At 71.0% G+C, this 55,894-nt stretch carries 54 protein-coding genes, 1 tRNA gene and 1 pseudogene (1 of these 56 running past the window's edge); 31 read left to right on the forward strand and 25 right to left on the reverse strand.

The window, feature by feature from the left end:
* Positions 1 to 100: 100 nt before the first annotated feature.
* Positions 101 to 174: transfer RNA gene (locus ABZT02_RS18095), tRNA-Pro, on the reverse strand.
* A 100-nt stretch (positions 175 to 274) separates the two neighbouring features.
* On the opposite strand from ABZT02_RS18095, the gene ABZT02_RS18100 reads away from it, so the two are divergent.
* From ABZT02_RS18100 to ABZT02_RS18115, 4 genes and pseudogenes are all read left to right on the forward strand, one after another.
* Positions 275 to 793: a DUF309 domain-containing protein gene (locus ABZT02_RS18100; RefSeq protein WP_356018876.1), complete on the forward strand. Its 519-nt coding sequence runs from the start codon at positions 275 to 277 to the stop codon at positions 791 to 793.
* Positions 794 to 957: 164 nt separating this feature from the next.
* Positions 958 to 1,731 carry a precorrin-6A synthase (deacetylating) gene (gene cobF, locus ABZT02_RS18105; protein WP_356018877.1) on the forward strand — a complete coding sequence of 258 codons (774 nt, stop codon included), beginning with the start codon at positions 958 to 960 and terminating at the stop codon, positions 1,729 to 1,731.
* 27 nt (positions 1,732 to 1,758) lie between these two features.
* Positions 1,759 to 2,107 (forward strand): annotated as a pseudogene (locus tag ABZT02_RS18110) (MFS transporter); the annotation flags it as partial.
* A gap of 43 nt (positions 2,108 to 2,150) precedes the next feature.
* Complete coding sequence (locus ABZT02_RS18115; RefSeq protein ID WP_356018878.1) at positions 2,151 to 2,573, forward strand: hypothetical protein; 423 nt, start codon at positions 2,151 to 2,153, stop codon at positions 2,571 to 2,573.
* On the opposite strand, the gene ABZT02_RS18120 is transcribed toward ABZT02_RS18115, so the two are convergent.
* A complete protein-coding gene (locus ABZT02_RS18120) occupies positions 2,560 to 3,306 on the reverse strand; it encodes a cobalt-precorrin-6A reductase (RefSeq protein ID WP_356018879.1) in 747 nt (248 codons plus the stop codon). The genes ABZT02_RS18115 and ABZT02_RS18120 overlap by 14 nt on opposite strands.
* A gap of 227 nt (positions 3,307 to 3,533) precedes the next feature.
* Between ABZT02_RS18120 and ABZT02_RS18125 the strand changes: the two genes are divergently transcribed.
* The gene (locus tag ABZT02_RS18125) at positions 3,534 to 4,328 is read left to right on the forward strand and encodes an HAD-IIA family hydrolase (RefSeq protein ID WP_356018881.1); all 795 of its coding nucleotides are present in this window, start codon (positions 3,534 to 3,536) and stop codon (positions 4,326 to 4,328) included.
* Here the strand turns inward: ABZT02_RS18125 and ABZT02_RS18130 are convergent.
* Together ABZT02_RS18130 and ABZT02_RS18135 are read right to left on the reverse strand one after the other, a co-directional pair.
* Positions 4,314 to 5,087 (reverse strand): sulfite exporter TauE/SafE family protein, encoded by a 774-nt coding sequence (locus ABZT02_RS18130; RefSeq protein ID WP_356018882.1) that lies wholly within the window; start codon positions 5,085 to 5,087, stop codon positions 4,314 to 4,316. The genes ABZT02_RS18125 and ABZT02_RS18130 overlap by 15 nt on opposite strands.
* 124 nt (positions 5,088 to 5,211) lie before the next feature.
* A complete protein-coding gene (locus ABZT02_RS18135; RefSeq protein WP_356019015.1) occupies positions 5,212 to 6,399 on the reverse strand; it encodes a thiolase family protein in 1,188 nt (395 codons plus the stop codon).
* Positions 6,400 to 6,486: 87 nt separating this feature from the next.
* Between ABZT02_RS18135 and ABZT02_RS18140 the strand changes: the two genes are divergently transcribed.
* The 6 genes from ABZT02_RS18140 to ABZT02_RS18165 are packed head-to-tail and all read left to right on the forward strand — an operon-like array spanning position 6,487 to position 9,917.
* Positions 6,487 to 7,287 carry a lysophospholipase gene (locus tag ABZT02_RS18140; RefSeq protein ID WP_356018883.1) on the forward strand — a complete coding sequence of 267 codons (801 nt, stop codon included), beginning with the start codon at positions 6,487 to 6,489 and terminating at the stop codon, positions 7,285 to 7,287.
* 44 nt (positions 7,288 to 7,331) lie between these two features.
* A complete protein-coding gene (locus ABZT02_RS18145; RefSeq protein ID WP_356018884.1) occupies positions 7,332 to 7,589 on the forward strand; it encodes a WhiB family transcriptional regulator in 258 nt (85 codons plus the stop codon).
* Entirely contained in the window at positions 7,586 to 8,065 is a 480-nt protein-coding gene (locus ABZT02_RS18150; RefSeq protein ID WP_356018886.1) for a DNA starvation/stationary phase protection protein, read from the forward strand. Before ABZT02_RS18145 ends, ABZT02_RS18150 begins: the two co-directional genes overlap by 4 nt.
* Before the next feature lie 36 nt (positions 8,066 to 8,101).
* Positions 8,102 to 8,434, forward strand: a complete 333-nt coding sequence (locus ABZT02_RS18155; protein ID WP_356018887.1) for a DUF3140 domain-containing protein — start codon at positions 8,102 to 8,104, stop codon at positions 8,432 to 8,434.
* Entirely contained in the window at positions 8,431 to 9,078 is a 648-nt protein-coding gene (locus ABZT02_RS18160; protein ID WP_356018888.1) for an endonuclease, read from the forward strand. Before ABZT02_RS18155 ends, ABZT02_RS18160 begins: the two co-directional genes overlap by 4 nt.
* A gap of 44 nt (positions 9,079 to 9,122) precedes the next feature.
* Complete coding sequence (locus ABZT02_RS18165; RefSeq protein WP_356018889.1) at positions 9,123 to 9,917, forward strand: SAM-dependent methyltransferase; 795 nt, start codon at positions 9,123 to 9,125, stop codon at positions 9,915 to 9,917.
* 16 nt (positions 9,918 to 9,933) lie between these two features.
* Here ABZT02_RS18165 and ABZT02_RS18170 read toward each other — a convergent pair whose 3' ends face one another.
* From ABZT02_RS18170 to ABZT02_RS18205, 8 genes are all read right to left on the reverse strand, one after another.
* Positions 9,934 to 10,623: an SDR family oxidoreductase gene (locus ABZT02_RS18170; protein ID WP_356018890.1), complete on the reverse strand. Its 690-nt coding sequence runs from the start codon at positions 10,621 to 10,623 to the stop codon at positions 9,934 to 9,936.
* Positions 10,620 to 11,492: a cupin domain-containing protein gene (locus ABZT02_RS18175; RefSeq protein WP_356018892.1), complete on the reverse strand. Its 873-nt coding sequence runs from the start codon at positions 11,490 to 11,492 to the stop codon at positions 10,620 to 10,622. The genes ABZT02_RS18170 and ABZT02_RS18175 overlap by 4 nt, the downstream gene beginning before the upstream one ends.
* The gene (locus ABZT02_RS18180; protein ID WP_356018893.1) at positions 11,489 to 12,841 is read right to left on the reverse strand and encodes an amidohydrolase family protein; all 1,353 of its coding nucleotides are present in this window, start codon (positions 12,839 to 12,841) and stop codon (positions 11,489 to 11,491) included. Before ABZT02_RS18180 ends, ABZT02_RS18175 begins: the two co-directional genes overlap by 4 nt.
* Positions 12,842 to 12,863: 22 nt before the next feature.
* Positions 12,864 to 13,844, reverse strand: coding sequence for an alpha-ketoacid dehydrogenase subunit beta (locus ABZT02_RS18185; protein ID WP_356018894.1), 981 nt, complete (start codon positions 13,842 to 13,844; stop codon positions 12,864 to 12,866).
* On the reverse strand, positions 13,832 to 14,809 hold the full coding sequence (locus ABZT02_RS18190; RefSeq protein WP_356018895.1) for a thiamine pyrophosphate-dependent dehydrogenase E1 component subunit alpha: 978 nt from the start codon (positions 14,807 to 14,809) through the stop codon (positions 13,832 to 13,834). Before ABZT02_RS18190 ends, ABZT02_RS18185 begins: the two co-directional genes overlap by 13 nt.
* Positions 14,796 to 16,154, reverse strand: coding sequence for a M24 family metallopeptidase (locus ABZT02_RS18195; RefSeq protein WP_356018896.1), 1,359 nt, complete (start codon positions 16,152 to 16,154; stop codon positions 14,796 to 14,798). The genes ABZT02_RS18190 and ABZT02_RS18195 overlap by 14 nt, the downstream gene beginning before the upstream one ends.
* Positions 16,155 to 16,206: 52 nt before the next feature.
* A complete protein-coding gene (locus ABZT02_RS18200; protein WP_356018897.1) occupies positions 16,207 to 16,839 on the reverse strand; it encodes an XRE family transcriptional regulator in 633 nt (210 codons plus the stop codon).
* A 431-nt stretch (positions 16,840 to 17,270) separates the two neighbouring features.
* Positions 17,271 to 18,416 (reverse strand): histidine kinase, encoded by a 1,146-nt coding sequence (locus ABZT02_RS18205; protein WP_356018898.1) that lies wholly within the window; start codon positions 18,414 to 18,416, stop codon positions 17,271 to 17,273.
* A 198-nt stretch (positions 18,417 to 18,614) separates the two neighbouring features.
* Between ABZT02_RS18205 and ABZT02_RS18210 the strand changes: the two genes are divergently transcribed.
* From ABZT02_RS18210 to ABZT02_RS18225, 4 genes are all read left to right on the forward strand, one after another.
* On the forward strand, positions 18,615 to 18,983 hold the full coding sequence (locus tag ABZT02_RS18210) for a DUF4333 domain-containing protein (RefSeq protein WP_356018899.1): 369 nt from the start codon (positions 18,615 to 18,617) through the stop codon (positions 18,981 to 18,983).
* 19 nt (positions 18,984 to 19,002) lie between these two features.
* On the forward strand, positions 19,003 to 19,686 hold the full coding sequence (locus ABZT02_RS18215) for an ABC transporter ATP-binding protein (protein ID WP_356019016.1): 684 nt from the start codon (positions 19,003 to 19,005) through the stop codon (positions 19,684 to 19,686).
* 15 nt (positions 19,687 to 19,701) lie between these two features.
* Positions 19,702 to 21,687 carry an FtsX-like permease family protein gene (locus ABZT02_RS18220; protein ID WP_356018900.1) on the forward strand — a complete coding sequence of 662 codons (1,986 nt, stop codon included), beginning with the start codon at positions 19,702 to 19,704 and terminating at the stop codon, positions 21,685 to 21,687.
* Positions 21,688 to 22,246: 559 nt separating this feature from the next.
* Positions 22,247 to 22,948 carry a response regulator transcription factor gene (locus ABZT02_RS18225; protein WP_356018901.1) on the forward strand — a complete coding sequence of 234 codons (702 nt, stop codon included), beginning with the start codon at positions 22,247 to 22,249 and terminating at the stop codon, positions 22,946 to 22,948.
* Position 22,949: 1 nt separating this feature from the next.
* On the opposite strand, the gene ABZT02_RS18230 is transcribed toward ABZT02_RS18225, so the two are convergent.
* Entirely contained in the window at positions 22,950 to 23,438 is a 489-nt protein-coding gene (locus ABZT02_RS18230; RefSeq protein WP_356019018.1) for a potassium channel family protein, read from the reverse strand.
* Between the two features lie 123 nt (positions 23,439 to 23,561).
* Between ABZT02_RS18230 and ABZT02_RS18235 the strand changes: the two genes are divergently transcribed.
* Genes ABZT02_RS18235 through ABZT02_RS18250 form a run of 4 tightly spaced genes read left to right on the forward strand, consistent with a single transcriptional unit; the run spans position 23,562 to position 27,542 of the window.
* On the forward strand, positions 23,562 to 24,374 hold the full coding sequence (locus ABZT02_RS18235; RefSeq protein ID WP_356018902.1) for an SAM-dependent methyltransferase: 813 nt from the start codon (positions 23,562 to 23,564) through the stop codon (positions 24,372 to 24,374).
* A 38-nt stretch (positions 24,375 to 24,412) separates the two neighbouring features.
* On the forward strand, positions 24,413 to 25,816 hold the full coding sequence (locus ABZT02_RS18240) for a glutamine synthetase family protein (protein WP_356018903.1): 1,404 nt from the start codon (positions 24,413 to 24,415) through the stop codon (positions 25,814 to 25,816).
* A gap of 2 nt (positions 25,817 to 25,818) precedes the next feature.
* Positions 25,819 to 27,003: an amidohydrolase family protein gene (locus ABZT02_RS18245; RefSeq protein ID WP_356018905.1), complete on the forward strand. Its 1,185-nt coding sequence runs from the start codon at positions 25,819 to 25,821 to the stop codon at positions 27,001 to 27,003.
* Between the two features lie 11 nt (positions 27,004 to 27,014).
* Entirely contained in the window at positions 27,015 to 27,542 is a 528-nt protein-coding gene (locus ABZT02_RS18250; RefSeq protein ID WP_280863728.1) for an NUDIX hydrolase family protein, read from the forward strand.
* Between the two features lie 9 nt (positions 27,543 to 27,551).
* Here the strand turns inward: ABZT02_RS18250 and ABZT02_RS18255 are convergent, their stop codons facing one another.
* The 3 genes from ABZT02_RS18255 to ABZT02_RS18265 form a co-directional block, all read right to left on the reverse strand.
* The gene (locus tag ABZT02_RS18255) at positions 27,552 to 27,881 is read right to left on the reverse strand and encodes a DUF2218 domain-containing protein (RefSeq protein WP_356018906.1); all 330 of its coding nucleotides are present in this window, start codon (positions 27,879 to 27,881) and stop codon (positions 27,552 to 27,554) included.
* Positions 27,882 to 27,989: 108 nt separating this feature from the next.
* Positions 27,990 to 28,919, reverse strand: a complete 930-nt coding sequence (locus ABZT02_RS18260; RefSeq protein ID WP_356018907.1) for a carbohydrate kinase family protein — start codon at positions 28,917 to 28,919, stop codon at positions 27,990 to 27,992.
* The gene (locus tag ABZT02_RS18265) at positions 28,916 to 29,593 is read right to left on the reverse strand and encodes a class II aldolase/adducin family protein (protein WP_356018909.1); all 678 of its coding nucleotides are present in this window, start codon (positions 29,591 to 29,593) and stop codon (positions 28,916 to 28,918) included. Before ABZT02_RS18265 ends, ABZT02_RS18260 begins: the two co-directional genes overlap by 4 nt.
* 93 nt (positions 29,594 to 29,686) lie before the next feature.
* Between ABZT02_RS18265 and ABZT02_RS18270 the strand changes: the two genes are divergently transcribed.
* A complete protein-coding gene (locus ABZT02_RS18270) occupies positions 29,687 to 30,346 on the forward strand; it encodes a TetR/AcrR family transcriptional regulator (protein WP_356018910.1) in 660 nt (219 codons plus the stop codon).
* Positions 30,347 to 30,404: 58 nt separating this feature from the next.
* On the opposite strand, the gene ABZT02_RS18275 is transcribed toward ABZT02_RS18270, so the two are convergent.
* Positions 30,405 to 30,590, reverse strand: coding sequence for a hypothetical protein (locus ABZT02_RS18275; RefSeq protein ID WP_356018911.1), 186 nt, complete (start codon positions 30,588 to 30,590; stop codon positions 30,405 to 30,407).
* Between the two features lie 111 nt (positions 30,591 to 30,701).
* Between ABZT02_RS18275 and ABZT02_RS18280 the strand changes: the two genes are divergently transcribed.
* Positions 30,702 to 31,697, forward strand: a complete 996-nt coding sequence (locus tag ABZT02_RS18280; protein WP_356019019.1) for a glycoside hydrolase family 43 protein — start codon at positions 30,702 to 30,704, stop codon at positions 31,695 to 31,697.
* On the opposite strand, the gene ABZT02_RS18285 is transcribed toward ABZT02_RS18280, so the two are convergent.
* The 5 genes from ABZT02_RS18285 to ABZT02_RS18305 are packed head-to-tail and all read right to left on the reverse strand — an operon-like array spanning position 31,687 to position 38,849.
* On the reverse strand, positions 31,687 to 33,804 hold the full coding sequence (locus ABZT02_RS18285; RefSeq protein ID WP_356019020.1) for a beta-L-arabinofuranosidase domain-containing protein: 2,118 nt from the start codon (positions 33,802 to 33,804) through the stop codon (positions 31,687 to 31,689). The genes ABZT02_RS18280 and ABZT02_RS18285 overlap by 11 nt on opposite strands.
* 13 nt (positions 33,805 to 33,817) lie before the next feature.
* The gene (locus tag ABZT02_RS18290) at positions 33,818 to 35,707 is read right to left on the reverse strand and encodes a beta-L-arabinofuranosidase domain-containing protein (protein WP_356018912.1); all 1,890 of its coding nucleotides are present in this window, start codon (positions 35,705 to 35,707) and stop codon (positions 33,818 to 33,820) included.
* Positions 35,708 to 35,711: 4 nt separating this feature from the next.
* A complete protein-coding gene (locus ABZT02_RS18295; RefSeq protein ID WP_356018913.1) occupies positions 35,712 to 36,533 on the reverse strand; it encodes a carbohydrate ABC transporter permease in 822 nt (273 codons plus the stop codon).
* A gap of 14 nt (positions 36,534 to 36,547) precedes the next feature.
* Positions 36,548 to 37,504, reverse strand: a complete 957-nt coding sequence (locus ABZT02_RS18300) for a sugar ABC transporter permease (RefSeq protein ID WP_356018914.1) — start codon at positions 37,502 to 37,504, stop codon at positions 36,548 to 36,550.
* A gap of 31 nt (positions 37,505 to 37,535) precedes the next feature.
* Positions 37,536 to 38,849 (reverse strand): sugar ABC transporter substrate-binding protein, encoded by a 1,314-nt coding sequence (locus ABZT02_RS18305; protein WP_356018915.1) that lies wholly within the window; start codon positions 38,847 to 38,849, stop codon positions 37,536 to 37,538.
* Between the two features lie 172 nt (positions 38,850 to 39,021).
* Between ABZT02_RS18305 and ABZT02_RS18310 the strand changes: the two genes are divergently transcribed.
* From ABZT02_RS18310 to ABZT02_RS18320, 3 genes are all read left to right on the forward strand, one after another.
* A complete protein-coding gene (locus ABZT02_RS18310; protein WP_356018916.1) occupies positions 39,022 to 40,050 on the forward strand; it encodes a LacI family DNA-binding transcriptional regulator in 1,029 nt (342 codons plus the stop codon).
* Positions 40,051 to 40,158: 108 nt separating this feature from the next.
* A complete protein-coding gene (locus tag ABZT02_RS18315; RefSeq protein ID WP_356018918.1) occupies positions 40,159 to 43,449 on the forward strand; it encodes a discoidin domain-containing protein in 3,291 nt (1,096 codons plus the stop codon).
* Entirely contained in the window at positions 43,446 to 44,933 is a 1,488-nt protein-coding gene (locus ABZT02_RS18320) for a family 43 glycosylhydrolase (protein ID WP_356018919.1), read from the forward strand. Before ABZT02_RS18315 ends, ABZT02_RS18320 begins: the two co-directional genes overlap by 4 nt.
* A 334-nt stretch (positions 44,934 to 45,267) precedes the next feature.
* Here the strand turns inward: ABZT02_RS18320 and ABZT02_RS18325 are convergent, their stop codons facing one another.
* Positions 45,268 to 45,927 carry a GntR family transcriptional regulator gene (locus tag ABZT02_RS18325; RefSeq protein ID WP_356018920.1) on the reverse strand — a complete coding sequence of 220 codons (660 nt, stop codon included), beginning with the start codon at positions 45,925 to 45,927 and terminating at the stop codon, positions 45,268 to 45,270.
* A 95-nt stretch (positions 45,928 to 46,022) separates the two neighbouring features.
* On the opposite strand from ABZT02_RS18325, the gene glyA reads away from it, so the two are divergent.
* The 6 genes from glyA to ABZT02_RS18355 all read left to right on the forward strand — a co-directional run bounded on the left by glyA (position 46,023) and on the right by ABZT02_RS18355 (position 53,236).
* Complete coding sequence (gene glyA / locus ABZT02_RS18330) at positions 46,023 to 47,339, forward strand: serine hydroxymethyltransferase (RefSeq protein ID WP_356018921.1); 1,317 nt, start codon at positions 46,023 to 46,025, stop codon at positions 47,337 to 47,339.
* Complete coding sequence (locus ABZT02_RS18335; RefSeq protein WP_356018923.1) at positions 47,336 to 48,556, forward strand: sarcosine oxidase subunit beta family protein; 1,221 nt, start codon at positions 47,336 to 47,338, stop codon at positions 48,554 to 48,556. Before glyA ends, ABZT02_RS18335 begins: the two co-directional genes overlap by 4 nt.
* A 58-nt stretch (positions 48,557 to 48,614) precedes the next feature.
* On the forward strand, positions 48,615 to 48,896 hold the full coding sequence (locus ABZT02_RS18340) for a sarcosine oxidase subunit delta (RefSeq protein WP_356018924.1): 282 nt from the start codon (positions 48,615 to 48,617) through the stop codon (positions 48,894 to 48,896).
* Positions 48,893 to 51,718, forward strand: coding sequence for a sarcosine oxidase subunit alpha family protein (locus ABZT02_RS18345; RefSeq protein ID WP_356018925.1), 2,826 nt, complete (start codon positions 48,893 to 48,895; stop codon positions 51,716 to 51,718). Before ABZT02_RS18340 ends, ABZT02_RS18345 begins: the two co-directional genes overlap by 4 nt.
* The gene (locus tag ABZT02_RS18350; RefSeq protein ID WP_356018926.1) at positions 51,711 to 52,346 is read left to right on the forward strand and encodes a sarcosine oxidase subunit gamma family protein; all 636 of its coding nucleotides are present in this window, start codon (positions 51,711 to 51,713) and stop codon (positions 52,344 to 52,346) included. Before ABZT02_RS18345 ends, ABZT02_RS18350 begins: the two co-directional genes overlap by 8 nt.
* A 326-nt stretch (positions 52,347 to 52,672) precedes the next feature.
* A complete protein-coding gene (locus tag ABZT02_RS18355; protein ID WP_356018927.1) occupies positions 52,673 to 53,236 on the forward strand; it encodes a CGNR zinc finger domain-containing protein in 564 nt (187 codons plus the stop codon).
* Positions 53,237 to 53,544: 308 nt separating this feature from the next.
* Here ABZT02_RS18355 and ABZT02_RS18360 read toward each other — a convergent pair whose 3' ends face one another.
* Both ABZT02_RS18360 and ABZT02_RS18365 read right to left on the reverse strand, forming a co-directional pair.
* The gene (locus ABZT02_RS18360) at positions 53,545 to 53,991 is read right to left on the reverse strand and encodes a VOC family protein (protein WP_356018928.1); all 447 of its coding nucleotides are present in this window, start codon (positions 53,989 to 53,991) and stop codon (positions 53,545 to 53,547) included.
* A 166-nt stretch (positions 53,992 to 54,157) separates the two neighbouring features.
* Complete coding sequence (locus ABZT02_RS18365) at positions 54,158 to 54,589, reverse strand: hypothetical protein (RefSeq protein WP_356018930.1); 432 nt, start codon at positions 54,587 to 54,589, stop codon at positions 54,158 to 54,160.
* A 293-nt stretch (positions 54,590 to 54,882) separates the two neighbouring features.
* Between ABZT02_RS18365 and ABZT02_RS18370 the strand changes: the two genes are divergently transcribed.
* Positions 54,883 to 55,894 carry the 5' portion of an alpha/beta hydrolase gene (locus tag ABZT02_RS18370; protein ID WP_356018931.1) on the forward strand. It continues 47 nt past the right edge of the window, so 1,012 of the gene's 1,059 nt are visible here — the first part of the coding sequence; its start codon is at positions 54,883 to 54,885; the stop codon falls past the right edge of the window.

The raw sequence follows: 55,894 nt of genomic DNA on the forward strand, positions 1-55,894 counted from the left end.
CGCCGGTCAAGGACCCTGGTCCCCAACCGGTCCCCAAGAAATAGCCAAGGGCCGGTTTCGGATGTCTCCGAAACCGGCCCTGACCTGCGACTGTCTCCAGTCGGGACGACAGGATTTGAACCTGCGACCCCTTGACCCCCAGTCAAGTGCGCTACCAAGCTGCGCCACGTCCCGGTGCGCTGCCCCGCGATGAGCCGCGGGAACGCGCGGACAGAACTTTACCCCACGTCGGGGGCCGGACCGAAGCGGGCACCGGGCGCGGGACAATCGACGAATGGCCAATACATCCTCAGGACGGCAGACGGGCGCGCGGGACCGGGACAACGAGGGCCGGGCGCGCAACGCCCGGCCGCGGGACGGGCTCGGACGGCCGCTTCCGTACGGCGCCGACGGCGTCGCCCGGCAGCCGGAGGGCGTGGTGCGCAGCCCGCAGGAGACCGTGGCCGAGGCTCAGGAACTGCTGAACGCGGGGCGCCCCTTCCACGCGCACGAGGTCTTCGAGGACGCCTGGAAGTCCGGCCCCGCCGAGGAGCGCGCCCTGTGGCGGGGGCTGGCCCAGCTCGCGGTGGGGCTGACCCACGCGGCCCGGGGGAACGTCACGGGCGGGGCGAGGCTGCTGCGGCGCGGCGCCGGGGCCCTGGAGGAGTGGGCCGCGTCGGCTCCCGGGCGGGGACGGCCGTACGGGATGGATCTGGCCGGGCTCACCGGGTGGGCGCGGCAGCTGGCGGCGGACGTGGAGCAGGGCGGCTCGGCGGTGGACGCCGGGGGTCGCAGTCCACGGCTGCGGGGGTGACGCGGAGCGCCCGGGTCGTGCCACCACGGCAGCCGAGGTGGCAGCGAGGGATACCCCGGCGGCCCTGGGCGCCGCCCCCGGTGATCGGGCCGGAAGGCCCGGCCGAGGACGTGATGCCCGGACTCGGTGCCGTCGCTGTCAGTGGCGTGCGGCAGACTCGGGGTGTGCGAAAGATTCATGTCATCGGTATCGGCGCGGGCGACCCCGAGCAGCTCACCCTCCAGGCGGTCAGGGCGCTGCGGAGCACGGACGTGTTCTTCGTCCTGGACAAGGGCGAGGTGAAGGGAGATCTCACACAGCTGCGCCGGGACATGCTGGACGCGCACATACCGGAGGGGTCGTACCGGGTGGTGGAGGCCCGGGACCCGGAGCGGGACCGCGGTGCGGGCGGCTCCGCCTACTCCCCCGCCGTCGGTGACTGGCGCAGCGCCCGCGCCGACATCTACGAGCGGCTGATCGCCGAGGAGCTCGGCGAGGAGGAGAGCGGCGCGTTCCTGGTGTGGGGAGATCCGGCGCTGTACGACAGCACGCTCGGCATCCTGGAGGAGATCCTGGAGCGGGGCTCGGTGTCCTTCGAGTACGACGTCGTGCCCGGCATCAGCAGTGTGTCGGCGCTGGTGGCCCGGCATCGCACCGGGCTGAACCGGGTCGCGCGGCCCGTCCAGATCACCACCGGACGGCGCCTCGCCGAGGGGTTCCCGGAGGGCGTGGACGACGTGGTCGTGATGCTCGACGCCCACCAGGCCTTCCGCGCGTACGCCGACCAGGACATCGACATCTACTGGGGCGCCTACATAGGCACGCCGGACGAGATCCTCGCCTCCGGACCGATCGCCGAGGCCGCGCCCCGGATCGAGCGGCTGCGCGCAGAGGCCAGGGAGCGCAAGGGCTGGATCATGGACACGTACCTGCTGCGCCGCCATCCGAAGCAGCGGTAGGCGCCGGGAGAACGGCAGCACCCGGGGGAACTGCACACCCGGATGGTCGGCCATGCGAGCCTCGGCATGATCGCCGCGCCGGCGGCTGCCGCCCGAGGTGCTGCTGCCGGTGTTCGACCGGATGGTCGAGGAAGGTTATCTGACCCGTGACGGCCACCTCTTCTCGCACACCCGGGCGGGCGCGCGCGAGGCCAGGGTCATCGGCACGGCGTGGGGCAACTGGCTGGCGGACCGGGTGCAGCAGGACATCGGCCGCCCCTCGGGCACGGACCTGCGCGCCGCCGTGGACGCGATCGCGAAACGCCTCCTGGTGGAGGACCTCAATACCGGACTGCCCCGGCGCGCACGGGAGTTGGCGGGGAGCACCCCCGCCTGAAAACCGTGTGCCCGCCGGGACGGGCGGACGCCATACTCGTGGGATGTCCCCCGCGCCCACCCGTTTTCACGACCCCGGTTCGACGGCCTCCGCCTTCAGTGGCTCGGCGCTCGTCCGGTGCCCGCGCTGCGACGGGATCGCCCACTTCGAACGGAGGACGCCCCCGCAACCCCGCGTGATCTGCCGCTCGTGCGGCCTGTGCGGGCCCGTGGACCGATGCGCCTGGCCCGCCCTGTGGCTGTGCGCCGGGACCAGGCACGGTGAACTGTGGGCGTACAACCTCGCCCACCTGGACCTGATCAGGCGGTTCGTGGCCGCCTCCCTCCGTGAGCGGGATCCGTGGTACGAGCACGGCCGGAAGATGACCTGCGTCGCCCGTCTGCCCGCCTGGGTCAAGCGCGCAAAGAACCGTGACGAGGTGCTTCGCGTGATCGACCGTATGCGGAACTCGGTCATGGGGAGTTGAGGTCGAGCCACCGCTGGGCTCCTGCCACGTCGGGCACGGCAGTCACCCCGTCCGGGAGGGGTGGTCGGCGTACGACCACCACGGGCAGGGCCAGTTCGCGGGCCGCCGTGAGTTTGGCGGCGGTGGCCGTTCCTCCGCTGTCCTTGGTGACCAGGACGTCGATGCGGTGGTCGTGGAGAAGCGTCGACTCGTCGGCCACCGTGAACGGGCCGCGGGCCAGGAGGACTTCGGTGTGCGGCGGCATGGGCGGCTCGGGCAGCTCCACCGACCGTACGACGAAGTGCAGTTCGGTGAGGTGGGCGAAGGCGGCGAGCTCCATGCGGCCGGTGGTCAGGAACACCCGTCGGCCGAGTCGCGGCAGCGACCGCGCGGCCTCGTCGAGCGTGTCGACCGGATGCCAGCGGTCCCCCGGTCCGGGCCGCCAGCCCGGGCGACGCAGCACCATGGAGGGCACGCCGGTCGCCGCGGCCGCCCGGGCAGCATGGGCGGTGATCGTGCGGGCGAAGGGATGCGTGGCGTCGACCAGTGCGTCGACACGCTCCTCCCGCAGCCACTGGGCCAGCCCCTCCACTCCGCCGAACCCTCCGATCCGCACCTCCCCCGCGACCGTTCCCGGCCGGGTCACCCGCCCCGCGAGCGAGGTGGTGACGCGGACTCCCGGCCGCGACGCGAGGGCGGCGGCCAGTTCGCGGGCCTCGGTGGTGCCGCCGAGGATCAGGATGTGCGGGGACATGGCGGGAAGCGTACGAGGTCAGGGCGGGGTGTGGCAGGCCGGGTGGTGAGCGCCGGGGAACTCTGGGCGTACGGGTGTCGCCGGGCGGGGCACATGAAGGGGCAGCAGCGAAGGCCCGGACGACCGGCGCCCCCGTATGTGTGCCGGGGTCGTACGACGTTCATGGCCCGGGGCGCCGGGGCGCACGACGACGGGCGTTTCCGCCCATCCGTGGTTATGGTCCGGGCATGGCATCCGTGCGCGCGGTCCTGATCGACATCGACGGAGTTCTCACCGTTTCGTGGGAGCCGTTGCCGGGGGCGGTGGCGGCGTTGCGGGAGCTTCGGGAGGCCGGCTTCGGGGTCGTGCTGGTGACGAACACGACCTCGCGGACACGGGCGTCGATCGCCTCGGTGCTGCGGGGGGCGGGGTTCCCCGTGTCGCCGGAGGACGTTCTCACCGCGCCCGCGGTCACCGCCGCGTATCTGGCCGACCGCTTTCCCGGCGCCCGCTGCACGCTGCTGAACAGCGGGGACATCGCCGAGGATCTCGCGGGCGTCACCCTGGTCGGTGACGAGGCCGAGGGCGTCGATGTCGTGGTTCTCGGGGGCGCCGGGCCCGAGTTCGGTTACACGGCGCTCAACCAGGTTTTCGGGCACCTCCAGCGCGGGGCCCGGCTGGTGGCGATGCACCGCAATCTGTACTGGCGTACCGCCGACGGGCTCCAGCTCGACGCCGGGGCCTTCCTGGCCGGACTGGAGAAGGCCGCCCGGACCGAGGCCGAGGTCACCGGCAAGCCGTCGCCCGCGTTCTTCGAGGCGGCGCTCGCCCGGCTCGGGGTGGGGGCGGACGAGGCGCTGATGGTGGGGGACGACATCGAGTCGGACGTACTGGCCGCGCAGCGCGCCGGGCTCACCGGGGTGCTCGTGAAGACCGGCAAGTACCTCCCGGAGACCCATCGCTCCGCCGGCGGCACGCCCCACCACGTGATCGACTCCTTCGCGGACCTGCCGGCGCTGCTCGGCGCGTCAGCGGAGCAGTAGCTGTACGCCGCCCACGATAGTCGCCGCGATCACCAACTGTTCGAAGAGCCGCTGGTTGATGCGGTTCACCGCCCATTTGCCGAGGAACGCGCCGGGCACGACGAACGCCACGAGGGCGAGGTCGAGCAGCAGCGAGTGGCCGTCGATCAGGCCGAGGCCGACGCTGAAGGGCACTTTGGAGACGTTGACGATCAGGAAGAAGAAGGCCGAGGTGCCGAGGAAGCCGAGTTTGCGGAAGCCCGCCGACAGCAGGTACATCGACATCACCGGGCCGCCGGCGTTGGCGACCATCGTGGTGAAGCCGCCGAGGACGCCGTAGGAACGCGCCTTGACCCGGCCGGTCCGGGTGGCGACCGAGTCGGGTTCGTCCTCCGTGTCGGCCGTGCGGCGGCGCCAGATCGTCACGGCGGCCATGAAGAGCAGGATCGCGCCGATCGACGTGCGTACGATCCCGTCGTCCGCCCATCGCAGGAACAGCGTGCCGGCGACCACGCCGACCGCGACCGCCGGGAACAGCCGCCAGAGGGTGGGCCAGTGGGCGTGCCGTCGGTAGGTGAGCACCGCGAGCACGTCCCCGGCGATCAGGATCGGCAGCAGTGCGCCGGTGGAGGCGCGGGCGGGCAGCACGGCGGCGAAGATCGCGAGGCTGACCGTGTTGGCCCCGCTTACGGCCGTCTTGGAGAAGCCGACGAGCACGGCCGCGGCAGCCAGCGCGGCGAACTCCCAACCGGAAATGTGCCAGAGCGTCATCGTGTCCATGCGGAGACCGATGCTAGGTGCGGGTAAGAGATCTTGTAAGTGCCGTCTCGCCGTGTGGTCCTGTTGGCGCGCTCCCGCCAGAGCCGCACCACCGCTTCCACCAGTGCCGCCCCAGCCGCTCCCGCTAGTGCCGCTCCACCAGCACCGCGCTCCCCTGTCCCACTCCCACGCACATCGTGGCCAGCCCGCGCGCCGCTCCCGTCCTTCGCATCCGGTGCAGCAGGGTCGTGAGGATGCGGGCGCCCGAGCAGCCGAGCGGGTGGCCCAGCGCGATCGCGCCGCCGGACGGATTGACGCGGTCGGGGTCGATGCCGAGTTCGTCGACGCAGGCGAGGGCCTGGGCGGCGAAGGCCTCGTTGAACTCGGCCTCCTCGATGTCGTCGATGCTCCAGTCCACGCGGGCGAGCGCCTTGCGGGTGGCGGGGACCGGGCCGATGCCCATCACGTCGGGGTGGACGCCGGCCGAGGCGCCGGCGGCGTAGCGGCCGAGGGACTCCAGCCCCAGGTCGTTCAGGGCCTCCTCGCTGACCAGGAGGAGTCCTGCCGCGCCGTCGTTCATGGGAGAGGCGTTGCCCGCCGTGACCGTGCCGCCGGCCCGGAAGACGGGCTTGAGGCGGGCCAGCTTGTCGTAGGAGGTGTCCTCGCGGATGCACTCGTCGCTGTCGACGAGCACGCCGTCGGGGCGCTCCACCGGGAGGAGTTCGTCGTCGAAGTGGCCGTTCTTGCGGGCCTCGGCGGCGAGGCGGTGGCTGCGCAGGGCGAACTCGTCCTGGCGTTCGCGCGGGATGCCGTAGCGCCGGGCGACCTCCTCCGCGGTCTCCCCCATGGGCAGCAGGCCGTGGAGTTCCTTCATGGCCGGGTTGACCAGGCGCCAGCCGAGCCGGGTGTCGTGGGTCTCGATCCGGTGCGGGAGGGCCTCGTCGGGGCGGGGCAGCACGAAGGGGGCGCGGCTCATCGACTCGGAGCCGCCCGCGAGCACGATGTCGGCCTCGCCCGCGGCGATGGTGCGGGCCGCCATCGTCACGGCCTCCAGGCCGGAGGCGCACAGCCGGTTGACGGTGGCGCCGGGTACGGTCTCGGGCAGTCCGGCGAGCAGCGCGGCCATGCGGGCCACGTTGCGGTTGTCCTCGCCGGCCTGGTTGGCGGCGCCCCAGTAGACGTCGTCGACACGCGCCGGGTCGAGCGCGGGCACATCGGCGACCAGGGCGCGGATCACGGTCGCGGCGAGGTCGTCGGGGCGTACGGCGGACAGGGCGCCGCGGAGTCTGCCGATGGGGGTGCGGCGGGCGGCCGCGAAGTGGACGGGACGCACGAGGGGGCTCCTGACCGTCGTCATCGGGGGACCGAACAGCTTTAATTAGCACCGCTAGTTTCGGACTATAGCGCAGCTGGAGCAGACATGGCCGAGCACGTACTCGCCGGAACCCACGGCCCCCTCACCGTGCGCGAGTGGCCGCGCGAGCACCCCCGGTACGTGGCTCTCGTGGTGCACGGATACGGGGAGCACGCCGGCCGGTACGAGGAGCTCGCCGGGGTCCTCGTGGCGCACGGCGCGGCCGTCTTCGGGCCCGATCACACCGGGCACGGGAAGTCCGCCGGGGAACGGGTCCTGATCGAGGACTTCGAGGACGTGGTCTCGGACGTGCACGCGGTGGCGGACCTGGCCCGGGGCGCCCACCCCGGCGTACCCCTCGTCATGGTCGGGCACTCCATGGGCGGTCTGATCGCCGCCCGCTTCGCACAGCGGTACGGCACCGAGCTCGCCGCGCTCGTGCTGTCGGGACCGGTGATCGGCGCCTGGGAGCTGCCGGGGGCACTGCTCGCCCTCGACGAGATCCCGGACACGCCCATCAGCCCGGCCTCGCTCTCCCGTGACCCGGAGGTGGGGGCCGCGTACCGGGCGGATCCCCTCGTCTGGCACGGGCCGATGAAGCGGCCGACGCTGGAGGCGTTCGCCCGCACCCTGCAGACCGTGTCCCGGGGCGGTGACGTCGGCCCGCTCCCCCTGCTGTGGCTGCACGGAGACGACGACCGGCTGGTCCCGCTCCCCGGGAGCCGGGTCGGTGTCGAGGCCATCAAGGGGGAGACGTACGTCGAGCGGATCTACGCCGGTGCCCGGCACGAGGTGTTCAACGAGACGAACAGGGCGGCGGTCTTCGCAGATGTGACGGACTTCCTCGACGATGTGCTCACACCCTGAGACACCGCTGTTTGCACGATTGCGCCCGGGGCACTCGCGCCCCCATGGAGTGGTTGCGTCGCGCGGCCTGCGTGGGAGAGGACCCCGAGCTGTTCTTCCCCGTGGGCACGCAAGGACCCGCGCTGCGGGACATCGCGGCGGCGAAGCGCGTCTGCTCCCGCTGCCCGGTCGCCCCCGAGTGCCTTGAAACGGCGCTCAGCAGTGGGCAGACCTCGGGCGTGTGGGGCGGAACGTGCGAGCAGGAACGCGACGAACTGCTCCGCACCGGCATGGACCATGCCAGAAGGAGGAGCACGGTATGACTGTGGTCAGGAGCACCCTGTCCGACTCGGCCCGCGAGACGGCCGGGGAGGCCCTGCAGAGCACCCTGGTGGATCTGATCGGCCTGTCGCTGATCGGGAAGCAGGCGCACTGGAACATCGTGGGCCCGCGTTTCCGGTCCATCCATCTCCAGCTGGACGAGGTGGTGTCGACGGCTCGTTCGTTCTCCGACACGGTGGCGGAGCGCGCGGCGGCGCTGGGTGTGCCGCCGGACGGCCGCCCGGAGACGATCGCCTCCGCCTACACGCTGCCCGGTTCGAAGAGCGGCTGGATCCGGGACGACGACGTCGTCCGGTTGATCGTCGAGACGCTGGAGGCGGCCATCGGCCGGCTGCGCGAGCGCATCGAGGCCACCGAGAAGGCCGATCCGGTCACGCAGGACCTGCTGATCGGCATCACCGCCGAGCTGGAGAAGCAGCGCTGGATGTTCGAGGCCGAGAACTGGCCCCGGGACTGACGACCGTCCCGGAACACCCACGGAAAGGCGCATGCGATGACCGACGCTCTCGAACTCGACGCGCTGTGGGAGGACTTCCACCGCGCGGTGAACATGACCTCGCAGGAACTGGCCGCCTGGCTGCGGGTCAGCGACGCCGACGAGTCCACGGAGCCGCTGCCGGAGCACGCGGGTGAGCCCACCGGGCAGCATGTCCTCGCGATCCTCCAGAAGCGGCGCACGGACCTGACCGACGACGACATCGACGTCATGTACGAGGTCGTGGACACCGTCACCGCGGAGGCCGAGGTGGAGAACGAGCCCGAGGCCGAGGACACGCTCCGCAGGCACCGCCTGATGTCCGTCGGACACGACCCGCTCAGGCGGTGACCAGGCAGGAGCGCGTCGTACGGGAACTCGTCGGCGCGCACGGACGGACGTACGCCGCGGAGGCGGGCATCACGCTGAAGGACACCCCGCAGCCCCTGTACCGGCTGCTGGTGCTGTCCCTTCTGCTCAGTGCCCGCATCCGCGGCTCCGTCGCGGTCGCCGCCGCGCGCGAGCTGCACAGGGCGGGACTGCGCGACCCCCGCGGCATGGCCCGCGCCACCTGGCAGGAGCGCGTGAACGCGCTGGGCCGCGGCGGCTATCGACGCTACGACGAACGCACGGCGACCCAACTAGGCCGGGGCGCCGAGCTGTTGACCGAGCGGTGGGGCGGCGATCTGCGCCGGCTGCGCGCCGAGGCGAACGGCGATGTCGCCGAACTGCGGCGCCTGCTCCAGGAGTTCCCCGGCATCGGACCCGCCGGCGCGGACATCTTCCTGCGTGAGGTGCAGGGTGTCTGGCCGGAGGTCGCGCCCTGTCTGGACGGCAAGACGCTCGCGGGTGCCGAGCGGCTCGGCCTGCCGCAGGATCCCGACCGGCTGCTGTCCCTGGCAGGTGACGCCCGTCCGGACGTTCTGGCCGCCGCGTTGGTGCGTGCGGCGATCGACCGCGAGGTGGCCGAAGACAGCCTCCGCCGCGCCGGGTGACATGGCACACTGCTCGCACATCTTGTCGAGCAGAGGAGTGTTGCGTGACCGGGACCGAGTCGGCCGGCCGGCGGATCGACACGAGCAGGCCCCATCCGGCCCGGGTGTACGACTGGTTCCTCGGCGGGAAGGACAACTACCCCATCGACGAGGAGCTCGGACGGCAGATCACCGCGCAGGGTGACGCTCCCCGGCAGGCGCGCGCCAACCGCCGCTTCATGGAGCGGGCCACGCGAGTCGTCGTACGGGAGGCGGGAATCCGCCAGTTCCTCGACATCGGCTCCGGGATCCCCACCGAGCCCAACCTCCACCAGATCGCCCAGTCCGCCGTACCGGATGCCCGCATCGTGTACGTCGACAACGACCCGATCGTCCTGGCCCACGCGGCGGCCCTGCTGCACGGCACCCCGGAGGGGGCGACCCACTACCTCCAGGCCGACGCCCGCGATCCGCAGCGGATCCTGCAAGGGGCCTCCGCCGTACTGGACTTCGAGCAGCCCGTCGCGCTGTCGCTGGTCGCACTGCTGCACTTCATCTCCGACGATGACGGCGCCCAGGAGCTGGTGGACACACTGGTCGACGCGCTGGCACCGGGCAGTTGTCTGGTGCTGTCGGCGATGACGGCGGACTTCGATCCGGAGAAGGTGAACGCGGGCATCGCGGCCTACACGGCGAGCGGGGTGACCCTGGTGGCTCGTTCGCACGACGAAGTGAGCCGTCTCTTCAAGGGACTCGAGGTGCTGGAGCCGGGAATCGTGTCCCTGTCGCGGTGGCGTCCGGACGCGCGGGAGGACGGCGAGCCCGTGTCGCTGTACGGGGCGGTCGGCGTCAAGCGCTGAGCCCACACGGTGGCCCTCACCCCAGCAGCCATCCCCCGTCCACGCTCAACTCCACCGCGTTGACCGAGGCGTTGCGCAGCAGGAAGTCCACGGCGTCCACCACGTCCGCCATGGTCGCGAGGCGTCCGGTCGGAGTCCTGGCCCGCAGTCCCGCCAGCACCTCCTCCGGCTTGGCCCGCCAGTAGGGGCTGTCCCCCACGACTCCGGGATGGATCGCGTTGACCCGGACGGGAGCGAGTTCGACGGCCAGTGTGCGCATCAGCCCGGTCACCCCGGCGTTGACGGTCGCCACCGTCGTCGCACCCGGGTAGGGCCGCTCCTTGGCCTGGCCGCCGAACAGCACGATGGCGCTGTCGTCGCGCAGCCTGGTCCGGAGCGCGTGCACGACGGCGGTGTAGCCGACGAGCTTGAGGGTGACGAGCTGGACGGCGGCGTCGATGTCGTACGCGGTCACGCGGTTCTCGTCACGGGAGATCCCCGCGATCACCAGATGGTCGACGGTGCCCACATCGCTCAGCGCGTCCACGATCCCCTTGGGCCTCGCGAGGTCGAGTGCGAGTCCCCGGGCGCCGATCTCCTTGGCCGCGGTATCGGCGCGGTGGACGTCCCGACCTGTGATCACCACCTCGTCACCGCGCTCCGCCCGCACCCGGGCGAACTCCCGCCCGATGCCCGAGGTTCCGCCGATCACCACGACGCCGCTCATCGGGACGCCTCCCTCAGGTACTCCCAGTCCCGTGTGAACCGGTAGGAGTGGCGCACCGGTGGCTGTGGCGCCTGTGTCTCCAGCCAACGCAGCGGCCCCGCACCGGCATTGCTGAAGCCGTGCACACAACCGGCGCCCGCCCAGGCGCAGTCGCCCGGACCGAGCCGGTAGCGGGTGCCGTCGAAGACCGCGTCCGCCTCGCCTTCGAGGAACAGATAGGTCTCCTCGAAGGGGTGGTCGTGCGTGCCCGCCACGCCGTCGGGCGCGTACTGCACCATGAACATCGTCGAGGCCACCGCGCCCAGATCGCTGTCGATCATCATCTTCACGGTGATCCCGCTGTAGACGAGAAGCGCGGTGCGCATGCTCGCCGACACCGCGAGCAGGTCCTGGGACTGCTTCCCGGGATCCATCTGGGCGGGTTCGAAGTGCCCGAAGGACCGGGTGCGCGGGTCGCGAACGTCGATGCGGACGGGCGGGCGCACCGGCCACGCAGGCACGGCCTGGGTGTCGTACCCGTACCGGGCCCTCGGTACCGGCGCGAGCATGTCCGCCCAGCGGCCGACGCCGTCCCCGGTGCCACGCCAGGCGTGCGGGACGCCGGTCGGGAGGAGACCGTAGTCCCCCTCCTCCAGCAGATACGCCCCCTCGAGCACATCGAGGATCACGGTCCCGTCCAGGACGTGGAAGCTCTCCTCGTACGAGTGCACATGGGCCCCGACGCTCCCGTCGGGGCGCAGCTCGCACACCCCGAAAGCGGTGTGCGAGCTGCCGTCGGCCTCGCCGACCAACTCCCGTCGCCGGTAGCCGTGTTCGTCGTACGACGGCTTCGGGAGGTCGGTGACCCGGCGCACCAGGTGTCGTGTCACGCGCGGGCCTCCTTCGCGGCCAGCAGCCGCTCTCGGGACTCCTCGACCAGGCGCCGGGCACGCGCCACGTCGGCCGTGAGCCTGCCGTCGCGCTTGCGGACGACGCCGTCGACAATGACCCTCTCCACGTTGGACACGTCGGCACTGAGGGCCACCGCGGCGGCCGCGTCATGAACGGGGGCCACGTTCAGGGCGGTTGCGTCGATCGCGACGACATCCGCGCGCTTGCCCGGGGTGAGCGAGCCGGTACGGTCCTCCAGGCCGGCGACGTGGGCGCCGTTGCGGGTGGCGATCTCCAGCATCTGACGTGCCGTCAACATGGTCTCGGGGACCGGCACATCGGCCTGCCAGCTTTCCGCGTTGACACGGGCGCGCTCGGCGCCGAAGGCCGCGCGGATCTGGGTGAACATGTCGCCGGGCACGGTGGTGACGACGTCGATGCTCAGGGACGGGCGCAGGCCGTGCTCGATCGCCTTCATCACCGGCGGCCAGCCGTGCCCCATCTGCGTCTCCACCTGCGGCGCGATGGAGACCGTACCGCCGCTGTCGGCGACCATCCGCCACTCCTCCTCACTCAGGTAGCAGCAGTGGATGTAGGTGGTGTCGGGGCCGAGCAGTCCGAGGTCGTGCAGCTGCTTGACCATGCCGAAGCGGCCGGCGAGCCGTCCCATGGCCACGTGCACGGTGATCGGGATGCCGAGGTCGCGGGCGAGACTCCACTCGGAGGTCACGACGTCGTTGACGCAGAAGCCGGGGCCGCGGGTGGCGAGGGCGAGGGTGAGCAGGCCGTCGTCGGAGTCGGAGGAGAAGTACTCGGTGCGGATCCGGCGTACGTCGTCGCCGGGGATCGCGATCTTGCTCTCGAACCAGTAGTCGGCGAGCGAGGTGTTGGCGCTGCCGTACGCGTACTGTGCGCGGATGCCGGTCTCCGTGAGGGCCCGGATCGCCGCGTCGGGGTGCTCGGGCGTGTTGTTGATGTGGGACCAGTCGACGAGCGTGGTGATGCCGGCGTTGAGGCACTCCAGGGCGCCCGCGAGGTTGGCGGCGTAGACGTCCTCGGGGGTGTAGAGGGGTGCGAAGGTGTCGAGGATGTCGACGAAGTAGTCGTCGAGGGTGGCGTCGGGCGCCACGTTGCGGATCGAGGCCTCCCAGGTGTGGCGGTGGCTGTCGACGAAGCCGGGGATCACGATGCGGCCGGTCATGTCGAGGACTTCGGCGTCCGCGCTGATCTCGCGGTCCACGGCCGCGATCTTCCCGTCCTCGATGAGGACGTCACCCCTCGGCAGGTCCCCGACGGCGGGATCCATCGAGAGCACATGCCCGGCACGAAGGAGTATCCGATGGGTCATCGCGCTTCCTCCTCAGGGGTGTTCAGTACGCGGCCAGGCTCCTGACGGCCGCCACGACCTTGTCGACGGTGGGAATGACCTGTTCCTCCAGGGCGTCCGCGAACGGCAGCGGCACGCACTCCCCCGCCACCCTCCGCACCGGCGCGTCCAGCAGCCCGAACCCCTCGTCGGCCACGACGGAGACGACCGTGGCGCCCCAGCCGCCCTGGTACGGGTTCTCCTCGACGGTCACCAGCCGGGAGGTCCGGCCGAGCGAGGCGAGGACGGTGGCCATGTCGAGCGGCACGAGGGAGCGCAGGTCGACGACTTCGACGCCGATGCCCTCCTGGGCGAGCCGCTCCGCGGCCGTGAGCGCGACCGGCACCATCGAGGCGAGCGCGACCAGCGTCACGTCGGCGCCCTCTCGGACGACGGCGGCGTGCCCCAGCTCGACCACATGGTCCGGCGGCGGGGGTGGCCCCTTGGTCGCCAGCAGCCCCTTGTGCTCGAAGAACACGACCGGGTCGTCGCTGCGGATCGCCGCCGCCATCATCCCGACGACGTCGGCGGGAGTGGACGGTGCCGCGATCTTCAGCCCGGGGACGGTCAGCGCCCAGTTCTCGGTGGCCTGCGAGTGCTGGGCGCCGAACCCGAGCCCGCCACCGTTGGCGGTGCGCACGACGAGGGGCACGGTCACCTGACCGCCCGTCATGTAACGCACCTTGGGTATCTCGTTGGCGAGGTAGTCCCAGCAACAGGCCAGAAAGTCCGAGAACATGATCTCCGCGACGGGCCGCATCCCGGTCATCGCGGCGCCCATCGCCGCGCCCACGATGGCCTGTTCGGAGATCGGCGTGTCCCACACCCGCTCGGGCCCGAACTCCTTGTGCAGCCCGACGGTCGTCTTGAACACCCCGCCCGCTTCACCGATGTCCTCCCCCAGACAGACCACGGACGGATCGCGCCGCATCTCCCGCGCGATGCCCTCGGCGACCGCGTCCCGGTACGTGATCACGTCCGCCATGCCGCACCTCCGTCCGCCCATACGTCGGTCAGCGCCTCGCGGGGATCGGGCGGCGGCGCGTTCTTCGCGGCCTCGATCGCCTGCCGTACGACGGTCCGTGCGCGCTCGTCGGCCTCGGTGACCGTCTCCTCGGGGACCCCGGCCTCGACGAGCCGCCCGCGTGCGATGTCCAACGGGTCGTGCTTGAGCCAGCGTTCGACCTCCTCGGCCGGGCGGTAGGTCGCCGGGTCGGCCCTGCTGTGCCCGAAGTGGCGGTAGGTCTCGGCCTCCAGCACAGCGGGCCCGTCTCCGGCCCGGGCCCGCCGCGCCAGCCGTGCCACCGTCTCCCGGACGGAGACGACGTCGTTGCCGTCGACGACCTCGCCGGGGATGCCGTACGCGGGCGCCCGGTCGGCGGCGGGCCGGGGCACCGCGGTGACGTCGGCGATCGGCGTGTACTCCATGTACAGGTTGTTCTCGCAGACGAACAGCACGGGCAGTTTCCAGACGGCGGCCAGGTTCAACGCCTCGTGGAAGGCGCCGATGTTGGTGGCGCCGTCCCCGAAGAAGGCCACCGCGAGCTGCCCGGTGCCACGCAGCTTCGCCGACCAGGCGGCGCCGACCGCCATCGGGAGGTGGGCGCCGACGATGGCGTAGGAGCCGAGCATGTGGGTGGCGGCCTTGGTCAGGTGCATGGAGCCACCCTTGGCCCCGCACAGCCCCGTTGCCCTGCTCATGAGTTCGGCGAGGCACTCCTCGGGGGTGGCACCCCGGGCCATCGCGTGGTGGTGGCCGCGGTAGGTGGCGAAAACGTAGTCGTCCTCGCGAAGGGCGGCGCTCGCGCCGACGGCGATCGCCTCGTGACCGGCGGCGAGGTGAGTGGTGCCCTTGACGAGTCCCTGGAGGAAGAGGTCGTGGGCGGCCTTCTCCGTACGGCGGATGACGGCCATCTGCTCGTAGAGGGCGAGGAGTTCACCGGTGTCCATCGCCGGTCCCCTGGTGTCCGTCCCCGGTCCTGGTGTTCAGATGGGACTGTGCCTCGCGAGCGGTGTTGAGTTCGCCGCCCACCGTCCAGTACTTGCGGCCCGCCACCAGGAGTTCCTCGGCCGGGAACTTGGTGATGACCTCGCAGCCGTCGGCGGTGACGACCAGTTCCTCCTCGATCCGGGCGGCGGACCAGCCGTCGGCGGCCGGCCAGTAGGTCTCCAGGGCGAACACCATGCCCTCTTCGAGGACTTCGGGGTGGTCGAGGGAGACCAGACGGCTGAAGATGGGCTTCTCCCAGATGGACAGGCCCACGCCGTGCCCGTACTGGAGGGCGAAGGCGGCGGTCTCGTCGGCGAAGCCGAACTCCTCGGCGCGCGGCCATACTTGGACGATGTCGGCGGTCGTGGCACCCGGCCGCACCAGGGCGATCGCCTGGTCCATGTACGCGCGGCACCGGACATAGGCGTCCCGTTGCGCGCGGGAGGCACTGCCGACGGCGAAGGTGCGGTAGTAGCAGGTGCGGTAGCCGAGGTGGCTGTGCAGGATGTCGAAGAAGGCGGGGTCGCCGGGGCGGATCAGACGGTCGCTGTAGACGTGCGGGTGAGGTGAACAGCGCTCCCCCGAGATGGCGTTGACGCCTTCGACGTATTCGCTGCCGAGGTCGTAGAGCACCTTGTTGACGAGTCCGACGCATTCGTTCTCGCGGACTCCCGGGCGGAGGTGGGCGTAGAGCTCCTCGTAGGCCGCGTCGACCATCGCGCAGGCCTGGGCGAGCAGGGATATCTCGTCGCCGGTCTTGATGCGACGGGCCTCCAGGAAGACCTGCTGGCCGTCCACGACGTCGATGCCCTCGGCGCGCAGGGCGGCGAGGACGGGCATCTCGGCCACATCGACACCGAGCGGTTCGCCCGCGAGGCCGTGGGCGCGGAGTTCGGCGGCGATCTTCGCGGCGACGTCCTCGGCGATCCCGGCGTCCGGGTGGAAGGCCCCCCGCAGGGTCGAGATGCCGGCCCGGGCTCCGGTGGGCGGTCCGCCCTTGCCGTCGCTGTGGTCGAGCCACGGGTTGTAGAGCTGGTGGTGGCGGGCCGCGGAGCCGAAGTCCCACACGATCGGTTCGCCGCCGCGGACCAGCAGGGCGAAGCGGATCAGCTTGTCCATGGCCCAGGTGCCGATGTGCGTGGCGGTCATGTAGCGGATGTTGGCGAAGTCGAAACTGAGCACGGCGCCCAGTTCGGATCGGTTCAGTGTGTCGTGGAGCCGGGCCAGGCGCTGTCGGCGCAGCCGGTCCAGGTCTACGCGCTCTTCCCAGTCGACGGCATTGGGGCCGTATGTGCGGATCGCCATCGCGACCACCCCCACCATCGAGTCAACGACCGTCCACGAGGAGTGTCAAGCGTCACTGAACACTTTGGCTTGCCACGAACCAGACACCCACGGCCGGTTCGGCACCGTCGTTGCGGTAGCGGTGGGGGGTCGCGGACTCGAAGCAGACGGCGTCGCCGGGGCGCAGGACCTGCTCGTCGAAGCCGAGGGTGAGGACCAGTTCACCCGAGGTCAGGTAGCCGTACTCGGTGCCGGCGTGCCGCATCAGGCCGCCGGAACCGGAGGAGGAGCCGCCGGGCCGGTACGTGACGAGCAGGAAGTCCACGTCCGTGCTGGGGACGTGCCCGAGCCGCTCCCACACCACGCCGGAGTCCAGTTCCAGTACCTCCCGCTCACCAGGGGTGACCAGGGGGCCGATGCGTCGGCCGGGGTCGGCCGAGAAGGCCGCGAGCGCGTGTACGACGGTGACCTCACTCGTGGCTGCGGCGGTCTCCCGCCCCTCGAAGAGGGATTCCACGGAGATGCCGAGAGCCGTGGTGATCGCGTACAGCGTGCTCACCGACGGCTGACTCTTTCCGGTCTCTATCTGGGACACCAGACTCGCGGAGACACCGACCTCACGGGCCAGGGCGCGCAGCCCCAGTCCACGCTCCAGACGCGCCTGCCTGATGCGTGCGCCGACGGACGGCACGGGGGCAGGGGACACGGGCGGGCTCCTCTCCTTGTGCAGCCCCATTGAACAACCCGACCCGGCACCCGGGAAAGACCGCCCATCTGGGGGAGGGACGAAGTCCCGGGTCGGCCGGGGGACGGAGCCCCGGGGGGGCGAAGTCCCGGGTCGGTCGGGGGTGACGATCTCCCGGGTCGGCCGGGAGCGACTAACTCGTGGTCGTCCGGGGAGCGACCAACTCCGGATCGGCCGGGCAGCGACCCATCCCTGGTCTCCCGGGACGAGCGCGCATCGTCGGGAGCAGAAAGCCCGCGCCGCCGAAAAGAACTCCCACGCCACCGGCGAAGGCCCCGCACACACCCCCAGACAGCCACCCGCACCCGAGGGCGAGCTCCCCCTGACCCGGCGAAGAGCACGCACACACCACCCCGGGCGAGCCCAGCCGCACCCCGGCAAGGACCCCCGCCTCACCCGGGAAAGAGCGCCCGCACCTCCCACCCGTACTCCGCCCGCGGCCCCGCGTGCAGTTCACCGCCGAGTGCCGTCACCCGCTCCTTCAAGCCCACCAACCCGAAACCGCCCCCGTGAGCCGCCGGAGGCAACTGGCTGCCGCCGCGCCCGTCGTCGCAGACGGACACGTCCAAGCGGGCCTGCTCGTACCGCAGTCCGACGGTGACGTGGGTGGCGTCGCCCGCGTGGCGCCGTACGTTGGTCAGGGCCTCCTGCACCACCCGGAAGGCGGCCGCCTGGACCTCGTGCGGGAGGTCGTCGGACACCTCGGCTTCGCGGTGCAGGGTGGCCTTCTGGATAGGGCTCGCGAAACCCTCGACGAGACCGGCGATGCCCGCGAGGTCCCCCACCGGTCGGCGGTCGGCCGCGTCCTCGGTGTCGCGCAGCACACCGACCGTGCGACGCATCGACGCCAGCGCCTGGGTCGCGGCCCGTTCTATACCGGCGAGGACCGGGTCGAGTTCGTCGGCGCCGGTGTCCGCCATCATGCGCGCCACCTGGGTCTGCACCAGGATGCCGGTGACATGGTGGGCGACGAAGTCGTGCAGGTCGGCCGCGATGGCCAGGCGCTCCGACCGCCGGGTCTCGCTCACGGCGACGGTCCGCCGGTAGTCCTGGGAGCGCAGATACGCGGCGAACGCCACCGTGAGGCCGATCAGGACGAACCCGATCAGCATGTACGCCAGCATGACGTCGTTGTGGCCGAGGTACGGCCGGACCGGCAGCGCGAGAACTGCGGCACCGTCGAGTGAGGCGCATGCCACCACCGAGGTGCGCGGGCAGTGTCGTACCGCGACGAAGAGCAGGCACAGCAGGATCGCCAGCTCACCCGGTCCGAACAGGGCACCGGAGCGCAGCACCGAGTCGACCGTGCACAGGAGGGATGCCACGGCCGGCACCACCGCGCGCAGTTGGGGGGTGAGCCAGGGCGGGCGTCGATCAGCCGGCCACAGTACGGCGGCGGTACCGAGCAGCAGCACGGCCGCCTGTGCCCAGCCGACACCCTTCTCGGTACCCGAGGCGAGGAGGTCGACGACGGCCGCTGCGACGAGGGCACCTATCCCTGCGGCCCATACGCAGCCCCGGGCGGAAACGGACTTCATGCCACTCACCGTATGCGCGGCCGCCGCACACGGTATCGGCCGAACGGTCGAAGCCCCGCCGTGCCGGACCCGGAGATCGTGGCCGTTCGGCCGAGGCGGGCGCCCGGCCCCACGGGCGAGGGTGGAGCCACTTCCGAGGAGACACCTTTTCCCCTCTTCCCCGGAGCCCCCTCCTCCCCCAGTCCTCAGGAGTACGCGATGCAGAGCAAGTACCTCGTCGGCACCGTCGGCGCGGTGGCCGGCGCGGCCGTCGTCTTCGGACTCGGCGGCCACTTCCTGGCCGGCACCGAGTCCACCACCTCGCTGGACACCCGGAGCACGGCGTCCGTCGGCGGCCACAAGGCGCTCGCCGCGTACGTCGTCGAGGGCCGCACCCAGAGCAAATACCACCCGTTGCCGTGGGTCGGTGTGAAGGTCACCGACGTCTCCTGCCCGAGCGGGCTCAAGGCCGTCGCCGGCGCCACCCTCACCTGTACGGGCAAGAAGAGCGGCGGCGGCACCGTGGACATACCCGTCACCGTGGTCAAGGCCTCGGCCAAGTCCGTCACCTGGAAGTTCGACCGCTAGCAGAGGACCGGCTCACGTGATGAACACCGTCCTGGCCGGTTACGGCCTCGTCAAGAAGTACGGCTCCACCACCGCACTCGCCGGGGTGGACGTCGAGGTCCGCGAGCGTGACTCGCTGGCGATCATGGGCCCGTCCGGCTCCGGAAAGTCCACGCTGCTGCACACCCTCGCGGGAATCGTCCGCCCGGACGGCGGCGAGGTGCTGCTGCACAACGAGCGCATCGACCGGCTCGGCGAGAACAGACTGAGCGCCCTGCGCCGCAAGCGGTTCGGGTTCGTCTTCCAGTCCGGTCAGCTGCTCCCGGAGCTGCCCGCCGAGGAGAACGTGGCGCTGCCGCTGATGCTGGAGGGCATGCCCCGTAAGCAGGCGGTCGAGCGGGCCCGCCGCTGGTTCGCGCCGCTGGGCCTCGACGGCCTCGCGCACCGCAGGCCCGGCCAGCTCTCGGGCGGTCAGGCCCAGCGAGTGGCGATCGCCCGGGCGTTGGCCGTCGAACCGGACGTGGTCTTCGCGGACGAGCCGACCGGCGCCCTGGACCAGGCCACCAGCACGGAGGTCATCCGGCTGCTGACGTCGGTCACGCGGGAACAGGGCGCCGCCCTGGTGATGGTCACCCACGACGCCGAGGTCGCGGCCCACTGCGACCGCGTCCTTCAGGTTCGCGACGGCCGGATCAGCGGCCACAGCCAGTACACGGTCGCCTGAGCGGCAGGAGATGTCATGCGTTCCCCCGTCCTGCCCCTGACCTGGCACATCGTCCGGTCCTCCGGCCGCCGCGGACTGCAGAGCCGACTGCTCGCGGCCGGTGCGGCCGCCGTCGGCACGTTCGTTCTGCTGGTGATGGTCGCCGCCGCCCTCGGCTCCGACGCCCGTGCCGACCGCACCGCCTGGCGCACTCCCGAGCCCGCGAAGCACGGCACGGCGATCCAGGCGCTCGCGACGACGTACGTGCGCCACGAGCCCGTCACCGCCGTCTCTCTCGCCCAGCTCCCCGGGCGACCTGAGACCCCCGCCCCGCCCGGCCTGACCTCCTTCCCGGAGCAGGGAGAGGTGTACGTCTCCCCCGCCCTGGCCTCACTGCTGCACGAACTGCCCGCGAACCAGCTTGCCGACCGCTTCCCGAAGGCCTCGTACGGCAGGATCGGCGCCGCCGGTCTGGCCTCGCCGGACGAGTTGGTGGCCGTCGTCGGACGCGCCCCGGCCGATCCCGCGGTGTCCAAGCAGGCCGAAGGGTCCACGGTGTACGACCTCGATCAGGCCGCGCGTGCCGAGATCACCGGATTCTCGGGCACTCACACGAGCCTGTTCACCGCCTACGACCAGCAGACGGCGTTGGTGGGTGTGGCACTGCTCGTGATGCCCGTGGTGGTGCTCGCGGCGGCCTCCGGGCGACTGGGCGCGGCCCGGCGCGAGCAGCAACTGGCCGCGCTGCGACTGGCCGGGGCGACTCCGCGGCAGATCATCGGCATGACCGCGCTGGAAACCACGGCACTCGGCGCGGCCGGCGCCCTGACCGGTGCGGCGCTGTACGTGGGGCTGCTGCCCCTGCTCGCGGAGATCCCGTACGGCATCGGCGGCTGGTACGTGAGTCAGCTGTGGGTGGGGCTGCCGTGGCTGGCGGCCGTCGTGGTGGCGGTCACCGGGCTCATCACGGTGAGCGCGGTGTCGATGCTGCGTCAGGTCGCGACCTCGCCGCTGGGCGTGGCCCAGCAGGCCAACCCTCGGCGGACCCGGATCATCCGGCTCGTGCTGTTCGTCGCGGTCCTGCTCCACCTCTGGAGTTCCACCGGCGGCGGACAGCTGTCGACCCGGCAGGTGCTCGGTCTGCTGCTGCTGTTCTACGGGGCGTTCTGGCTGTTCGGACCGTGGGTGGTGGACCGGCTCGGCCGCCTGGTCAGCCGCTTCGCGCGAGGCCCGGCGACCCTGCTGGCGGGCCGTCGTCTGAGTGACGACCCCCGCGGCGCCTGGCGCACGGTCAGCGGTCTGGTGCTGGCCGGGTTCGCGGCAGGGTTCTTCGCCGTGAGCATGGTCGGTATGGACGGCTCGGCCTACCGGGACCAGGTCGCGGTGGCTGGTGCGCAACCCTCCGAGGTCCGCACACTCCTGCGTGACGCCGGTGTCACCGCCACCGTCGACGCGGTGGGCGAGGACGACTGGGACGGGCTGCTGAACGGCACGCCGGGGGTGATCGCCCACATATCCGGCGGCGGCCAGGCCCGTCTCGACGCCGCCGTCACCGCGCTGACGCCTGCGAACCCGGCACAACCGCCCTTCTCCCAGGACTACGCGACGGCGGGCGACCGCACCGGCATAGGTCGCTTCGCCGAGGTCAGCACGGCGACACTGGCCCTGAGCTTCCTCGTCGCCACGACCTCCGCCGGCCTCACCGCCGCCGCGGGCGTCCTGGACCGGCGCCGGATCTACGGCCTTCTCCGCCTCGCCGGCACCCCCCTGAAGGTGCTGGACCGGGCCCGCGTCCGCGAGACGGTCATCCCCCTGGTCGCCCTGGCCGGCGGCACCACCGCCACCGGCGTCTACGTCTCCTACCGCCTCAACGAGGCCTTCGGCGCCTCGATCAACGCGAAGGGCGCACTGGAGCTGGCCGCGTGCGTGGCCGTGGGCGCGCTGGCGATGTTCGCGGCGATCGGCGGCAGCAGGCCGTTGCTGAGGAGGGTCACGGAGGACGCGGCGCGGAGCACGGACTGAGGTCTCGGCCGGGAGTGGCTTCCTGGATCGCCGGACCATGGGTCGGCTCCTGCCGGAGGGGCGAACCGGCCGTCGGGTCCCGGCCCGTCGTGGACCCGCTGGAGTCCACGCACCGAAACGGGGACGGTGCGGCGCACCGGCTGGGCCAGGACCCAGCCCGCCCTCGGACCGGCACCGGGCCCGGCCGTCACCCTCCGGCCGGGCCCGGTGTCACGACCACAAGCCGCCCTGACCACACCCGCCGAAGCGACCACCACGCACCCCCGCCCACCCATCAAACCGGCCACCGCGTATCCCGCCCACACCCACCAGACGACCACCGCGCATCCCCACCCACACCCCCAGACGGCCACCACGCATCCCCGACCGCCCCCATCGAAACAACCACCGCACCCTTGCCCACACCCGCCGAAGCAACCACCGCGTCCCCTCGCCCACACCCGCCGAAGCAACCACCCCGCACCTTTGCTCAACCCGCCGAAGCCACCACCCCGCACCCCCGCCCCGCCCCCGTCCACAGCCGCACCGCACCCACCCCTCCCTGAGGCATGATCGACCCATGACGAGCCCCACCCCGCCGGCCGCGCCCATCCGTGTGCTGATCGCCGACGACCAGGACATGGTCCGTACCGGCTTCCGCTTCTTCCTGGACGCGCAGCCCGACATCACCGTGGTCGCCGAGGCCGCCGACGGGGAGACGGCGGTGCGGCTGGCCCGGGAGGTGCGGCCCGATGTGTGTCTGCTGGACATCCGGATGCCGAAGCTGGACGGACTGGAGGCGACCCGGCAGCTGGCGGGACCCGACGTTTCCGATCCCATGCGGGTGGTCGTGGTCACCACCTTCGACCTCGACGAGTACGTCTACGGCGCGCTGCGCGGCGGTGCCTGCGGCTTCCTGTTGAAGGACTCCGGGCCCACGCTCCTCGCCGAGGCGGTCCGTGCCGCCGCGGCCGGTGACTCGCTGGTCTCCCCGTCGGTCACCGTGCGCCTGCTCCGGCACGTCACGGCGGTCCCGGCGCCCGAGCCGGTCGTCGCCGCCCGCCCCGCGCCGGCCACCGAGCCTCTGACCGACCGTGAGCTCGACGTGGTCCGCCTGGTCGCCCTCGGCCGTACGAACGCGGAGATCGCCGCCGAACTGTACGTCTCCCTCTCCACGGTCAAGACCCACCTCTCCAGCGTCCAGCTCAAACTGGCCGCACGGAACCGCGTGGAGATCGCCGCCTGGGCCTGGCAGCACGGCCATGCGCGGCCGGAGAGCTGAGTCACCCCTTCTTCTTCGCCCCCAGCAGCTCTTCCAGCCGGTCGAACCGCTCGTGCAGGGCGTGCAGCGTCTCGGCACCCACGCGGTGGACACGTCTCTGCTCCCGCGCCACGAACCAGGTGGCGAGCGCCGCCGTGACCATGCCGTACGTCGTGATCCCGACGACCATGACCACCATGCCGACGACCCGGCCCCACCAGGTCACGGGGTAGAAGTCGCCGTATCCGACGGTCGTCGCCGTTTCCACCGACCACCACAGGGCCTTCGGATACGACCGCAGGTTGGCGTCCCGCGCCCCCTCCTCGGCGACGACGACCGCCCAGGAACCGGTGAGCATCACCAGGAGGAGCACGAGGGTCGCCCCGCCCGCCGCCCTCAGATGAAGCGAGCGCCCCTCCCGGCCGAGCATCAACTCGACCACCCTGCTGAGGAATCCGGGCAGCATGCTCACTCCTCGAAGTCCGCGGGCGGGGCGGGCGTACCGGGTCAGTGTCACCGCCGGCCGGGCGCCCGGCACCTCGGACAGGGCGTTCGAGTCCCCGTTTCCGGGACAAGCTGATCATCGGACGGCACAATGGCGGCAACGGCCGCAGGCGCGAGAAGGAGCACAGTCGTGAGCGAGAGCCACACCCCGTCGGGTGCGTCGGCGAGGCTGAACACAGGTGTGGCGCACAACGCGCGCGTGTGGAACTACTGGATCGGCGGCAAGGACAACTACGAGGTCGACCAGCGGGTCGGCGACCACGTCGCCGGGATGTTCCCGATCATCCGGGAGATCGCCCGCGCGGACCGCTGGTTCCTGGGCCGCTCGGTGCGCTTTCTCGCCGAGGAACAGGGAATCCGGCAGTTCCTCGATGTCGGCACCGGACTGCCGACGGTGGACAACACCCACGAGATCGCCCAGCGCATCGCGCCCGACGCGCGGATCGTCTATGTCGACAACGACCCGATCGTCCTCGTCCACGCCCGTACGCTGCTGACCAGCACCCACGAGGGTGTCACCGACTACATCGACGCCGACGTCCACGACCCGGCCGCCATCCTGGAACGGGCCTCGCGGACCCTGGACTTCAGCAAGCCGGTCGCGGTGATGATGCTCGGCATCCTCAACTTCGTCCTCGACACCGACGAGGCGCGCAGGATCGCGCGCGAGATCATGGCCTCGATGCCCGCCGGCAGCCATCTGGCCCTGACGCACCCCACCTTCGACGCCGCCCTCGGCGGCGAGGGCCAGATCCCGGCCATGAAGTTCTGGAACGAGAACGCCACTCCGCCGATCACGGCCCGCAGCGGCGACGACATCGCCACGTTCTTCGAGGGACTCGACCTCCTCGAACCGGGCCTGGTCTCCTGCTCGCAGTGGCGTGCCGAGTCCGACTCCCCGGCCGTGGTACCGCAGTTCGGCGCGGTGGCCGTGAAACCCTGACGCGGGATCTGATCGGCCGAGCCCGTCGTGGAGGACGTATGACCACCCTTGCCGACCCCGTCCCCGGGGGCCGTCCCGGGGACGTGGACCGGGCCACCGCACTGAGTGAGGAGCTGTCCGCGAAGGGCGTGCACGGTGTGGTCCTGGCCTATGTCGACACCGCGGGAATCTGCCGGGTCAAGACGATCCCGACGGCGAAGCTGGCCTCCGCCGCGGCCTGGGGCGTGGGCATGTCGCCGGTGTTCGACACCTTCCTGGCGAACGACTCCATCGTCACCACGGAGACCCTGGGCTCCCCCGACGGCGATCTGCGCCTGTACCCCGACCTCGACCGGCTCGTGGCCCTGGCCGCGCAGCCCGGCTGGGCGTGGGCACCGGTCGACCGGATCGCACAGGAGGGCGAGCGCCATCCGGGCTGCTCCCGCACGGTCCTCAGGCGGATCGTCACCGAGGCCGCCGAACGGCACGGGATCACCTTCAAGGCGGGCATCGAGATCGAGTGGGCGGTGGGCCGGGGTCCGGCGGCGGACGGTGACTTCGTGCCCGCCGTGTCGGGGCCGGCGTACGGCGCCACCCGGCAGGTGGAGCTGAGCGACTACGCGGCCGAGCTGCTGGCGGCCTGCGCCGAGCAGGGCATCGAGGTCGAGCAGCTCCATCCCGAGTACGCGGCCGGGCAGTTCGAGATCTCGACGGGTGCCCTGGACCCGGTGGCGGCGGCCGACGTCAGCGTCCTCGTACGGCACACGATCCGCGCGGTGGCCCAGCGGCACGGGCTGGTCGTCTCCTTCTCCCCGGCGGTCTTCGCGGAGGGCGTCGGCAACGGCGGACATCTCCACCTCTCCGCCTGGCGCGAGGGCGTGAACCTGCACTCCGGCGGCAAGGGCCGGTACGGCATGACACGCGAGGCCGAGTGGTTCCTCGCCGGTGTCCTTGCCCATCTGCACGCGCTCACGGCCCTGACCGCGCCGAGCCCGGCCAGCTACCTGCGCCTCAAACCCTCCCAGTGGGCCGGCGTGTTCACCGTCTGGGGCCGTGAGACCCGGGAGGCGGCCGTCCGGATCGTCACCGGCACGGCGGGGCTGACGGACCGGGCCGCGAACCTGGAGCTGAAGCCGGTGGACCTGGCCGCGAACCCGTATCTCGCCCTCACCGGTCTGATCGCCGCCGGACTCGACGGGCTGACCTCGGCCATGCCCCTGCCCAGGGAGATCACCGGCGATCCGGCCCTGCTCCCCGCCGACCGGGCCACCGCCATGGGCGTACGCCGGCTGCCGACCTCCCTCTCCCAGGCGGTCCGGGCCTTCCGCGCCGACGAACAGCTGCGGGCCGCGCTGGGGCCGGTCCTCGCCGACGCCGTGGTCGCCGTGCGCTTCGGGGAGAGCGATTCCGTGGCCGACCTGGACGACGAGCAGATCGCGGCCGCGTACCGGTGGAAGTACTGAGCATGAGCGGACGCGTCCATGAGGCACTCGCCGCCGCCCGGCTGGTGGACCACCACTGCCACGGGGTCGTCACCGAGGAACTCGACCGGACGGGCTTCGAGTCGCTGCTCACCGAGGGCAGCGCCTGGCCCGGGATCTCCCCGTTCGACAGCCCCGTCGGTGTGGCGGTCCGCCGGCACTGCGCGCCCCTGCTGGATCTCCCCCGCCACGCGCCGCCCGAGGCCTACCTGGCCCGTCGTGCCGAGCTCGGCCCGCACGAGGTCAACCGCCGCTTCCTGAGGGCCGCCGGCACGGACGTGTTCTGCGTGGACACCGGGTACGCGCCGGACCGCATCACCTCGCCCGGGGAGCTCGCCCAGATCGCGGGCGGGACGGCCTATGAGGTCGTACGGCTGGAGAGCGTCGCGGAGGCGGTGGCGGCCCGGGGCGTTGCGGCGCACGCGTACGCCGACGTGTTCCGGGCGGCCGCCCTGGAGGCCGTGAGGCGGCCGGGTGTGGTGGCGGTGAAATCGGTCGCCGCCTACCGCACCGGCTTCGACCTGGACCCGGCGCGCCCCTCGGACGCGGAGGTCACCCGTGCCGCCGCCGGCTGGCTCGCCCGCGGTGGCCGACTGACCGATCCCGTTCTCGTACGGCATCTGCTGTGGACCGCCGTGGACCTGGGGCTGCCGCTCCAGCTGCACACCGGGTTCGGCGACAGCGACATCCGGATGCACCGCGTGGATCCCACCCACCTCACGGACTGGCTGCACCTGACCGCGGGCAGCATCCCGGTCCTGCTGCTGCACTGCTGGCCGTACCAGCGGCAGGCCGCCTATCTGGCCGCGGTGTTCGAGCAGGTCTACCTGGACGTGGGCCTGACCCTGCACCACGTCGGCCCCGCGCGGTCCCGGGCGATCCTGGCGGAGGCGCTGGAGATCACGCCGTTCCGCAAGCTGCTGTACAGCTCCGACGCGTACGGAGTGGCCGAATTCCATCTGCTCGGCGCGCTGTCCTTCCGGCAGGGCCTGGCCGCGCTGCTCCAGGAGCGGGTGGACGCCGACGAACTGAGCCTGCCGGACGCCTTGCGCATCGCGGCCTGGACGAGCGCGGACAACGCCCGCCGTCTCTACGGACTTCCCGCCCCGGCCCCGTCCCACCAGGCGAGCGCGACTGAGCGCCCGCCGTCCCCGGAAAGTATGATCTAGCAATGTCTGACTTGACCGATACCACGCCCGGCTGGCTGAGCGCCGACGATCTCGAGCAGGCGCGCGCCCGGATGCCCATCCTGTACGTCGAGGCCGTGCCCGTGCGCGTCGACGACAACGGCGAAGTCACCAGCGTCGGCCTGCTGCTGCGCATAGGACCCGACGGAACGGTCAGCCGGACTCTGGTCTCCGGCCGCGTTCTGCACCACGAGCGGGTCCGGGACGCCCTGTTGCGCCACCTGGAAAAGGACCTGGGACCTGTGGCGCTGCCCAGGATCCCGTCCTCGCTCCAGCCGTTCACGGTGGCGGAGTACTTCCCCACTCAGGGGGTCACGCCGTTCCACGACCCGCGCCAGCACGCGGTGTCCCTCGCCTACGTCGTCCCGGTGACCGGCGACTGCCGGCCCCGGCAGGACGCCCTGGACCTGGTGTGGTTCAGCCCGCAGGAGGCCCTGTCACCGGCGGTGGAGAGCGAGATGCCCGGCGGTCACGGCGTGCTGCTCAAGCAGGCGCTGGCCCATGTGGGCTGCGCGATCTGAGGCCTGTGGTCAGTCGGTCTCCTTGCGCTGGACCGAGCCGGGCGCGCCGCCGTCCCGCGTCCACTCGACGACGAGTTCGTCCTTGGTGCCGAAGCGGACCAGGTGGCTGCCGACGACGCCCTCCAGGAGATCGAGGTGCTCGGACTCCGTCTCCAGCGTCAGCAGCAGCGCGCCCTCGGTGGCGGTGAGGGAGCCCTTGCCTCCGTTCTGGAAGAGCAGGCTGCCCTCACCGCTCTCCTCGTCCCACGTGGTCCGGCTGCGGCGGCCGAGATGTGAGGCGAGCTGCTTGGCGTAGCGGTGCGGTCGGTCGGTGGCGACGCGGGCTTCGGAGCGGGGCATGGGAACTCCCAGGAGTGCGGTGGCGCGGTACGGACCCGATGCTGCCGCAACACCGGCCGCCCCACGCCCATTCCGCAGCCCTCGCACACCGCAACGTAGGCGTGCGCCCTAGGCGCGGGTCTGGCTCGTCATGGAGAACTCGTCGGCCTCCGCCAGGTCGAAGTCGCCGTGGTCGCTGCCCAGGCCCTGCGCCACCAGTGCCGCCGCGGCACTGCCCAGGATCGCCGCCTCGCGTGGCGTACGGCTCAGGCTCATTCCCCGCAGGAAGCCCGCCGAGAAGGCGTCGCCGCAGCCGGTGGTGTCGACGACCTCGACCGCGAAGGCGGGGACCGTCTCCGTGCCCTCGGCGGTGACCAGGAGGGCGCCGTCGCCACCGCGGGTGACCGCGACCAGGCCCACCCCGCCGGCCAGGAACTTCTTCGCGCCGGTCACCACGTCCAGTTCCTCGCTGAAGCCGAGGACCTGGTCCTCGTTGGGGAGCAGGAAGTCGACGTACGGGAGCAGCGGTTCGATCTGGTCGAAGGTGCCGAGCTCGCCCGGGGCCAGCAGATCCACCGAGGTGACCACGCCGTGCTCCTTGGCGTGCGCCAGGATGCGGGCGGCGACGTCGGCGCCGATCAGCTCGGGGCCGCCGAGGTGCAGGTGGCTCGCCTCGGCCACCGCGTCCCAGGGCACGTCGTCGAGGCCGTAGGTGATGTTGGCGCCGAGCAGGTGGAGGGTGGGGCGGTCGCCGTTGGGGCGGATGGGCAGGACCGTCGCGGAGGTGGCGGTGTCGATACGGCGGACGAGCAGCCCGGTGTCGATCCCCGCCTTGTCGAGGAGCTGTGTGAGCAGGTCGCCCGTCGGGTCGGTGCCGATCGCCCCGGCGGTGCGCACCGAGGCGCCCAGCTTGGCGAGGGTGAGGGCGGTGCCTGCGGCCGTACCGGCGGCGGTCATGCGGATGTCCTCGACCAGGGTCGCGCCCTGGCCCTCGGGTATCTCCTCGACCGGCCGGACCAGGACGTCCAGGACGTGCACGCCCATGGTGACGACGTTCATCTGTTCCCCTCCTGTGCGGATTGCGTGGTGCCGTAGTTGCGGGCGAGGGCGGCCTCGATCACCGCGATCTGCTGCTGTTCGTCGAGGGCGCGGGGCTGCCCCAGGGCGGCCGCCCGCTGGTAGACACCGCAGGCCCACTCCAGGAGCAGCGCGTGCTCGACCGCCTTGTCGAGGGTCGGGGCGTGGGTGACGGCCCCGTGGTTGGCCATCAGGGCGGCGCCCCGGCCCTCCAGCGCGGTGAGGACCGACTCGGCGAGGTCCGGGGTGCCGAAGGTGGCGTAGGGCGCGACCCGGACGGTGCCGCCGAGGGCCAGCAACTGGTAGTGAATGCAGGGCAGTTCGTCGAGGACGAGGGAGAGGGCGGTGGCCATCGGGGCGTGGGTGTGCACGACCGCGCAGGTGCCGTAACGGCGGTAGACGCCGAGGTGGAGATCCAGTTCCGAGGTCGGCAGCAGGCCGCCGGTCACGATCTCTCCGTCGAGGTCGACGACGGTCACCTGGTCCGGGGTGAGCTCGGCCAGGATCGCGCCGGTCGCGGTGATCGCCACGCGGTCCTCGACGCGTACGCTGACGTTGCCCGCCGTACCGATGAGCAGTCCCTCGGCCCCCAGACGGCGGCAGGCGTCCGCCACGGCGGCCCGCTCCTCGCTCAGCACCGGGCTTGAGTCGGTCATGCGCGCGACGCTAACCTAAACCTGAAACAAAGTCACGTTCACATTCGGAGGTTGTCACGTGAGGTTGTCGCGTGAGTGAGCGGAGGTCGTCCCGTGGCTGAGTCCGCCCCGGACGCCGACCCGGCCGCCTGGATCGCCTCCCTGCGCCGCACTCCCCAACAGGCCCGCAGCCGGGCCCGGTTGGCCAGGGTGCTCGAAGCCGCGGAGCGCATCCTGGTCGAGGAGGGCGTCGAGTCGCTCACCACGACCCGGATCGCCTCCGAGGCACGGGTGTCGGTCGGCTCGCTCTACCAGTACCTGCCCGACCGCGGGGCGATCATCGAGGCGCTCGCGGCCGGCTACTTCGCGAAGCTGGAAGCGGCGATGGACGCGCTCGTCGAGGCCGCGGCCGCCGAGCACTGGGAGGACCCGGTCGGTGTCCTCATCGACGCGTACGCCGAGATCTACCGCACCGAACACGGCTTCCGCGCCCTGTGGTTCGGCAGCGGACTGACCGAGCGGACCCGGGCCGCGGACCGCGAGCACAAGCACCGGATGGCCGACGGGATCCGCCGCATCCTGCTCGCCCTGCGTCTGGCCGAGGACGACGAGACCCTCGCCCGCGTCTGCCACGCCGCGATCCTCGCCGCCGACGCCCTCGCCCAGGAGGCCTTCCGCCGGGACACGAAGGGCGACACCGCGCTGCTGGAGGAGGCGAAGATCCTGCTGCGGGGTTATCTGACGGACATCGCGGCGCGGTACAGAGCGTCCTGACGCCGTCGGACAACGGGGGTCTCACGCGGCTCGGGGGACGGCGGCTGTCTGCCGTCACTCAAGCAAGCGGTGCGTCGGCCGACGGCTCTGTCGGCGGGGACGCCGTGAGGGCGGAGTTGACGGTCCGCTTCGCGAGCCCCGGTCCGAGCACCCGCGCGGCGACGGTCATCGCGATCGCGGGTCCGTCCCAGGCCGGTGAGTGCATCACGGCTGTCGCCGCGAGCCGCCGTGGGCGTCTGGGCATCCGCCTTGCCGGACCTGGTGGCGCCGGCGTACGAGGTCCTCGCGGACGGCTGATCGGACGTCCACGTATCGTTCAGCCGTGACCGACATCGAGCCCTTGCGGCTGCCCGACATGCCGTTGCACGACCCGTTCGTCGTCGCCGACGAGAATACGCGGACGTACTACCTCTACACGTCGAACGAGTCGTCCGTCTCGGGTGTCGAGGGCGTCGGGACGATGGTCTACCGCAGCCGGGATCTGCGGGACTGGTCGCGGCCCGTCGTGGTGTTCCGGACGGCCGAGCAGGAGGGGATCTGGGCGCGGGACGGCGGCTGGGCGCCGGAGGTGCACGCGTGGGGCGGCAGGTACTACCTGTTCACCACCCTGCACGACGAGGGCCGGGTGCTGCCGGTGCCGCCCGCCGGGCGCTGGGGTACGCCCTTCCAGCTGCCGACCCACGCGCGCGGCACGGTCACCGCCGTGTCCGACTCCCTGCTGGGCCCCTTCACCGTCGTCGACCCGTCCGGGCCCACTCCGCCCGCGCATCTGATGACCCTCGACGGCACGCTTTACGTCGATCCGGCCGGGCAGCCCTGGATGGTGTACGCGCACGAGTGGCTGCAGACCGTCGACGGGACGATGGAAGCCGTCCGGCTGGCTCCCGATCTGTCCGGGACGGTCGGCGAACCCGTGTTCCTGTTCAAGGGCTCGGACGCGTTCTGGCTCGGCGAGCAGATCCCCGCGGGCGTACCGCACCAGCTCGCGCCCTACGTCACCGACGGCCCACAGCTCCACCGCACCCCGGACGGCGCCCTCCTCATGCTGTGGTCGACCTACGAGAAGAACAGGGCCGCAGCGGACGGCACCCTGAGTGGCGGGTACGTGCAGACCTACGCGGTCTCCCAGTCCGGTGACCTGACCGGCCCTTGGGAGCAGCGCCGGCCGCTGGTCCGGGACGACAGCGGGCACGGGATGCTGTTCCGGGCCTTCGACGGCCGGCTGATGATGATCCTTCACCGTCCCTTCGAGAACGCGCGCGGCAAGCTGTACGAGATGCGGATCGAGGGTGACGAGCTGCGGGTGCTGCGGCAGTGCACCGACCTGGACGGCGACGAGGTCAACGCCTGAGTCCGGCGTTCTGCGCGGCGGTGATCACCCGGTCCCGTTCGGCGGTGCTCAACAGCCCTTCGGAGACCCAGGTGCCGGCAAGAACGCGTACCGCCTGCACGAAATCTCCCGAGGACGCGAAGGGCGCCCGCTGCCAGAGCACGTCGAGGAAGGTCAGAGCGTCGCCGCGGGCCCTGTTCGGGACGCCCGAGTCGGCTCGGCCGAAGACGATGAGCGGTTCGGCGCGCTTGAAGTAGGCGTGGTAGCGGGTGTCGTCCGCGAGGTGGAAGGGGGCGAGGGTGAGGCCGTGCGTGGTGAAGTGCAGCGGGCGGCCCTCGGGGCGGATCGCGTCGGCGAGGTCCCCGCGGAGTGTCAGGTCCTTGTAGAAGGAGAACGCGCGGAAGGACGTGGCCGGGCTCTGGGCGACCAGCAGGACCGGGCCGTAGAAGAGTGACTGGACCGTCGGATCGTCCGACGCCCGCTCGATGCGCAGGCGGTAGGGGGTGGACAGGCCGACCCGGTCTCCGGTCCGCCAGTCCCTGTTCAGGGTGAGGTAGCTGCCCGGCACGGCCGTGACCCGCTGCCGTACGCCGTTGACCGTGACCGTGACGCCTGCGGTGGCCCAGGAGGGGATGCGGAGTTTCAGGTCCAGGCTGCCGCCGCCCTCGCGGAAGGTCAGGGTGCGCACGCCGTCGTTCGGATAGGCACTCGTCTGCTCGACGACGAGCCCACGTTCCGGCCAGCGCAGGGTGGAGGCGAGGTACAGGTTGACGTACAGGGCGGTGCCGTCGGCGGAGCGGAAGTAGATCGAGTCCTGGTACTTGGTGTGGTTCTCCATGCCGGTGCCGCCGCAGCAGGTGCCGGTGTTGTCGTACTCGCGCACCACACCCGGGCCCATGCCCACGAAGTAGGTGACCTCCGGGCTGGTGTTGCTGGGGGTGTCCCTCCGCGAGGCGAGGATGTGGTTGGTCAGGCCCCGCTCGTAGTAGTCCGTGTATGTGGGGTCGGGGTCGTGGAAGAACAACTGCCTGCTCAGCTTGAGCATGTTGTACGTCGCGCAGGTCTCGGCGTTGTTGTCGCCCAGGGTGGCCGCGACGGCGCCCCTGGCCCGGAACATCTCGCCCTGCCCCGTACCGCCCAGGCTGTAGGTGCGGGGGCCGACGACCATGCCCCAGAAGTTGCGGGCCGCGTCGGCGTAGCGGGACTCCCCCGTGTGGTCGAACAATCTGAGGTAGCCGGTGAATTGGGGAATGTGCTGGTTGGCGTGGCGCCCGTCGAGAAGGTCCCGGTCCTGCGAACAGGCGTCGAGGAGCGCGGTGTTGTCGAAGCAGCGCGCTGCTGCCAGGTGTTCCTGTCGTCCGGTGAGGGCGTACAGATCGGCCAGCACCTCGTTCATGCCGCCGTACTCGCCTGCGATGTAGATCGACCACATCCGCTCCAACTGGGCCTTCGGCAACCGGCTCAGGCGGCTGTGCACCCAGTCGCCCATCGCCGAGGCGATCATGAGCGCCTGCTGGTTGCCGCCCAGCGTGTGCGCGTCGAGCAGGCCGCGCATGATCTTGTGGCAGGTGTAGTACGGCGCCCAGATGGTGGGGTACGTCGTGTAGCTCTCCAGCAGGATGAACTGCGTCTCCGGGTACGCCGCCAGATAGCCCGGGTGACTCGGTCTCGGCGAGCCGTGCTCCGCGAAGGCCTGCTGACATTCGCCGAGCGCGGTGACCAGGTGGTCGAGCTTGGTCTTGAGGGCTGCCTCCCGGGTACCGGCGTACGCCTGGGCGATCAGCGACAGGAAGTGGCCGCCGTAGTGGCCGCGCAGGTTGCCGTCGGTGGTCTCCCATCCGCCGGGCGGCCGGGCGCCCCGGGTGTCGAGGCCGGCGTTGGCGCGGAAGACGGCGAGGATGCGGTCGGCGGGGTAGGAGCGGGCGTAGTCGAGCATGAGGTCGCGCTTGCGGCGGAACACACCCTCGCCGAGGGCGACTTGATCGAAGGGGAAGGGGTGTACCGCCCAGTCCGGTACCGCCGCGGCGGCGGCGTGGGACGGGGTGACCATCTGCGACGCGAGGGGCACCGCGGCCGCCGTGGCGGCGGCCATGCCTAACACACGTCTACGGGTGGGGGGTTGGAACATGCTCATCCTCCGATCATCGGTTCCGTCGGCGCAGGGCGGTCGGCAGCCATACGCGCATCGTCGAAGGGCCGCGGTTCGCCCAGGAGTTGTAGGGGACCAGCACGATCCCCTCCCGCTCGGCGGCGGGCGCCCCGGCCTGGTCCGGCGGCCGGTACGGCCACGCCTCGTCGTGGGGCTCGGCGAGTTCACCGGGGGCTACGACCGTGCCGTCCGGCCCGTCCACCGGCTCGGCGGCGGTATCCACCCGTACGGCGTCGACGTCCCGTCCGTCCGGCAGGTCCACCGACTCGGCGCAGTACACCAGGGGGCCGCGCTGGACGGCGACCGTGCCGCGTACCGCGTCGATGCGGGGGTCCGGCGCGATCCAGCGCGGGGTGACGGGCAGTTCGAGCCGGATCTCGTCGCCGGGACGAAAGACGCGGGTGACCGTGGCCGTGCCCGGGGCGACAGCGCGGCCGGTTCCGTCCGCGTCGACCAGCCGGGCGGTGGCGCCCTCCGTCCACGCCGGGACGCGCAGGGACAGGGTCCACGGGCGGTCCGGGCTGCGGGCGATCCGTACGGTCACGGTCCCGTCGGACGGGTAGTCGGTGCGGACGCGCAGGGCGATGCCGTCGGTGGAGATCTCGGCGTCCGCGTACTGGTGGAGCTGGATGCCGTGATCGTCGACGGTGGCCAGATACGCGGGCAGCAGAGCCAGGGTGCGGGCCACGTTGGTCGGGCAGCAGGACACCGCGAACCAGGGGGCACGCAGGCCCGATTCGGCGCGTGGGCTCACGGCGTCCGGCGGGGGGACGGTGCCGCGTCGGCGGCGGTGCAGGGTGTTGGCGTAGAAGAAGGAGCGGCCGTCCTCGGCGGGTGAGGCCGCGACGACGTTGAACAGGGTCCGTTCGGCGAGGTCGGCGAAGCGTGGTTCGCCGGTGGCGAGGAGGAGCCGCCAGCTGAGCATCACGGAGGCGACGCCGGCGCAGGTTTCCGAGTAGGCGCGGTCGGGTGGGAGGACGAAGTCGTCGCCGAAGGACTCGTCGCGGTGGTGGGAGCCCATGCCGCCGGTCAGGTAGGTGCGTCGGGCGACCGTCGCCTCCCACTGCCGAACGACGGCCGCGAGGAGTTCGTCGTCGCCCCTCTCCACGGCGACGTCGACGGCACCGGCGGCGAGGTAGAGGGCGCGGACGGCGTGGCCGCGCAGGACGGTGGCCTGCCGGATCGGTGTGTCGTCCTGGTAGTAGGCGCGGCCGAACTCGCCGTCGGCGAGCGTGCCTCGACCTCGGCGGTCGATGAAGAGCGCCGCCTGGTCGAGGTAGCGCTGTTCGCCTGTCGCGCGGGCCAGCTCGACCAGGGCGGTCTCGATCTCGGGGTGGCCGCAGACGCCTTCGATGCCGCCGGGCCCGAAGGTGGCGCACACGTGGTCTGCGGCCCGCTGGGCGATCTTCGCCAGCTCGCCCTCGCCACGGGTGCGGATCTGGGCCACGCCCGCCTGGATCAAGTGCCCGTAGCAGTACAGCTCGTGGCCCCATTCGAGGTCGCTGTAGCGGGGCTGCCGGCCGGGACGTCCAAAGGCGGTGTTGAGGTAGCCGTCGGGTTCCTGGGCGGCGGCGATCGCCTCGGTGATCGGGTCGGACCCGGCGCCCGCCCAGGTCATGGCTTCGAGCAGCTTGTAGACGTCGGAGTCGGCGAACTCCCGTCCCCGCCGCTCCTCCACGGGAGCGCTGAAGTTGCCGGTCCAGCCGACCCGTTCCATCCAGTCGCGGCAGTGGTCGAGGGTGGCGCCGGCGTTGACCTCCCGGCGCCGGGCCCAGAAGCCGCCGGTGATCCGGACTTCCTCGAGGCCGAGAGGGCGGAGGCGGCCGCGGCTCGGTGCGACCGGTACGACAAGGTCTGTGTGCGCCTTCGAATCAGGCTTCAACGCATCATCCCTTCAGGGCACCCGACATGAACCCGCGCACGTAGTGCCGTTGCAGGAGCAGGAAAACGAGGAGACAGGGCACGGCGAGAACCACCACGCCGGCCTCGGTGGCGCCGTAGTCGACGGCGCCCATGCTCTGTTGCCGCAGGTTCGCGACGGCCAGCGGCAGGGGCGCCTTCTCGCTGTCGGAGATGAGGATCAGCGGGGCGATGAAGTCGTTCCAGGCCGCGAGGAAGGCGAAAAGCCCCACGGTGATCAATCCTGGCCGCACCGCCGGGAGCAGCACCCGGCGCAGGGCGCCCGCGGTGCCGCAGCCGTCGACGAGGGCCGACTCCTCCAGCTCGCGCGGGACGGCCTCGAAGGAGATCCGCATCATGAAGGTGGCGAACGGGAGTTGGAACATGGCAAGGACCAGGCTCAGCCCGATCAGGGAGTTCTGCAGGTGCAGCCGGCCGAGGAGGACATAGAGCGGGATGAGGAGAGTGGCGTACGGGACCATGAGGATGGCCAGGGTCAGCAGGAACAGCAGGTTCTTGCCGGGGAAGCTGAAGCGCGCGAAGGCGTAGCCGCCGAGCAGGGACACGCCGAGGGTGAGCGTGACCGTGAGGGCGGAGACAACGGTCGAGTTGAGGAGGTAGCGCCACAGACCGGCGTCGTAGTCGAGGAGGGTGCGGTAGTTGCCGAGGCCGTAGCCGGACTCCTGGGCGGTGCCGGGCTGGGCGCTGACCGAGGCCCAGGTGTTCCAGAGCAGCGGGAAGAGGAAGATGACGGCCAGGCCTGAGGCGACGACGTAGTACGGCGTCTGTCCGAGAGCTCGGGTGCGCACGGCGAGGTCCCCCTTCATGATTCGTCGGCGTGGCGCAGACCGCGGAACTGGAGGGCGTTGAGGAGGAGCAGCGCGCCCAGCACGATGATCGAAAGGGCTGCCGCCGTACCGAGGTCGAGCCGCTGGAAGGCTTCCCGGTAGATCAACTGCACCACGGTGACCGTGCTGTTGTCCGGGCCGCCCTTGGTCAGGACGAAGAACTGGTCGAAGGCGAGCAGCGATCCGGTCACGCACAGCAGCAGCGACAGGGCGAGGGAGGGCCGCAGCAGCGGCAGGGTGATGGAGCGGAAGATCTGGCCGCGGCTCGCGCCGTCCATGCGCGCGGCCTCGTACAACTCGTGCGGGATGCGCTGGAGGCCGACGAGCAGGATCAGCATGTAGAAGCCCGCGAACTTCCACACGACGAGGAACACCGTCGACAGCAGGGCGGAGTTCGGGGTGCCGAGGAAGGACACCGGGCCGTCGACCAGGCCGAGTTTCTCCAGGGGCCGGCTGAGGGGGCCGGTGGTGGGGCTGTACATGCCCCAGAACAGCAGGGAGGCGGAGGCGAGGCCCAGGGCGCCGGGCAGGAAGTAGACCGTGCGGAAGAAGCCGGTGCCGGGGCGGGACTCCTGCACCAGCAGCGCGAGGAGGAGGGCGAGGCCGAGGAGGACGACCGTGACGATCCCCGTGTAGAGGAGGGTGAAGCGGACCGCGGGCCAGAACAGGGTGCTGTCGGTGACGTCCGTGTAGTTCTCGGGAGTGTTGCCGCCCCGGTCGCCGGCGAGCAACGGCCAGTCGTGGAGCGACATCTGGCCGACGAGGAGGAGGGGCAGGACGAAGAAGACGGCGACGTACACGGCCGTCGGGGTGGCGTACCCGAGGCCCTGGAGTGTGCGGGAGTGCCACCGGATCGTGTGCCGCCGGGGTGGGGCGGCCGTCGGGACCGGGGGCTCGGCGGTTGCCGCCCGCTCCGGTGCCTTCACCTGCATGTCTCTCCTCAGCCGTAGGCCGTGGGCATGGTCAGTCGGACAGTGAGGCGGTGACGGCCTGGTTGTCCTTGTCGACCTTCGCCGCGTCCCCGAAGACGGCGTCGCGCATCAGGGTCAGCCAGGGCCCGTTGGGGTCGTTGAAGGTCTGGCCGAACTTCAGGGCGTAGGGGGTACGGCCGTCCGCCACCAGCTGGTTGATGGTGACCAGGCGCGGGTCGGCCTTGGAGTACTTGTTGGACGCGAGGTCGGTGCGGGCGACCACGTCCTTGTGGGCGGCGACCACGTCGACCTGTGCCTCGTCGCCCACGGACCAGGCGAGGAAGTTCCAGGCCTGGTCGGTCTTCTTGCTGGTGGCGGCGATGCCGATGGCGTCCCCGCCGACGAAGGTGGACTTGCCGCCGTCGGGTCCGGGGATGGGGGCGACACCGAGGTCGAGGTCCTTGGGCATCAGGCCCAGGGTCGTGGACGGCATGGGCATCACGCCGACCGTGCCCTTCGGGAAGACGCCGGTCCAGGTCACTCCGGTCTCGTCGCGGGCGCCGGGGGCCACGATGTCGTCCTGGACCCAGCCGCGGTAGGTGTCGTACACCTTCTCGGCGGCGTCGGAGGCGAGGAGGGCCTCGGTGCCGTCCTTGTTCAGTACGTCCTCGCCGGCGGCCCAGATCGACGGCCACCAGGTGAAGACACCGCAGCCGCCGCAGTTGCCGCCGAAGAAGGTGCCGTTGACCCCGCCGCCCAACTTGTCCACCGCGCGCGCCTGTCGGTCCCATTCGGCGAGCGTGGTGGGCGGCTTGTCGGGGTCGAGCTTCGCCTTGCGGTAGAGGTTTTTGTTGTAGAAGAGCACCGAGAGGTCGAGGGTGTGCGGGACGACGTACTTCCTGCCGTCGTACGTGCCCGCCTTGATGTGCGACTGGGCCAGGTCGTCGGCGAAGGGCAGGGCGTCGATGCGGTCGGTGAGGTCGGCGAAGAGGCCGCTGGAGGTGTAGTTCGGGACGAACACCACGTCGGAGGCGAACAGGTCGGGGAGGTCCTTGGAACCGGCGGCCGCGCCGACCTTGGCCTGGTAGTCGTCGGTGGGGACGACGGTCAGCTCGACCTTGTTCTTGTGGTGGGCGTTGTACGCCTTGACCAGGGCCTCGCTCTGCGGGCGGGTCGCCGCGCGGGTCCACATCGTCAGTGTGGCGCCGTCGTCGACCCCCTTCGCGTCCGCCGCACCCCCTCCCCCGCCGCCGGAGTCGTCGTCCCCCGACCCGCAGGCCGTGGCCAGGCCGACGGTGGCGACCAGGGCGACTGCGGCGGTGACGAGGCGGCGGACGGGTCCACGCGGTCCGGTCGGGTTCCCCATGACGATCCCCCTTCGTGACGAGCACCCGGAAGAAACAGGCCGAAAAGGCTTTCGCCAAGCTAGAACCGAGCTCAGCGCCCGTCAATCCCCCGCGCAGGACAACGAGTTCAGGTGGGCGACCGAAAATTCTCGCGTACGGTTGGGAGTGCGCGACACGAGACAGGAGACCCGCATGACACCCGCCCCCGGCCCCGCTCGTTCGCACACCGCGACCCTCACCGACGTCGCCCGGCTCGCGGGCGTGTCCGTGGCCACGGCGTCCAAGGCCCTCAACGGCCGCAGTCAGGTGCGCGCCGAGACCCGGCAGCGGGTGATCGAGGCGGCGGAGCGGCTGTCGTTCCGGCCCAACCAGCTGGCCCGCGGGCTGCTCGCCGGGCGGACCGGGACCGTGGGACTGCTCACCAGCGACCTGGAGGGCAGATTCAGCATCCCGATCCTCATGGGCGCCGAGGACGCCTTCGGCGCGGGCGAGGTCGCGGTGTTCCTGTGCGACGCCCGCGGTGACGCGATCCGCGAGCAGCACCATGTGCGCGCCCTGCTCGGGCGCCGCGTCGACGGCCTGATCGTGGTGGGCAGCCGGACCGATCCCCGGCCGTCCCTGGGCCGTGACCTGCCCGTTCCCGTCGTGTACGCGTACGCCCCCTCGGACGACCCGGCAGATCTGTCGATCGTGCCCGACAACGTGGACGCGGGCCGGATCGCGGTCGAGCACCTGCTGGCCTGTGGCCGTACCCGGATCGCGCACATCACCGGCGACCCGGGGTATCTCGCGGCGCGGGACCGGGCGGACGGGGCCCGGGCGGCCCTCGCCGAGGAGGGGCTGGCCTTCGTCGGGGAACCACGGTTCGCGGAGTGGACGGAGGGCTGGGGGCGGGCGGCCACCGCGATGCTGCTGGAGCGGCATCCCGACGTGGACGCGGTGCTGTGCGGCAGCGACCAGATCGCGCGCGGCGTCATCGAGATCCTGCGGGAGCGCGGGCACCGGGTGCCGGAGGACGTGGCGGTCATGGGCTTCGACAACTGGCAGGTCCTGACCTCGGCCTCCCGGCCACCGCTGACGAGTGTCGACATGAACCTGGAGCAGGTGGGGCGGGCGGCCGCACAGGCGCTGTTCGGTGCCATCGACGGGATTCCGCGCGCCGGCGTCGAGACGCTGCCCTGCCGGGTCGTGATCCGGGGGTCCACGGCTCATCTGTCCTGAACCGAACGGTTCACGAACTCCGTCATCACCGAGCTCTCTTGACACTCCATCAGCTCGCTCCTACGTTGCGAAAACCTTTTAGGTCGTTTCAGCAAAGGGGAGCAGCCGATGCGAAGACGAACTCCCGCGCGACGACGAGCAGGGACCGTCCCCCAGCGCCTCCTCGTGGTCCTGGGACTCCTGCTCTGTTCCGTCTCCCTCGCGGGCCCCGCCCGCGCCGCCCAGACCATCGGCTTCCCGACCTTCGGCGGGGGCGCGATCCCGGCCCCGCCCGTCGCCCAGACCACCGGCGACATGATGCGGACCATCTACGACGCGGAGAGCTCCGGCACCGACTTCTGGATGGACCGGCTGCTGGCCCGTACCGGCGACGATCCGTCCGGTCCCTGGCTGATGAGCCGTGGACGTGCGCTCTTCATGAAGGAGCACGACCCGACCAAGCTCGGGTTCGCCGGCAAGGTCGCCTACTGGGAGAGCATCAGCGACAACAGCGCCTACACGGTCGCGATCACCCCGGGCACCTTCACCGAACAGGTCTCCCAGCGCCGCCAGGCGCCCAGCAACTGGAAGAGCGTGCACACCAACGGCTCGGTCTCGGTCGAGCAGACCAAGTTCATCACCGACAACAACGTCGCCGTGACGAACCTGTCGATCAAGAACAACGGCAGCAGCTCGACGACCCTGCAACTGCGGGCGACTTCGCCGTACGCCACCTCGGGCACCGGCAGCGAGCTGACGGGCCAGGTCAACGCCTACAACAACCTCACCACCATCCGGCCCCGGCTCACCGGCGACGGATTCTCGGTCTCCAGCGGCGGGCTCAATCGGTCGGTCACCGTCGCGGCCGGTGCCACGGTGACCGCCAAGCTGGTGATGGGCTTCGTCACCGATGAGATCCCCGAGTCGCTCAGCGAGTACAACGCCTACGCGGGCTACTCCAACGCGACCGCCTTCGCGACCCACGTCCGGGCCTACAACCTGTGGTGGGCCCAGAACGTGCCCTACATCGACGTACCCGAACCGGCGATCAAGAAGAACATCTACTACCGCTGGTGGCTGATGCGCTTCAACAACCTCGACGCCGACATCCCCGGGCAGACCTTCCAGTTCCCGACCTCCACCGAGGGCGTCCTCGGCTACAACAACGCGATCGCACTGACCCAGCCGATGCACATCGACGACCTCAAGTACCTGCGCAACCCGGCCTATTCATACGGGGACTGGCTCAGCGTGGGCCAGGTGTCCAAGGGCGGTCGGTTCCTAGACAACCCGGGTGATCCGGAGAACTGGTCCAACAGCTACACCCAGTACATCGCCGAGGCGGCCTGGAAGAGCTACCAGATCCACGGCGGCCAGCCCGCCATCGCCGCCCAGCTCGCCCACTACGCCGAGGGCGACGTGAAGGGCCAGCTCGCCTACTACGACCACGACAACAACAAGCTGATCGAGTACGACTGGGGCGCTCTGACCGGCAACGACGCCGACGCGGTCTCCTTCCACTGGAAGCCCGGCAACATGGACCGCACCGAGTCCGCCTACCAGTACAGCGGCGCCCTCGCCGCCGCGCAGGCCTACGAGGCGACCGGCAACACGGCCAAGGCCACGGAGATGCGCACCCTCGCGGGCCAGATCAAGGACGCCATCGTCAACGTGCTCTGGAACCCCAACCGCCAACTCTTCGAGCACCGGTTGAAGTCGACGAACGAGTGGGTCCCCTGGAAGGAGATCAACAACTACTACCCGTTCTCGGTCGGGGCCGTCCCCAACACGGCAACGTACAAGCAGGCGTTGCGCCTGTTCGACGACCCGGCGCAGTACCCGGTCTTCCCGTTCTACACGGCCAACCAGGTCGACAAGAAGGCGGCCGCGGAGGCCGGGAACCCGGGCTCCAACAACTTCTCGACCATCAACTCCACGGTCCAGTTCCGGCTGTACTCCTCGGTGTTGCGCAACTACCCCAACTCCTGGATGAATGCGACGGACTACAAGAAGCTCCTCTACTGGAACACCTGGGCGCAGTACGTCGGCGGCAACACCCAGTGGCCCGACGCCAACGAGTTCTGGGCCGACTGGAACGGAAGCGGCATCGACTACCGCTCCTGGATCCACCACAACATCCTCGGGAGCAGCAACTGGACCGTCATCGAGGACGTGGCGGGGCTCCGGCCGCGCAGCGACGCCAAGGTGGAGCTCTCGCCCATCAACATCGGCTGGGACCACTTCACGGTCAACAACCTGCGCTACCGGGGCGCCGACCTGTCGATCGTCTGGGACGACCCGGCCGACGGTGTGGTCCGCTACCCGGGCATCCCGGAGGGCTACTCGATCTACGTGAACGGCAGCCGGGTCGCCACGGTCGGCTCACTGGTGCCCTTCACCTGGGATCCGGCCACCGGTGACGTCACCACGAGCGGCACCGTCACCCACCACACGGCCGTCCCCGGGCTCAAGGCGCCGAACCAGGTCGTGCAGGACAGCCCCCGCATGACCGACATGCTCGCCAAGGCCGGCGTCGACCTCACCGCCGACCTGACCGACCTCGCCGCCGGGGCGACGGTGTCCGCCTCCTCCACCGGTTCCGGCAGCAGCACCGCGGGGGCGGTCGACGGCTACCCCACCAACGAACCGTTCTGGGGTGCCGGCGGATCCGCCGCGCAGGACTGGTACGAGCTCAACTTCGGTAACGCCCGCACGCTCAACGAGGTGCGTCTGTACTTCAAGGACAGCCGCCCGGCTTCGAGCACTTATCGCGCTCCGTCGGCGTACACCGTCCAGTACTACAACGGCAGTTCATGGGTGGACGCACCGAGCCAGACGAAGAGTCCGGCAGCTCCGCGCGCCAACTACAACCTGGTGCGGTTCCCGGCGATCAGCGCCCAGCGCATCCGGGTGCTGGCCACCAACGCCTCCGGCGCCAGGACGGGCCTGACCGAGGTCAAGGTGTTCAACCGGGGCGGGGCCCAGCCACCGACCAACCAGGCGGCGTCGGCGACGGCTTCGGCCTCGTACACCTCCTCCTGGGAGAGCGTCGCGGCGGTCAACGACGACATCGATCCGCCCTCGTCCAACGACACCGTCAACCCGCGCTGGGGCACCTGGCCGCAGACGGGCCAGCAGTGGGCCGAACTGACCTGGCCGTCGGCGAAGACCCTGAACAAGGCCGACGTGTACTTCTTCGACGACGACCAGGGCATCGACATGCCCGCCTCCTGGAAGCTCCAGTACTGGAACGGCAGCGCCTACGTCGACGTCCCGGGCGCGAGCGGCTATCCCCTGGCGAAGAACCAGTACAACAGCGTCACCTTCACCGCCATCGACACCACCAGGTTGCGGGTGCTGCTCACGAGCAACGGCAGCAACTCCGTCGGCCTCCTCGAAGCAAAGGTGTACGGCCCGTGACCAGATGCAGAGTTCTGCTGGCCCTGCTGGTTCTGGCAGCGGCCTTCCTCGTCGCACCGCCCGCGTCCGCCGCCGTCTCCTTCACCTCGACGGCGGTGAACCAGAGCGGCGGCAACTGCGCTGATCTGCCCGGGAGTTCGACGACGGCGGGTGCTCAGCTCCGGGCGTTCACCTGCTCGTCGAGCCCCAGCCAGAACCTCTCCTACACGCCCGTCGCGGGTACGGGCGACAACACCTACACGATCACCACCCAGTCCGGTCAGTGCCTGGACGTCTACGGCGCCTCCACGGCGGACAACGCGGCGATCATCCAGTGGCCGTGCCACGGTGGGACGAACCAGCAGTGGCGGCTGGTGCCGGTCACGGTCCCGGGTACCGACAGGACCTTCCAGCTGGTGTCCGTCAGCTCCGGCAAGTGTGTCGCGCCGAGCGGTGGTTCCTCGGCGTCGAACACCAACCTGGTCCAACTGCCGTGCGCCACAAGCAGCGGCAGGGTGTGGCGGCTGCCCGCATTCACCGGCGGCGGCACGAGCGCGGGCACCTTCACCAACCCGCTCTCCCAGCACGGGCCCGACCCCTGGCTGACGTACTACGACGGTTACTACTACCTCGCCACCACGACCTGGAACTCGACGGTCACCCTGCGCAAGGCGAGCACCCTCGCCGGGCTCGCCACCGCCTCCGACCAGGTGATCTTCAACCTGAGCCGGCCCAACGGGGCGGGCACCATGTGGGCGCCGGAGTTCCACCTGCTCGACGGGCCCAACGGCAAACGGTGGTACTTCTACTACACGGCCGGGCGGGAGCCGTACGACCTCGGCACCCAGCGGATCCATGTGCTGGAGAGCGCCGGGCTCGACCCGATGGGCCCCTACAGCTTCAAGGCCGACCTGCTCGACCCGACCCAGGACAACACCTGGGAACTCGACCCGAGCATCCTCCAACTCAACGGTCAGCTCTATCTGCTGGGCACCTTCTACAACGGATCGCAGCCCATGTTCATCCGGCCGCTCTCCAACCCGTGGACCGCGAGCGGCACCCGGCGTGTGCTGTCCACGCCCACCTACAGCTGGGAGACCGTGGGCGGCGCGGTCAACGAAGGCGCGGAGGTGCTCCAGCGGGGCGGGAAGACGTTCATCGTCTACTCGGCGAGCCACTGCTCCACGCCCGACTACAAGCTGGGCATGCTCACCTACAACGGCGGTGATCCGCTCAGCTCCTCCTCCTGGGTCAAGTCGCCGAACCCGGTCTTCCAGCGGTCCAACGCCAACGGGGTGTACGGCCCCGGCCACAACGGCTTCTTCAAGTCGCCCGACGGCACCGAGGACTGGATGGTCTACCACGCCAACACTTCAGCGAGCGGCGGCTGCGACATGAACCGCACCACCAGGGCGCAGAAGTTCACCTGGAACGCCGACGGCACTCCGAACTTCGGCACCCCGGTGGCATCGGGAGTCCCGCTGACCGCGCCCTCAGGGGAGTAGTCCGGAGAGGAACGGTGCGAGGGTGCGGGTGACGGTGTTGTGCCGCGGGGCGGCGAACAGCGGGTCCAGTGGCGTAGCTCGTCTGGAAGGTGTACAGCGGGACCTCCAGGCCTGCGGCGTGCCTCAGCCGCAGGCCCGGTGAACGGGCCGTTTCGGTGTCGGCGTAGGCGTCGGTGACGTCGAGGTCGACCGACAGCCGGGCCGGCCAGTACCACTCCCATACGGCCGGTTCGGGGCCGCCCGCGTACGCGGGCGGCGACCCGGTCGATGGGGGTGATGCCCGCGTCGACCCAGCCGCGCGGGTCACCGCTGTCGGCGAGGTGCCCCGCCGGCCTCAGATGGCCTCGCGGATGGCCTGTTCGAAGCCTTCGACGTGGCTGCGGGCGAGCCGTGCCGCCGTGTCGGGGTCACCGGCCACGATCGCCTCGATCAGCGGTCCGTGCTCCTCGACATGGCCGGCCATGTCGGAGAGCCGGTCCACGAACAGACACCAGATGCGGGTGGCGAGGTTGTCGTGGCGGACGAGGGTGTCCTCCAGGTACGGGTTGTGCGTGGCCGTGTAGATGGCGCGGTGGACCTGGAGGTCCAGGTGCATGAGCTCGGTGGAGTTCCGCCCGGGAGCCCCGGCGGTGTCGAGTTCCCTCAGCAGGGCCGTCAGGTTCGCGCGGTCGGTGGCCGTGGCGCGCCGGGCGGCCTGTGCCGCGGCCAGGGGTTCCAGTTCCTGGCGGACCTCGGAGATGTGGGCGAGGTCGGTGATGTTGACCTCGGTGGCGAAGGTGCCGCGGCGGGGATAGGTCGTGATCAGTCGCTCGTACTGGAGCCGCTTGAGTGCCTCGCGTACGGGGGTGCGTCCGACGCCGAGGGACTGCCCGAGCTGCTCCTCGTTGATCGGCGCGCCCGGGCGGATCTCCAGCATAACGAGCCGGTCCCGGATGGCGCGGTACGCGCGCTCGGCGAGCGACAGCTCCTCGATCTCGGTCGCGACCTGCTGCATGGATGCCCCCTTGACCTGTGCGGCGAGCTCCCATACCTTACCGCACAGGCTGATATATCAGTTGCTCATTAGCCGGCTCCCAGGATGGTGCACAGATGGCAACGCGTACGTCGCCCACCTCGCCGCTCACCACGCCCGCCTCGCCGCTCTCCCTCCCCCTCGGCGAACTCGACCCGGACATCGCCGAGGCGGTGGCCGCCGAGCTGCGCCGCCAGCAGTCCACCCTCGAGATGATCGCCTCGGAGAACTTCGCCCCGGCCGCCGTGATGGAGGCCCAAGGCTCGGTCCTGACCAACAAGTACGCCGAGGGCTACCCGGGCCGCCGCTACTACGGCGGCTGCGAACATGTCGACGTGGTCGAGCAGTTGGCCATCGCACGGGTGAAGGAGCTCTTCGGCGCCGAGGCCGCGAACGTCCAGCCGCACTCGGGCGCCCAAGCCAACGCGGCAGCGATGTTCGCCCTGCTCGACCCCGGTGACACGATCCTCGGCCTCGACCTGGCGCACGGCGGGCACCTGACCCACGGCATGCGCCTCAACTACTCGGGCAAGCTGTACGACGTCGTCCCGTACCACGTGCGCGAGTCCGACCTGCGCGTCGACATGGACGAGGTCGAACAGCTCGCTCTCGCCCACCGGCCCAAGATGATCGTCGCGGGTTGGTCGGCCTACCCTCGGCAGCTGGACTTCGCCGAGTTCCGCCGGATCGCCGACGCGGTGGGCGCGTATCTGCTGGTGGACATGGCGCACTTCGCGGGGCTGGTGGCCGCGGGCCTGCACCCGAGCCCGGTGCCGTACGCCGATGTCGTCACGACCACCACCCACAAGACCCTCGGCGGCCCGCGCGGTGGTGTCATCCTCAGTCGCGCCGGTCTGGCCAAGAAGATCAACTCGGCGGTCTTCCCCGGCCAGCAGGGCGGTCCGCTGGAGCACGTGATCGCGGCGAAGGCGGTGGCCTTCAAGGTGGCTTCCTCGGATGAGTTCAAGGAGCGCCAGCGGCGCACGCTGCGGGGCGCGAAGATCCTCGCCGGACGGCTGCTGGCCGACGACGTGGCCGAGGCCGGGATCACCGTCCTGACCGGCGGCACCGAAGTCCATCTGGTTCTGGTCGACCTGAGGAACTCCGAGCTCGACGGGAAGCAGGCCGAGGACCGGCTGCACCGCATCGGCATCACCGTCAACCGCAACGCCGTGCCGTTCGACCCACGCCCGCCGATGGTGTCGTCGGGCCTGCGGATCGGTACGCCCGCCCTGGCCACCCGGGGCTTCGGTCAGACGGAGTTCCGCGAGGTCGCCGACATCATCGCCGAGGCGCTGAAGCGCGAACGGCCCGACGACGAACTGCGCGCCCGGGTCGAGAAACTCGCCGCCGCCTTCCCCCTCTACCCCCACCTCGACGGAGGCGCGGCATGAGTGCCGAACCGCTGCCGGAACACCCGGACTTCCTCTGGCGCAACCCCGAGCCAAAGCGGTCGTACGACGTCGTCATCGTCGGCGCCGGCGGCCACGGCCTCGCCACCGCCTACTACCTCGCCAAGAATTACGGCATCACCAACGTGGCCGTCCTGGAGAAGGGCTGGCTCGCGGGCGGCAACATGGCCCGCAACACCACGATCATCCGCTCCAACTACCTGTGGGACGAGAGCGCGGCGATCTACGAGCACGCGCTCAAGCTGTGGGAGCGGCTCCCGGAGGAGCTGGACTACGACTTCCTCTTCAGCCAGCGCGGCGTCCTCAACCTCGCGCACACCCTCCAGGACGTCCGCGAGGGGGTGCGCCGCGTCAACGCCAACCGGCTCAACGGGGTCGACGCCGAGTGGCTGGAGCCGGACGAGGTCGCCAAGGTCTGCCCCATCCTCAACGTCTCGTCCCGCACCCGGTACCCGGTGCTGGGCGGCACGTTCCAGCCCCGGGCCGGCATCGCCAAGCACGACCATGTCGCCTGGGCGCTGGCCCGCCGCGCCGACGAGCTGGGCGTGGACCTGATCCAGGGCTGCGAGGTCACCGGCTTCCTCAAGGACGGCGACCGGGTGGTGGGCGTCGACACCAACCGCGGCCGCATCCACGCCGGCCGGGTCGGCCTCGCGGCCGCCGGACACAGCAGCGTGCTGGCGGAGCGGGCGGGCGTACGGCTGCCGGTGCAGTCCCACCCGCTGCAGGCCCTGGTCTCCGAACTGCACGAGCCGGTGCACCCGACGGTCGTCATGTCGAACCACGTCCACGTGTACGTGTCCCAGGCCCACAAGGGCGAGTTGGTGATGGGCGCGGGCGTCGACTCGTACAACGGCTATGGTCAGCGCGGCTCGTTCCACGTCATCGAGCAGCAGATGGCCGCCGCCGTCGAGTTGTTCCCGATCTTCGCGCGGGCGCATGTGCTGCGCACCTGGGGCGGCATCGTCGACGTCACCCCGGATGCCTCGCCGATCATCGGCAGCACTCCGATGGAGAACCTGTACGTCAACTGCGGCTGGGGAACGGGCGGTTTCAAGGCCACTCCGGCGGCCGGCTGGACCTTCGCGCACACCATCGCCACGGGCGAACCGCATCCGCTGAACGCCCCCTTCGCACTGGACCGCTTCACGACCGGTGCGTTGATCGACGAGCACGGCGCCGCGGCCGTGGCGCACTGAGGCATCGAGGCGTCGACGCATTGAGGCATCGAGGCATTGAGGCATTGAGGAGAACGCCATGCTGCTGATCACCTGCCCATGGTGCGGTCCGCGGAACGAGACGGAGTACCACTACGGCGGACAGGCCCATGTCCCCTACCCCGACTCCCCCGCCGACCTCACCGACGAGCAGTGGGCCGAGTTCGTCTTCTACCGCGACAACCCCAAGGGCCCGTTCGCGGAACGGTGGATGCACAGCATCGGCTGCCGCCGCTGGTTCAACGTCCTGCGCGACACCGCCACCCACGAGGTGCTGACCTCGTACCGGCTCGACGAGCCTCGCCCCGGAGGGAACCGATGACCGACCAGCACTTCCGGCTGCCGCGAGGCGGCCGAGTCGACCGCGGCACCCTGCTGCGATTCACTGTCGACGGACGGGAGTTGACCGGTCACCCGGGTGACACCCTCGCCTCCGCGATGCTGGCGAACGGGCTCGTCGAGGTCGCCCCCTCCCTCTACCGCGGCCAACCGCGCGGCATCGTCGCCGCAGGCGTCGAGGAGCCCAACGCCCTGGTGCAGCTAGGCGGTTCGTGCTCGGAGGGGATGCTTCCCGCCACGACCGTCGAACTCTACGACGGGCTGTCCGCCACCACGCTGTCCGGGATGGGCCGGCTCGACCCCACTCCGGATCCCGCCGTCTACGACAAGAAGTACGTCCACACCGACGTCCTGATCGTCGGCGCCGGACCTGCGGGTCTCGCGGCGGCCGCCGCTGCCGCCGCATCCGGCGCCCGCGTGATCCTCGTCGACGAGCAGCCGGAGCCCGCCGACCGGGAGCGGTCCGAGGAGCTGCGTGCGGTGCTGGATGCCGCCCCCGAGGCGGTCGTACTGCATCGGACCACGGCCTTCGGGTCGTACGACGACAACTACGTGCTGGCGCTGGAGCGGCGCACCGACCACCTCGGCGCGGCCGCCCCCGCAGGTGTCTCACGGCAGCGGCTGTGGCACATCCGGGCCCGCCAGGTGATCCTGGCGACCGGGGCGCACGAGCGGCCGCTGGTCTTCGCGGGCAACGACCGGCCCGGCGTGATGCTCGCCGGGGCCGTACGCGTGTACCTCAACCGGTATGCCGTGGCGCCGGGTTCACGGGCCGTGGTGAGCACGACCAACGACAGCGCCTACGACACGGTCGCCGACCTGCACGCGGCCGGCATCGACATCGCCGCCGTGGTGGACGCGCGTCCCCACCTATCCGACCGGGCCGCCGAGGTGGTGGCGACGACGGGCGTGCGGGTGCTGACGGGCAGCGCTGTGGTCGACACGGCGGGCGAGCACAGGCTCACCGGCGTCACCGTCCAGGCTCTCGACACCGAAGGCCAACTCACCGGTGAACCCGAGTCGTTCGCCTGCGATCTGCTCGCCGTGTCGGGCGGCTGGAGCCCGGTGGTGCATCTGCACAGCCAGCGTCAGGGCCGGCTGCGCTGGGACTCCGGGCTCGCCGCGTTCGTACCGGACGGGGCCGTACGGGATCAGCAGGTCGTGGGGGCGGCCCGGGGGACGTACGACCTCGACGGGTGTCTGGCCGAGGGAACACGGGCCGGAGCGGTGGCGGCGACAGCGGCAGGGTTCCCGGTGCCCGTGCCGGCCGAGCGCGCTCGGCGCGCGCCCGGCCCGACGCGCGCCCTATGGCTGGTGCCCGCCCCCGACGGCGAACCCGGCACCTGGGACAGTCACTTCGTCGATCTCCAGCGCGATGTCACCGTCGCCGACGTCTGGCGCTCCACCGGCGCCGGCATGCGCGGCGTCGAGCACGTCAAGCGGTACACCTCGCTCGGCACGGCGAACGACCAGGGCAAGACGTCCGGCGTCAACGCGATCGGGGTGATCGCCGAGGCCCTCGGCGGTTCCCTGGGCGAGATCGGCACCACGGCCTACCGCGCGCCGTACACGCCGATCGCCTTCGCCGCCCTGGCGGGGCGTGAACGCGGCGAGCTCTTCGATCCCGAGCGGACCACGTCGATCCACAGCTGGCATGTGGCGCACGGCGCGGAGTTCGAGGACGTCGGGCAGTGGAAGCGCCCCCGGTACTACCCGGGGGCCGGTGAGGACATGGACGCGGCCGTGGCGCGCGAGTGCCGGGCGGCCCGGGAGGGGGTGGCCTTCATGGACGCCTCCACCCTCGGCAAGATCGAGATCTGGGGTGCGGACGCGGGCGAGTTCCTCAACCGGATCTACACCAACGCCTTCAAGAAGCTGAAGCCCGGCACGGGCCGCTACGGCGTGATGTGCAAGCCCGACGGCATGATCTTCGACGACGGTGTGACCCTGCGTCTCGACGACAACCGCTACTTCATGACCACCACGACCGGCGGCGCCGCGGGCGTCCTGGACTGGCTGGAGGAGTGGCTGCAGACCGAGTGGCCCGGACTCGACGTGCACTGCACCTCGGTGACCGAGCAATGGGCGACGATCGCCGTGGTCGGCCCGCAGTCGCGCGCGGTCGTCGCCCCTCTCGCACCGGACCTCGATCTGTCGAACGAGGCCTTCCCGTTCATGGCCTTCCGCGAGACGACCCTGGCCTCCGGCGTCCCGGCCCGAATCTGCCGGATCTCCTTCTCCGGCGAACTGGCCTACGAGATCAACGTCCCTGCCTGGTACGGCCTTTCGGTCTGGGAGGAGGTGGACGCGGTCGGCCGGCCCTACGGCATCACCCCGTACGGCACCGAGACGATGCACGTCCTGCGGGCCGAGAAGGGCTACATCATCGTCGGCCAGGACACCGACGGCACGGTCACCCCGCAGGACGCGGGCATGGGTTGGGTGGTCTCCAAGCAGAAGGACTTCATCGGCAAGCGGTCCTTCGCCCGCGCCGACACCTCCCGCACCGACCGCAAGCAACTGGTCGGCCTGCTCCCGGCCGACCGCACGACCCGGCTGCCCGAGGGCACCCAACTCGTCGCGCCGGACGTCGATGTGAAGACGGTGCCCGTGCCGATGCTCGGCCATGTCACCTCCAGCTACCACAGCCCGGCCCTCGGCCGCCCCTTCGCCCTCGCTCTCGTCGCCGACGGGCAGGCGAGGAAGGGCCAGACCCTGCTCGCCCCGGTGGGCGAGGCCCTGGTGCCGGTCGAGGTGACCGACTTCGTCCTCTACGACCCCGAAGGGACCCGGCGAGATGGCTGAACCGACCATGGCGGGACCGGTGGCCCTGCGCACCAGCCCCCTGTCCCACCTGCAGGAGCGGATGCGCGCCGCCGCCGTCACCGGAGCCCAGGGCGTCACGCTGGCCGAGCTGCCGTTCCTCACGATGGTGAACGTACGGGTCGACCCCGCGTCCGAGGCGGCCGACCGGATCGGGCAGGTTCTGGGGGCGTCTCTCCCCGGCGGGTGCGGGGACACCGCCACGAGCGCCCCCCATACGGTGATGTGGCTGGGCCCCGACGAGTGGCTCGTGCTGTCCCGCGCCGACGCAGGCGCCGTGGCCACCGAACTGCGGGAGGCGCTCGACGGCGACCCCGGTTCGGTCGTGGACGTCTCGGCGAACCGCACCACCCTGGAGCTGAGCGGCCCCTCCGCCCGGGAGGTCCTCGAGAAGGGCTGTCCGCTGGACCTGCATCCCCGCGCCTTCGGCCCCGGCCGCGCGGTGTCGACCACGGTCGGCCCCGTCCCGGTACTCCTCTGGCAGACGGACGACGCTCCGACCTACCGCCTGCTCCCGCGGTCCTCGTTCGCCGATTACCTGGCCCGCTGGCTCATCGACGCGATGAGCGAGTACGGCCACCCGCCGTTCCCGGCCGAGCAGGGAGTCTGACCGGCTCACGCCACGGGTGCCCCGCCGAACTGCCCCACGCGGCGGGGTCCGCGGGCGGTGGGGGCCGGGTCGCCGCGGCCCCGGTTGCGGATCACCTGCGGCAGCCGCACGGGGTCCGGGTGACCTGCTCGCCCTGGCCGTTGATCAGAGTGGCGGGCAGTGTCCTGGACACCCTGCCGTATCGCCTCGTCCCGCCGGAGCCTGGCCGGGAAGCCGACGTCGACCCGCCTGGCGCCGCCCCGCTAGCCTGACCCGGTCTGCGGACCCGCCGGTGGAGCGGCCAACGCTTCTTGCGTCCGGCTGGAGTCACCTGTCAAGATGGTGATGTGAATCTCGACCATGTCTTCGTGTGCGGACACCCTGCCCTCGACTTCGCGGCCACCCTCCGCGCCCGGCGCTCCGCCCGGTTCGAGATGTTCGTGACGCCGGAACGGCTGAATGCCTGGTACGTGGAGTCCGGGCTGGTGGACACGATCACTCCCGGGAAGGAGGACGACGTCCAGGAGGCGACGGCCGTACGCGAGGCCCTCTACCGGCTCGTCACCAACCGGCGGCTCGACGAGCAGTTCGACCGGGAGGCGCTCGCCGTGGTGAACGCCGCCGCGCGCAAGACCCCCGTGACGCCGCAGCTCACCCTGGCGGGCCGACACATCGACGCGACGCCCGAGCAGGCGCTGGCGACCGTCGCCCGTCAGGCCGTGGAGCTGCTCAGCGGCCCGGACGTGCCGCTGATGAAGGAGTGCGGCAACCCCGAGTGCACGCGCGTCTACATCGACCGCTCCCGGGGCATGCGGCGCCAGTGGTGCGGCATGGAGTCCTGCGGCAACAAGATCAAGGCCGCCGCATACCGGGCGCGCAAGAAGTCCGCCCCCGCCGCCGCGACACACTGACCGCCCTCCGACCCCGTCACCGCATCGCCGACCGCGGTCGTACTTTCGCCGGCCGTCCTGCTTTCCTCCGCATGCGCATTCGGCGGCGAGTCGGCGGCTGCGGTCCGCGCGGACCGCAGCCGGAACACGTAACCCCTCGAACGGGCAACGAGCCCGGTCCGGCAAGGTCGTCGAGGTAGGCCGCGGCGAGCCCGTTGCCCCGGCTTCTCCGCCACTCGTGGACCGTCTCGCAACGCACCTTCCCCATACGTCCTCCGACAACGGAGCCGGTCGGGTGGGTGCCTGTCCGTCGGGGACCCAGGCGGGGCTCAGCGGCCGGCGGCGCGCTCGGTGACCTCCTGCAGGAACCACTCGTTTCCGTCGGGGTCCTTGAAGGCGGCGAACGTGCCGTAGCTGGCCCGCTCGGGGTGGAGGCCGGGCACCCGGTGGGAGTCACCGGCGTGGTGGAAGGCGCCGGTCTCGTCGCGGAACGGGCCGGCGACCTCCACACCGCAAGAGGTCAGCTCCTCCCCGGCCTTGAGGATGTCGGTGACGGTCAGCTGGAGGCCGTGCAGCGTGCCGGGCTCCTGGAGAGTGAGGCCCTTCCCGAAGATGATCGAGCACTCGGAGCCGGGCGGAGTCGCCTGCACGATCCGGTAACCGTCGTCGATCGGGAAGTCGGCGTCGAGGCGCCAGCCGAGCTGCTCCACGTAGAAGGCCTTGGCGCGATCCACGTCGGAGACGGGCAGGATGACGACTTCGAGTTTCAGATCCATGACTGGGGTCTCGCTTTCGATGGTTCGGTGGGTGCGGGTCGGTCGGGTCGGCTGATTCGTCACCGTGTTCGAGCGGGTCGGGCGGAGGTTGGGCGGAGGTCGGGCGGCACCCGGTCCCGATCCGGTCACCTGGCGTCTCCGTCCGTGCGGGCCATCGACCCGTTTCTCAGAGAAAGGTGCGGGCCGACGGGCCACAGCCGGACAGTGCCGTGCTCTCCGCCCAGTTCCACACCTGCGTGTCCGTCGGCCAGTCGCGCTCCGCGGAGCCTGCCGCAGCAGGGGCAGATCTGGTGCGCGGCGTGCGCGAGGTCCCGGCCCGTGGCCTGGTCGACGCCGCCGAGGACGGGCGTGCGGCCGCGGAGAGGGTGAACTCGCCGTCGTCGCCGTGCGGCAGGGATGTCTTGGCGGTGATGTCCGTGCCGGTGAGCCGGACCTTGCGGCTCGTGGCAACGCGACGCCGGACGCCGAGGAGACAGGCGGCCCAGCCAGCGGCCGGCAACTGCTCAGGGTCGCTCGCGCTACCCGCGCCGAGCTCTTCGGGACCGCCGTTGCGGCCTTCTCCGTCGACATCGACGACGGCGGTGTAGCTGACTGCCACGACGGTGCCCTCCATCCGGATCGAAAGGTCTCCACACACACCTGTCGGCCAGGACCCTTCTCCTGTCACCCCTTGAGGCGGTGATGCCAGCATGGCAGTCGTTACGTCACCGGTCAAGACAGTGACGCGCCGCCATGGAGTGAGCCGAAACTCCTGACAAAAAGACCGCAAGAGACCGCCACGGCCCTACCAATCGCCACTCATCACCGGCTTGACCGGTGACGTATGGCATGCAAAGGTCGTCACACCGAGAGCGGCAGCGGTCACCGGACACACACGACGGAGGGCTTCACATGATCAACAGGCGTACCTTCAACAAGGCCGTCGGCCTGAGCACCGGCGCGGCCGGGGTCTCGCTGTCCGCCCGGCAGACCAGCGCATCCGCCGCGACCGGACCGGCTCGGCCGAGCACCGCCACCGTGCCCACCATCACCCCGGGCACCCACACCGGGTTCGGCACGATCAGGCAGGTCAAGGCAGGGCTACTGAACATCGGTTACGCCGAGGCCGGCCCCGCCCACGGCCCGGTCGTACTCCTCCTGCACGGATGGCCGTACGACATCCACAGCTTCGTCGATGTCGCGCCCCTGCTCGCCGACCAGGGCTACCGCGTCATCGTCCCCTACCTGCGCGGACACGGCAGCACCCGCTTCCTGTCGTGGCACACCCCGCGCACCGCCGAGCAGTCGGCCATCGCGCTGGACATCATCGCCCTGATGGACGCCCTGAAGATCGACAAGGCCGCCCTCGCCGGCTTCGACTGGGGTTCACGCACCGCCGACATCATCGCCGCGTTGTGGCCCGAACGCGTCAAGTCCCTTGTCTCCACCAGCGGTTACCTCATCACCGACCGCAAGGCGCAGCTGGGGCCCGCCATCCCGGCCGTGGAGCACAACTGGTGGTACCAGTGGTATTTCGCGACCGAGCGCGGCAAGGAGGCGATGGAGGCCGTCGACAAGCGCATCGCGCTGTGCCGCTACGTGTGGACCCTCGTCTCCCCCGGCTGGGACTTCGACGACGCCACCTTCGCGCGCACCGCCGAGGCCTTCAAGAACCCCGACTACGCCGCCGTCGTGCTCTACAACTACCGCTGGCGCATCAGCCTCGTCGAGGGCGAACCCCGCTACGACCGCTACGAGAAGCTGCTGGCGGCCCAGCCCTCCATCGGCGTCCCCACGATCACCCTCGACGCGGCGCTGGACCCCTTCACGGCGCCCGGCGACGGCTCCTCGTACCGCGGCCACTTCACCGGCGCCTACGAGCACCGCACCATCGCGGACATCGGTCACAACCTGCCGCAGGAGG

It is taken from the genome of Streptomyces sp. NPDC005402, assembly GCF_040606575.1.
In the GTDB taxonomy this organism is placed as follows: domain Bacteria; phylum Actinomycetota; class Actinomycetes; order Streptomycetales; family Streptomycetaceae; genus Streptomyces.

Coding starts and splice junctions, on each gene's coding strand:
- ABZT02_RS18240 (WP_356018903.1), top strand. CDS start 24,413: ATGACCACCCTTGCCGACCCCGTCCCCGGGGGCCGTCCCGGGGACGTG.
- ABZT02_RS18265 (WP_356018909.1), bottom strand. CDS start 29,593: ATGACCGACTCAAGCCCGGTGCTGAGCGAGGAGCGGGCCGCCGTGGCG.
- ABZT02_RS18340 (WP_356018924.1), top strand. CDS start 48,615: ATGCTGCTGATCACCTGCCCATGGTGCGGTCCGCGGAACGAGACGGAG.
- ABZT02_RS18100 (WP_356018876.1), top strand. CDS start 275: ATGGCCAATACATCCTCAGGACGGCAGACGGGCGCGCGGGACCGGGAC.
- ABZT02_RS18180 (WP_356018893.1), bottom strand. CDS start 12,841: ATGACCCATCGGATACTCCTTCGTGCCGGGCATGTGCTCTCGATGGAT.
- ABZT02_RS18275 (WP_356018911.1), bottom strand. CDS start 30,590: ATGCCCAGACGCCCACGGCGGCTCGCGGCGACAGCCGTGATGCACTCA.
- ABZT02_RS18190 (WP_356018895.1), bottom strand. CDS start 14,809: ATGGACACCGGTGAACTCCTCGCCCTCTACGAGCAGATGGCCGTCATC.
- ABZT02_RS18335 (WP_356018923.1), top strand. CDS start 47,336: ATGAGTGCCGAACCGCTGCCGGAACACCCGGACTTCCTCTGGCGCAAC.
- ABZT02_RS18185 (WP_356018894.1), bottom strand. CDS start 13,844: ATGGCGGACGTGATCACGTACCGGGACGCGGTCGCCGAGGGCATCGCG.
- ABZT02_RS18140 (WP_356018883.1), top strand. CDS start 6,487: ATGGCCGAGCACGTACTCGCCGGAACCCACGGCCCCCTCACCGTGCGC.
- ABZT02_RS18285 (WP_356019020.1), bottom strand. CDS start 33,804: ATGTTCCAACCCCCCACCCGTAGACGTGTGTTAGGCATGGCCGCCGCC.
- ABZT02_RS18145 (WP_356018884.1), top strand. CDS start 7,332: ATGGAGTGGTTGCGTCGCGCGGCCTGCGTGGGAGAGGACCCCGAGCTG.
- ABZT02_RS18325 (WP_356018920.1), bottom strand. CDS start 45,927: ATGCAGCAGGTCGCGACCGAGATCGAGGAGCTGTCGCTCGCCGAGCGC.
- ABZT02_RS18350 (WP_356018926.1), top strand. CDS start 51,711: ATGGCTGAACCGACCATGGCGGGACCGGTGGCCCTGCGCACCAGCCCC.
- ABZT02_RS18120 (WP_356018879.1), bottom strand. CDS start 3,306: ATGTCCCCGCACATCCTGATCCTCGGCGGCACCACCGAGGCCCGCGAA.
- ABZT02_RS18345 (WP_356018925.1), top strand. CDS start 48,893: ATGACCGACCAGCACTTCCGGCTGCCGCGAGGCGGCCGAGTCGACCGC.
- ABZT02_RS18315 (WP_356018918.1), top strand. CDS start 40,159: ATGCGAAGACGAACTCCCGCGCGACGACGAGCAGGGACCGTCCCCCAG.
- ABZT02_RS18360 (WP_356018928.1), bottom strand. CDS start 53,991: ATGGATCTGAAACTCGAAGTCGTCATCCTGCCCGTCTCCGACGTGGAT.
- ABZT02_RS18150 (WP_356018886.1), top strand. CDS start 7,586: ATGACTGTGGTCAGGAGCACCCTGTCCGACTCGGCCCGCGAGACGGCC.
- ABZT02_RS18125 (WP_356018881.1), top strand. CDS start 3,534: ATGGCATCCGTGCGCGCGGTCCTGATCGACATCGACGGAGTTCTCACC.
- ABZT02_RS18310 (WP_356018916.1), top strand. CDS start 39,022: ATGACACCCGCCCCCGGCCCCGCTCGTTCGCACACCGCGACCCTCACC.
- ABZT02_RS18220 (WP_356018900.1), top strand. CDS start 19,702: ATGCGTTCCCCCGTCCTGCCCCTGACCTGGCACATCGTCCGGTCCTCC.
- ABZT02_RS18300 (WP_356018914.1), bottom strand. CDS start 37,504: ATGCAGGTGAAGGCACCGGAGCGGGCGGCAACCGCCGAGCCCCCGGTC.
- ABZT02_RS18205 (WP_356018898.1), bottom strand. CDS start 18,416: ATGAAGTCCGTTTCCGCCCGGGGCTGCGTATGGGCCGCAGGGATAGGT.
- ABZT02_RS18305 (WP_356018915.1), bottom strand. CDS start 38,849: ATGGGGAACCCGACCGGACCGCGTGGACCCGTCCGCCGCCTCGTCACC.
- ABZT02_RS18155 (WP_356018887.1), top strand. CDS start 8,102: ATGACCGACGCTCTCGAACTCGACGCGCTGTGGGAGGACTTCCACCGC.
- ABZT02_RS18255 (WP_356018906.1), bottom strand. CDS start 27,881: ATGCCCCGCTCCGAAGCCCGCGTCGCCACCGACCGACCGCACCGCTAC.
- ABZT02_RS18130 (WP_356018882.1), bottom strand. CDS start 5,087: ATGGACACGATGACGCTCTGGCACATTTCCGGTTGGGAGTTCGCCGCG.
- ABZT02_RS18245 (WP_356018905.1), top strand. CDS start 25,819: ATGAGCGGACGCGTCCATGAGGCACTCGCCGCCGCCCGGCTGGTGGAC.
- ABZT02_RS18210 (WP_356018899.1), top strand. CDS start 18,615: ATGCAGAGCAAGTACCTCGTCGGCACCGTCGGCGCGGTGGCCGGCGCG.
- ABZT02_RS18115 (WP_356018878.1), top strand. CDS start 2,151: ATGTCCCCCGCGCCCACCCGTTTTCACGACCCCGGTTCGACGGCCTCC.
- glyA (WP_356018921.1), top strand. CDS start 46,023: ATGGCAACGCGTACGTCGCCCACCTCGCCGCTCACCACGCCCGCCTCG.
- ABZT02_RS18260 (WP_356018907.1), bottom strand. CDS start 28,919: ATGAACGTCGTCACCATGGGCGTGCACGTCCTGGACGTCCTGGTCCGG.
- ABZT02_RS18280 (WP_356019019.1), top strand. CDS start 30,702: ATGCCGTTGCACGACCCGTTCGTCGTCGCCGACGAGAATACGCGGACG.
- ABZT02_RS18195 (WP_356018896.1), bottom strand. CDS start 16,154: ATGGCGATCCGCACATACGGCCCCAATGCCGTCGACTGGGAAGAGCGC.
- ABZT02_RS18170 (WP_356018890.1), bottom strand. CDS start 10,623: ATGAGCGGCGTCGTGGTGATCGGCGGAACCTCGGGCATCGGGCGGGAG.
- ABZT02_RS18215 (WP_356019016.1), top strand. CDS start 19,003: ATGAACACCGTCCTGGCCGGTTACGGCCTCGTCAAGAAGTACGGCTCC.
- ABZT02_RS18225 (WP_356018901.1), top strand. CDS start 22,247: ATGACGAGCCCCACCCCGCCGGCCGCGCCCATCCGTGTGCTGATCGCC.